The organism is Metabacillus rhizolycopersici (assembly GCF_020075705.1).
Window position 1 is genome coordinate 1 of sequence record NZ_JAIQUM010000032.1, and the last position, 57,305, is coordinate 57,305.

The window sequence follows — 57,305 nt, forward strand, 5'->3', positions numbered from 1 at the left end:
GGTTCTTTACTTGGTTCTTCACTTGGACCCTTACTTGGTTCTTTACTTGGTTCTTCACTTGGACCCTTACTTGGTTCTTTACTTGGTTCTTCACTTGGACCCTTACTTGGTTCTTTACTTGGTTCTTTACTTGGTTCTTCATTTGGACCCTTACTTGGTTCTTCAGTTTTTCCCGGACCTTGCTCAGATTCCTTTTCTTCACCCTCTTCTGCTCCTGGACCTTCGCCTGCTCCTGGACCTTCACCCGCTCCCGGACCTTCACCTGCTCCTCGACCTTCACCCGCTCCCGGACCTTCACCTGCTCCTCGGCCTTCACCTGCTCCTGGACCTTCACCTGCTCCTCGACCTTCACCTGCTCCTCGACCTTCACCTGCTCCTGGACCTTCACCTGCTCCTCGACCTTCACCTGCTCCTCGACCTTCACCTGCTCCTGGACCTTCGCCTGCTCCTGGACCTTCACCTGCTCCTGGACCTTCACCTGCTCCTGGACCTTCACCCGCTCCTGGACCTTCACCTGCTCCTGGACCTTCACCTGGGCCTTTACCTTCACCTGGGCCTTTACCTCCACCTGGGCCTTTACCTCCACCTTTTCCACCAGATGGTGAAGGGGCTTTCAAAGATGAATAAGAATACATAATTGATTGAAACGTGCGACTATCTACTGAACCTGTAACTGGTAGTCCATGTTGTTTCTGAAAATACTTCACACCTCGAACAGTCTTCTTATCGTAATCACCATTAATTTCTCCTTCGTAACTACCGAGGGATTTTAACATTCCTTGAATGACGAATACATCTGGTCCATGGGCTCCTTTGCCGACAGCAAAACTTACAGATGACATCGATAGTAACAGCATGAGGGACAGCACCAAAATGCTAATCCCCTTTCCTAAAACTCTTCCTTTACGAGATTGAATGATTGAATCCCATTTCTTCATTCAACACACCATCCTTTAAGCAGAAATTTTTTGCGACAAATTTACTATTCCCAAATTTCTATTTATATTGTTAAAAGTCTTCAATGTATTTTCCAAAAAAATTATTGTAAATAAAAACAGATTTCATGAAAAAAGACGGTTTTTAATTAAAACATAAGCGCAAACGCCTTAATCAGCTTCGGACAAATAAGAAGATTAGAATGGTTTTTTGTTTTTTAACTTGGTCTTTAAGAGGACATATGCACAAGAATTTTAACACTAAACGACAAAAAGACCCCCAAGCAAAAAGCTTGAGAGCCTTTGAAACGCCAAAAATTAACGTTTTGAGAACTGAGGTGCACGACGAGCGCCTTTAAGACCTGGTTTTTTACGTTCTTTCATACGAGCGTCACGAGTTAACATGCCAGCACGTTTAAGTGTAGCACGATATTCTGGATCTGCTTCTAATAAAGCACGTGAAATACCATGACGGATTGCACCAGCTTGACCTGTAGTACCGCCACCTGCAACATTTACAAGTACATCGTAGTTACCTGTTGTTTCAGTTAAGTTTAATGGTTGTTTAATATCTTCGATTAAAGCAGCTGATGGGATGTAATCTTTAATATCACGACTATTTACAACAATACGACCTTCGCCTGGAACTAGACGCACACGTGCGACTGAGCTCTTACGACGGCCAGTACCATAATATTGAACCTGTGCCAAATTAATAACCTCCTTAGTAATTATCCGCGAAGTTCGTAAACTTCAGGTTGTTGAGCTTGGTGTTGATGTTCGCTACCACTGTATACATGTAATTTTTTACCGATTTGACGACCTAAAGAACCTTTTGGAAGCATTCCTTTGATTGCTAATTCAAGCATTTTCTCAGGATAGTTCGTACGCATTTCCAAAGCAGTTCTTTGCTTTAATCCACCTGGGAAATTACTGTGACGGTAGTAAATTTTATCTGTTAATTTTTTACCTGTTAATTCAATTTTCTCAGCGTTGATGATGATCACATGATCTCCAGTGTCAACGTGTGGTGTGAAAGTTGGTTTATGCTTTCCACGTAAGATAGATGCAATTTCACTTGAAAGACGGCCAAGAGTTTGACCAGCAGCATCTACTACGTACCATTTACGTTCTATATTTCCAGCGTTTGCCATAAACGTTGTACGCATGTTATTCCCTCCTAGATAATAAATATTAAAATGGTTCTTCTTCTATTTCATAACACGATAAGTTTCCGGGGCTTATTCGTGGGGTTGAAATACATACCATTAGATATGATATAACTTAAAGCCAATATTGTCAAGAAAATGTTACACCTGGTTTAGTTGTCATAATAAACTTTCCATAAATATAATCCGTGACCTGGAACAGTTTTACCACTTAAACTTCTGTCTCGCCCATTTAGAATAGTAGGTATATCCTCAGCATCAATTAAACCTTGTCCTACATCTAATAATGTCCCAACAAGAATCCTTACCATATTATACAAGAATCCGTTACCATTAAAACAAAAGATAATTTCTGAACCATCTTCAATCAGTTCAATGGAATTGATCGTTCTAACCTTGTCTTCAACCACTGTTTTAGCCACGCAAAAACTTGTAAAATCGTGCGTACCGCATAAATGTGTACATGCCTGTTTAATCGCATCCAAATCAAGCTTATATGGATAATGGAGGCTATAATTTCTTGTAAACACATTTTCCATCTTTTGTTGGTGAATTCGATAGCGATATTCCTTAGCAGTTGCGTGATAGCGTGAATGAAAATCATGATTGACATTGCTAGCATCTAAAATGACAATATCTTCAGGAAGCAAGCTATTTAAAGCATATGGCCATTTCTCAGCAGGAATGGCTAAATGGGTATCAAAATGGAATACTTGTCCAATAGCATGAACGTAAGCATCGGTTCTTCCAGAGGCATGTATTTTAATTAACTGCCCTTTATGAATCTTGCATAAGGCTTCTTCGATCTCCCCTTGGATTGTTCTCTTGTTTGGTTGCACCTGATATCCACTAAATCTTGTGCCATCGTAAGAAACAATACATTTTACTCTCATCATCTGCTCCTAGGTCCGTAAATAAAGTAGTACTAGCCCTAATGCAACCAGTAAGGTTAAGACAGAAGTGTCAAGCGTCTTCCATTTTAGCTGCCTTAGCTTTGTCCGCCCTTCTCCACCTTGATAACCTCTTGCTTCCATCGCAGTTGCCAATTCCTCTGCACGTTTAAATGCACTAATAAATAAAGGAACTAGTAATGGAACAACTGCCTTCAAACGATCTTTAATAGGTCCGCTTGTAAAGTCAGCCCCCCTTGCCATTTGAGCTTTTGCGATTTTATCAGTTTCTTCCATTAACGTAGGTATAAATCGTAATGAAATCGACATCATTAAAGCAAGCTCATGCACAGGTAAACCTAATTTTTTAAAAGGAGACAACAAGCTTTCCATTCCATCAGTAATTTCAATTGGTGTCGTCGTAAGCGTTAAAATGGTTGTCATTAAGATTAAATATAAAAATCGTAACGAAATATAAATCCCTTGCTTTAGACCCTCTTCATATATGCGGAAAAAGCCTAAATCAAACAGGATATCCCCTTCCTTAGTTACAATCAGATGGAGAATAAATGTAAATAATATGATCCATAGAATTGGTCTAAGACCCTTCAGTAAAAAGCGCACTGGTAACTTTGTTAATAAAACAATTAGGAGTGTAAATAACCCCAATACTAAATAAGTCAGTAAATTATTCGCTAAAAACACAATAAAAACAAAAGCGAAAATCATGACTAATTTTGCACGTGAATCCATCTTATGAATAAGGGAGTGACCAGGTACATATTTCCCGATGATCATGCTGTCCATCATACAAGGTCCCTCTCTTTCATAAGAGCCTTTATCTGATTAACAGTTTCATCTATAGTAAGTGGTACCTCTTGAAAGGATAAACCCTTTTCAACTAGCTGGCGTTGAAATTTCACTGTTTCAGGTAAATCCAGCCCAAGAGTACGTAACCTTTCAGCTTCACTAAAAACTTCCCTTGGAGTGCCTTGCATTTCTATTGTTCCCTTATGCATCACGATAATTTCATCGGAATATTTAGCCGCATCCTCCATACTATGGGTAACAAGGATAATTGTAAGATTTTGTTCCTTATGCAATTGATAAAATAAGTCCATCATATCTTTCCTACCTTTAGGGTCCAAACCTGCAGTTGGCTCATCTAAGACGAGAACATCAGGACCCATTGCCAAAACACCGGCAATCGCAACCCTTCGCATTTGACCACCGCTTAAATCAAATGGCGATTTTTGTAGAATCGATTCTGGTAATCCAACAATTTCTATGGTCTTCCTTGCTTTGGCAATTGCTTCTTCTTCACTCATGCCAAAATTTATTGGTCCGAAGGCAATATCCTTCTCAACTGTTTCTTCAAAAAGCTGATGCTCAGGAAATTGAAAAACAATTCCAACTAGGCTTCTTACAACCTTCAGTTGCTTTTGTTTTTTCCCTGCCTCAATTATATGGTCTCCAATTTGGATGGATCCCTTTGTCGGCTTTAACAATCCATTCAGATGCTGAAGTATCGTTGATTTACCGGAACCGGTATGTCCAATGATCGATAAATAGGTTCCCTTTTTTACCGATAAATTAATATCATAAAGAGCAAGTCTTTCTAATGGTGTTCGAGCCTGATAACGATGTTCTAAATTTTTAATTGTAATGTCCACAGCTCATTCACCAGACCTTCCTCAGTAAGATGTTTTTTACAGATTGGAACTCCAGCTTCTCTTAACCTTTTACTCAATATAAAAGGAAATGGTAAATCCAAGCCTATTTTAACAAGCTCTTCATCAAGCATAAATATTTCTTCGGGTGTTCCTTCAGCGAACTTTTTCCCACCATTCATAACAATAATCCTATCAGCCCTTGAAGCTTCCTCTAAATCATGAGTAATTGAAATAACTGTTAACAACCCTTGACGATTGAGATCACGCACCGTTTGTATGACCTCACTTCTTCCTTGTGGATCCAACATTGATGTCGCTTCATCTAAAATAATGATGTCAGGTTGCACTGCTATTACCCCAGCTATCGCTACACGTTGTTTCTGGCCTCCTGAAAGATGATGTGGTTCATGCTCAAGAAAGGCTTCCATTTTCACCTTTTTTGTAGCCGATTCGATCCTGTTAATCATCTCATCCCTCGGTATACCATTATTCTCAAGTCCAAATGCAACATCATCTTTAACGGTTGAACCGACAAATTGATTATCCGGATTTTGGAATACCATACCAACGTGCTTCCGAACATCCCAAATTGTTTTCTCGGAAAGCTCAATCCCGCACACACGAACGACTCCACTAGTAGGAATAAATAATCCATTTAATATACGTGCTAATGTAGATTTACCAGAGCCATTATGGCCAACAATTGCAAGCCATTCACCTTGATTCACATGTAACGAAACATTTTCTAATGCAGGCGAGGCTTCTTGATGATAATGGAATGTTACGTTTTCAACATCTATGATTGATTGACCCATCACTCGTCTCTCCTAATCTCTATCTAGAAAAGTGCAAGCTCCTTAGTTAGCTCAGGGCACATAAGACACTCATGAAATGAAGGTTACTTTACCTTCATTTTATGAGGGACTTATAACCCAATAGTGGCTTGGTGCGGAGCAAGACACTGAACACAAAAGCGGAAGCGCCTTGATCAGCCTCGGGCACATAAGACGCTTTTGAATAGAAGGTGTTTTTTACCTTCAATTCAAAAGTGGCATAGACCCAAGAGGGGCTAGGCGCTGCGGCTGGATGTCGTGCGCTTATGCACAGTACAAGAATTTTATAATTTCCTCTAACTTAAAGTAAGTTAGAAAGGCTATACTTTCTAATCCCTAAGAAAGCGTAAATGGCTAAACACCTTAGGACAAATTATAAACCTCATGAATAACAGGAAGTGTAACCCTCCCCACCATTCGCGAGTCGTTAAATGCTAAAAGCTTTAGATGCTAGCACTAGACACTATACTATGTTAAAACCTAAAATAAATCGTATAAAAAAAGGGCATTGATCCAGTCTTGCAACTGTCACGCCCTTGTTGTAATAAATGTAATTAAACTAATTCAATAATAACCATTGGAGCACCGTCACCGCGACGAGGTCCAAGTTTCATGATACGAGTATAACCGCCTTGGCGATCTTCGTAACGTGGAGCGATATCACTGAAAAGCTTTTCTAAAGCATATTTCGGTTTATCTTTTTCTTGACCTTCTTCAGTTGTAATCGTTACAACCTCAGCAACTTCATTACGTACATAAGATGCAGCTTGACGGCGAGCATGAAGGTCTCCACGCTTTCCTAAAGTAATCATCTTTTCAACAGTTGAACGTAATTCTTTAGCACGAGCTTCAGTAGTTTCGATGCGCTCACTAATGATCAAATCAGTAGTTAAATCACGAAGCATCGCTTTACGTTGAGCACTAGTACGGCCTAATTTTCTGTATGACATGAGATGTCCCCTCCTTCGTTGTATAATGTATGTTTTTTAGAAAAAGTTACTTTGCTATTAAAAGAAACATATATTCAATTAAAACATACGAAAACGCTAGTTACAGTTCTAACTAGTCGTCAGTCGTCTTTTCGAAGACCTAAACCTAGTTCTTCTAATTTTGCCTTAACTTCTTCAAGAGATTTACGACCGAGATTACGAACCTTCATCATATCTTCTTCTGTTTTATGAGCAAGCTCTTGTACTGTATTAATTCCAGCACGTTTTAAACAGTTGTAAGAACGGACAGAAAGATCTAATTCTTCAATTGTCATCTCAAGAACTTTTTCTTTTTGATCCTCTTCTTTTTCAACCATAATCTCTGCATTTTGAGCCTCATCAGTAAGCCCTACAAAAATATTTAAGTGTTCTGTAAGGATCTTTGAAGCTAATGCGATTGCCTCTTTGGGACCAGTACTACCATCAGTCCAAACATCAAGCATCAGTTTATCATAGTTAGCAACTTGGCCAACGCGTGTTTTCTCTACTTGATAAGAAACACGTGATACTGGTGTAAAGATTGAATCAACTGGAATGACTCCAATTGGTTGATCTTCTCTTTTGTTTGAAACAGCTGGAGTGTAACCACGCCCACGTTTAGCTGTTAATCGCATTCTAAAGCTAGCATCTGATGCAAGAGTTGCGATATGAAGATCTGGATTCAGAATTTCAACATCACTATCATGAGTAATATCAGAAGCTTTAACACTTCCTTCACCTTGAACATCAATTTCAAGCGTCTTTTCTTCATCAGAATAGATTTTAAGAGCAAGCTTTTTGATGTTTAAGATAATCGAAGTAACATCTTCAACAACACCTTCGATCGTTGAAAACTCATGAAGTACACCATCTATTTGGATCGATGTTACAGCGGCACCAGGGAGTGAAGATAATAGGATACGACGTAAGGAGTTACCCAAAGTTGTACCATATCCACGCTCAAGTGGCTCGACAACAAATTTACCATATTTGGTATCATCGCTGATTTCAACCGTTTCGATTTTTGGTTTTTCAATTTCTATCATCTATAAACCCTCCTTCAAAACGTCGAAACCCCGGCTAGACTAAAGAGTTTTATACCGTCTAACCGAAATTCCCCATTCAAAAGTTCCCGAATGTGCACAACAACAAAGTGATTCTGCTAGAACTTATATACTGTATCATAACCCATTATAGACAGGGATACAAAATCTATACAGAAAAATTACACACGACGACGTTTTGGCGGACGGCATCCGTTATGTGGAACTGGTGTAACATCTCTAATTGCAGTTACTTCTAAACCAGCAGCTTGAAGTGAGCGGATTGCTGCTTCACGACCTGCACCTGGTCCTTTAACTGTAACTTCAAGTGTTTTTAAACCATGCTCCTGAGATGCCTTTGCTGCAGTTTCTGCAGCCATTTGTGCAGCGAAAGGAGTAGATTTACGAGAACCTCTAAAGCCTAACGCACCAGCACTTGACCATGAAATTGCATTACCATGAGTGTCTGTAATAGTAACAATCGTGTTATTGAAAGTCGAACGAATATGAGCAATTCCGCTCTCAATATTCTTTTTCACACGACGTTTACGAGTGTTCGTTTTACGTGCCATTATTGGTTAACCTCCTTTTACCTTATTTTTTCTTGTTTGCTACTGTACGACGTGGTCCTTTACGTGTACGAGCATTATTTTTCGTGTTTTGTCCACGTACTGGTAAACCACGACGATGGCGAAGACCACGGAATGAACCGATTTCGATTAGACGTTTAATATTTAAAGAGATTTCACGACGAAGATCTCCTTCTACTTTAAGCTTATCGATAGCTTCACGAATTTTACCTAACTCATCTTCAGTTAAATCACGTACACGAGTATTTTCTGATACTCCAGCTTCTGCTAATACTTGCTGAGCAGTCGTACGGCCGATACCGAAAATATATGTTAATGATATAACAACACGCTTGTCACGTGGAATATCAACTCCTGCAATACGAGCCATTAAGCTTGCACCTCCTTATAGATTAACCTTGTTTTTGCTTATGTTTAGGATTTTCACAAATAACCATGACTTTGCCTTTTCTGCGAATGACTTTACATTTTTCACAAATCGGTTTAACAGATGGTCTGACTTTCATGATTTTCATACCTCCTTAGTAGTACGGAGTGCTAGTTATTTAAAACGGTATGTTATTCTGCCACGAGTTAAATCATATGGAGATAATTCTACCGTTACTTTGTCTCCAGGTAAAATACGAATGAAATGCATGCGAATCTTTCCAGATACATGCGCCAAAACCGTATGACCGTTCTCAAGTTCTACCTTGAACATTGCATTAGGCAATGTTTCAATGACAGTTCCTTCTACTTCAATTACATCGTCTTTCGCCATCGAACTGTTCTCCCTTCTCAAAATCAGTAACTTGCTCATTGACAAACCTGACATAAAACCTTCACATTTGTCGCACGACCTGTTTCCATTATACTGTTCTGAACTTCCGGAGATACGCAACAAAGAATTCTAGATGATGAACATTCTTTTTACTTGAAGATTTAAACTTTCGCTTTTCTCCATAAGTATATAAACGAAATCAGATCCGAAACTTCCAATCAATATGGCATAATGGTGCTTCCTCATTCAAGGAAATGGAAACATATCTTGGGAATCGAATTAGGTTCGTTCAAACAATGTCATCCCAGGTTACGCTTTTGTAAGGATTTCATAGCCGGTTTCCGTAATGGCAACTGTATGTTCAAAATGAGCACACACTTTACCATCTACAGTAACAACCGTCCAATCATCAGCCAATGTCTTAACATAACGAGTACCCGCATTTACCATTGGTTCAATTGCTAATACCATTCCAGGCTTAAGTCTTGGGCCTTTATTAGGTGGACCATAATGGGGAATTTGCGGATCTTCATGTAATTCCTGCCCAACACCATGCCCGACATATTCTCTTACAACTGAAAAATTACATTCTTCAACATAAGTTTGAATTGCATGAGAGATGTTTGATAATCTATCACCAGGTTTAGCTTCTTTAAGTCCTTTATATAAAGACTCCTCAGTTACATCTAAAAGTCTCTGAGTTTCATCAGAAATTTCACCTACAGGATAAGTCCAAGCAGAATCACCATGATATCCATTATATTTAGCACCAATATCGATACTAATAATATCTCCTTCACGCAATACACGATCACCAGGTATTCCGTGAACGAGTTCTTCATTAACAGAAACACAAATGCTTCCGCGGAACCCATTATACCCTTTAAATGAAGGGATTGCATTACATGAGCGAATAAACTTTTCGGCAATTACATCCAATTCCTTAGTTGTAATGCCTGGTGTAATATATTTCTGTAGCTCTTGGTGTGTTAGAGCTACAATTCGACCAGCTTCCCTCATAATTTCAAGTTCACGCTCGGTCTTACAAATGATCATGCACTAATCCTCCAAGCAGCTGATCCACATCAACAAATACCTGATCAATGTCCTGATATCCATTAATTGTTCTTAAATAGCCTTTATCACTATAGAAGTTTAATAATGGTTCTGTCTGCTTTAGGTTAACCTCCAAACGGTTTGCAACCGTTTCTTCATTATCATCTGCACGTTGATAAAGCTCTCCATCACATTTATCGCAAACACCAGCTACAGCAGGTGGATTGAATACTAAATGATAAGTAGCTCCACAACTTTTACAAATACGGCGACCTGTCAAGCGTTCCATCAGAACATCTTTTTTCACGTCAATGTTGATGACAAAATCAATCTGTTTGTTAAGATCTGCTAAAATTCCTTCAAGCGCATTTGCTTGAGCAACAGTTCTAGGAAAGCCATCCAAAAGAAAACCCTTTTGGCAATCATCTTTACCTAAACGATCACGAACAATACCAATCGTTACTTCGTCTGGCACTAGTTCACCTTTGTCAATAAATGACTTAGCTTGTAGACCTAGTTCTGTTTCTTCCTTCATAGCAGCTCTGAACATATCTCCTGTTGAGATATGAGGGATATCATATTTCTCTACAATACGCTCGGCCTGAGTGCCTTTTCCAGCTCCCGGCAGACCCATCAATACTAGATTCATTTGTATTTCCCCCTCAGCCTCTATTTGAGGGAATGGGAAATATTTCCCGAATTCCCATTATTTGATAAAGCCTTTGTAATGGCGCTTTACTAACTGACTCTCAAGCTGCTTCATTGTTTCAAGGGCAACCCCTACAACAATAAGTAAGCTCGTTCCACCAATCTGAGCGGATTGAGGAAGGCCAGCAAAGTTAATAAAGAAAACAGGAAGGACAGCTATAGCCGCTAAGAAAATAGAACCAACAAAAGTTAGACGATATAATACCTTAGTAACGTACTCCTGCGTATTCTTACCTGGACGAATACCAGGTATATAGCCGCCTTGCTTCTTCAAGTTTTCAGCCATTTGTTCAGGGTTCACTTGAACAAATGTATAGAAATATGCAAAAGCAATAATTAAAATGATATAAAGTATCATCCCAATAGGTTGTGTATAATCGAACGTTTTCTGAATCCAATTCGTTACATCGTTAGAACCAAAGAACGCTGCAATCGTCGGTGGTGTAATAATAAAGGATATCGCAAAGATAACAGGAATTACACCTGCAGGATTAACCTTTAGAGGAAGGTGAGTCGATTGACCTCCACCCATATTGCTACTACCAGATCGTTTAGCGTACTGGATTGGTATTTTACGAAGTGCTTGTTGAATAAAGATTGTTCCAACTACAACAGCTAATATTGCTAATATAAGTATCACAACTGTTATGATCCGAATAAACAGTTGATCACCTGCATTTTCAAATTGCTGTGCATAAATTTGGTTAACAGTTGTAGGAATACCTGCAGCAATCCCAGCAAAGATGATAATGGAAATTCCATTTCCAACACCTTTAGAAGTGATTTGTTCTCCTAACCACATTAAAAATGCTGTTCCAGCAGTTAATACAATCGCAATTATTAAGTAAGTCCCAACGCCAGGATTCTTGATAAGCAATCCACCTGACTGTACATTGAACCCATAGGACATACCTAACGCCTGGATGAAACCTAATATTATAGTAAAGTATCTTGTAAATTGAGCGAGCTTACGACGCCCAACATCACCTTGTTTTGACCATTCAGTAAATTTCGGTACAACATCCATCTGCAATAGTTGAATGATGATCGAAGCAGTGATATATGGCATTATTCCCATCGCTAAGATAGAAAAATTAAATAATGCACCGCCACCGAATGTGTTCAAGATTCCGAATACATTCAATTCATCCTGTGCTTTAAGAACATCTGCATTGACATTCGGCACAGGAATGAACGTACCAATACGAAATACTACTAACATTAAAAGGGTGAATAGTATTTTATTTCTAATATCACCCACGCGCATAAAATTGGAGATTGTTTTAAACATTAGATCACCTCAACTGTACCGCCAGCAGATTCAATCGCTTCTTTAGCAGAAGCAGAGAATTTGTTAGCTTTAACAGTAAGTTTTTTCTCTAATTGACCATTACCAAGGATTTTCACTCCTGATTTAACATTGCTAACAATACCTGTTTCAAGCAATAGATCTGGAGTTACTTCAGTACCCTCTTCAAAACGATTAAGTGTCGAAAGGTTGACAATAGCAAAGTCCTTACGGTTAATGTTCGTAAATCCGCGTTTAGGTAAGCGTTGGAACAAAGGAGTTTGACCACCTTCAAATCCAGGACGAACTCCACCACCAGAACGAGCATTTTGTCCTTTGTGACCTTTACCAGCTGTTTTACCGTTACCAGAACCAGTACCACGACCTACACGATTACGTGTTTTACGTGAACCTTCTGCGGGTTTCAACTCATGAAGTTTCATCGAGACACCTCCTTAATTATTTATTATTCTTTTATTGTTCTTTAACTGTAACTAAGTGAGCAACTTTATTAATCATACCGCGAATCGCAGGATTATCATCTTGTACTACAGTTTGGTGTAACTTTTTTAGTCCAAGCGTTCTAACAGTAATACGTTGATCTTCAGGACGACCAATTACACTGCGAGTGAGGGTAATTTCTAACTTATTCGCCATCTTGTTCCCTCCTTATCCTAACAGTTCTTCTACCGTTTTGCCACGTAACTTAGCAACTTCTTCAGCACTCTTCAAATCATTTAATCCTGCAATAGTTGCACGAATCATATTAATTGGAGTGTTTGAACCTAAAGATTTAGAAAGTATATCTGAAACACCTGCTAATTCTAATACCGCACGAACAGGTCCTCCAGCGATAACTCCAGTACCTTCACCAGCTGGTATTAATAGAACATTTCCTGCTCCAAATTGACCGATAATTTGGTGAGGAATTGTTGTACCTACCATCGATACTTCAATTAGGTTTTTCTTTGCATCTTCAATAGCTTTACGGATCGCTTCTGGTACCTCTTGTGCTTTACCAGTACCGAAACCTACGTGACCGTTTTTATCTCCTACAACAACAAGTGCTGCAAAACGGAAACGGCGTCCACCTTTAACAACTTTAGCTACGCGGTTAACGGTAACTACGCGTTCTTCAAGTTCTAATTTGTTTGGATCAATACGACGCATTCTGTATGTCCCTCCTTTTCTGATTAAAATTCAAGTCCAGCTTCACGTGCAGCATCAGCTAGAGCTTTAATACGACCATGATATAAATATCCTCCACGATCAAAAACGACAGATTTAACGCCTTTTTCAACAGCACGTTTAGCTACTAATTCGCCAACTTTTTGTGCAGCTTCAAGATTACTATTTGAAGTAAGATTTAAATCTTTATCTAAAGTAGAAGCACTTACCAACGTAACTGAGTTTGAATCATCAATTACTTGTGCGTAAATATGTTGATTTGAACGAAATACGTTTAGACGAGGACGAGTAGTAGTCCCAGTTAACTTAGCACGAACACGCGCATGTCTTTTTTTACGTACAGCATTTTTATCAGCCTTAGTAATCATTTAGGTCACTCCTTTCTTATCATCTAGGCGATATTACTTCGCAGTTTTACCTTCTTTACGACGAACAAATTCGCCTTCGTAGCGAATACCTTTACCTTTATAAGGCTCTGGTGGACGAACGTCACGAATGTTAGCTGCAATAGCACCTACACGCTCTTTGTCAGTACCTTTTACAACAACCTTAGTTTGAGATGGCACATCGATTTCAATACCTGATTCAGGTGTGATCTCAACAGGATGTGAGTAACCAACGTTAAGAACTAATTTATCTCCAGATTTAGTAGCACGGTAACCGACACCGATAAGCTCTAATCCTCTTTCAAAGCCTTTAGAAACACCTTCTACCATATTTCCTAGTAGACTACGTGTTGTACCGTGAAGTGCACGGTGTTCTTTAATTTCAGAAGGACGACTAACAGTTAAGACGTTCTCTTCAACTTTAATAATCATATCAGGGCTGAATGAGCGAGTTAACTCACCTTTAGCACCCTTTACTGTTACAGTATTATCATCAGCGATCGTAACTGTAACACCTGCAGGAATTTCAATTGGTTTCTTACCAATACGAGACATTCATTACACCTCCATTCATTTTCAACTTATTACCAAACGTATGCTAATACTTCTCCACCAGTTTGTTTTGCACGAGCTTCTTTGTCAGACAAAACGCCTTGAGAAGTTGAAACGATCGCAATACCTAATCCGTTAAGTACACGAGGTACTTCATCAGCTTTTGCATATACACGTAAGCCTGGTTTGCTAATTCTTTTTAGACCAGTGATTACACGTTCATTATTTGCACCGTATTTCATGAAAATACGAATAATGCCTTGTTTGTTGTCTTCTACATATTCTACATCACGTACGAAACCTTCACGCTTAAGGATTTCTGCAACTTCTTTCTTGATTTTAGATGCAGGAAACTCAAGTTTTTCGTGACGTACCATGTTCGCATTACGAATGCGAGTAAGCATATCTGCAATAGGATCTGTCATAACCATTACTAAATAACCTCCTTCCCGTTTTACGGTTTTACCAGCTAGCTTTTTTCACGCCTGGAATTTGACCTTTGTAAGCAAGTTCACGGAAACAAATACGGCAAAGCTTAAATTTGCGTAGTACTGAATGTGGACGTCCGCAACGTTCGCAGCGAGTGTACTCTTGTACTTTAAACTTCTGCGTACGTTTTTGCTTAACAATCATTGATTTTTTAGCCACAATTTCGCCTCCCTTTACTAGCGATTATTTTTGGAACGGCATACCGAACTGTGTTAATAGTTCGCGTGCTTCTTCATCAGTATTGGCAGTCGTTACGATAACGATGTCCATACCACGAACTTTATTTACTTTATCATAATCAATCTCTGGAAAAATTAATTGTTCCTTAACACCTAAAGTGTAGTTACCGCGACCGTCAAAAGATTTCTTAGAAACTCCACGGAAGTCACGTACACGTGGTAATGAAACAGATACTAATTTGTCAAAGAATTCATACATACGCTCACCGCGTAGTGTTACTTTTGCACCGATTGGCATTCCTTCACGTAAACGGAAACCTGCGATTGATTTCTTTGCTTTTGTTACTACTGGCTTTTGACCAGAAATTTGCGCTAATTCCTCAACAGCTACATCAAGAGCTTTTGAGTTAGCAACAGCATCACCAACACCCATGTTGATAACGATTTTTTCTAATTTTGGAGCTTGCATTACAGAGCTATATGAGAACTTGCTCATTAAAGCAGGTGTAATTTCTTTTTGATACTTTTCTTTAAGGCGGTTCATGAACTTGACCTCCCTTCCTTATTTACTATTTATCTAAAGTTTCACCAGATTTTTTTGCTACACGTACCTTTTTACCGTCTACCACTTTATAACCAACGCGAGTTGGCTCACCAGATTTTGGATCAAGTGGCATAACATTTGATACATGGATAGGTGCCTCGTGGCTTAAGATTCCACCCTGTGGGTTAGCTTGAGAAGGTTTAGAGTGCTTCTTCACTACATTAACACCTTCAACAATTACACGATCTTTTTTAGGAAAAGATTCAAGAACAACGCCTTGTTTACCTTTATCCTTACCAGAGATAACCATTACTTTATCACCTTTTTTAACATGCATCCTAGTTGCACCTCCTTAGTAAGGCAATCAAAATTTATTATAGAACTTCTGGAGCTAAAGAAACAATTTTCATATAGTTGCTATCACGTAATTCACGCGCAACAGGTCCGAAAATACGTGTTCCACGCGGACTTTTGTCATCACGGATGATAACACATGCATTTTCATCAAATTTAATATATGAACCGTCAGTACGACGAGCTCCACTCTTAGTACGTACGATTACAGCTTTAACTACTTCACCTTTTTTGACAACGCCACCTGGTGTTGCTTGTTTTACCGTACAAACAATAACATCACCAATATTAGCAGTTTTACGACCAGATCCGCCTAATACTTTAATTGTAAGTACTTCACGAGCACCGGAATTGTCAGCAACTTTTAAACGAGATTCTTGTTGGATCACTTATGTTACCTCCCCTCGGAATTAACTATTTAAACTAAATTAGATAATAATTGACTCTTCTACAACCTCTAATAAACGAAAACGTTTAGTAGCAGATAATGGACGAGTTTCCATTATTTTAACGATGTCACCAATCTTCGCTTGATTGTTTTCATCATGTGATTTGAACTTCTTAGAGTATTTAACTCGTTTGCCGTATAGTGAGTGTGTTTTGTAAGTTTCAACAAGAACAGTAATCGTCTTATCCATTTTGTCAGAAACAACACGACCAGTATACACTTTACGTTGGTTACGTTCACTCATAGTGTAAACCTCCTCTCTTATTAACGATTATTAGCTGCGATCTCTCTTTCACGGATAACAGTTTTCATACGAGCGATCGATTTACGAACTTCACGAATGCGAGCAGTATTTTCTAATTGTCCCGTCGCCAGTTGAAAGCGAAGATTAAATAACTCTTCTTTTAAAGACTTTACCTTTTGTTCTATTTCAGCAGTGGTAAGGTCACGAATTTCATTAGCTTTCATTAGATTCACCACCAATTTCTTCACGTTTTACGAATTTCGTTTTAATTGGTAATTTGTGAGCAGCTAAACGTAAAGCTTCACGTGCTACCTCTTCAGATACACCAGAAATTTCGAATAATACTTTACCAGGTTTAACAACAGCTACCCAACCTTCAGGAGCACCTTTACCAGATCCCATACGTACCTCTAGAGGTTTTGCAGTATAAGGTTTTGAAGGGAAGATTTTAATCCAAACTTTACCGCCACGTTTCATATAACGTGTCATCGCAATACGAGCAGCCTCGATTTGACGGTTCGTGATCCAAGATGCTTCTTGAGCTTGAATACCAAACTCACCGAAATGTACCTCAGTACCACCTTTTGCACGACCACGCATTTTTCCACGGTGCTCTCTACGATATTTTACGCGTTTTGGCAATAACATATTATTTTCCTCCTTCCTCAGTTTTCTTCTTTGTAGGAAGAACCTCTCCACGATAGATCCAAACTTTTACTCCTAATTTACCGTAAGTTGTATCAGCTTCAGCTGTTCCGTAATCGATATCAGCACGAAGTGTGTGAAGTGGAACTGTTCCTTCGCTATAATGCTCAGCACGTGCAATATCTGCTCCACCTAGACGGCCAGATACTTGAGTTTTGATACCTTGAGCACCAGCGCGCATAGCACGTTGAATAGTTTGTTTTTGAGCACGACGGAAAGAAATACGATTCTCTAATTGACGTGCGATATTATCAGCAACTAATTTTGCGTCTAAATCAGCTCTCTTAATTTCTAAGATATTGATGTGTACGCGTTTATTAGTTAATTGGTTAAGTGCTTTACGTAATGCTTCTACTTCCGTTCCACCTTTACCGATTACCATACCAGGTTTAGCAGTGTGGATAGTAACATTTACACGATTAGCAGCACGTTCGATCTCAATCTTAGATACAGATGCATCGTTTAGGCGCTTGCTAACATATTCACGAATTTTAATATCTTCATGTAAAAGAGTTGAGTAATCTTTACCTGCGAACCATTTTGATTCCCAATCACGAATAACTCCAATACGAAGACCGACTGGATGTACCTTTTGACCCACGGATTATCCCTCCTTCTTTTCTGATAAAATAATTGTAATGTGACTCGTACGTTTGTTAATTGCACTTGCACGACCTTGTGCACGTGGACGGAAACGTTTAAGAGTTGGACCTTCGTTTGCGTAAGCTTCAGTTACAACTAAGCTATTGATGTCCATTTCATAGTTGTGCTCAGCGTTTGCTACTGCTGACTTTAATACTTTTTCTACAACTGGTGAAGCAGCCTTTGGCGTGTGATTTAGAATCGCTACAGCTTCGCCTACTTGCTTACCTCGAATAAGATCAAGAACTAAACGAACTTTACGAGGAGCAATACGAACTGTTCTTGCGACAGCTTTAGATTGTTGCATTTAAATGCCTCCTCTCATTAACGTCTTGTTTTTTTGTCATCACTTGCATGACCTTTGTACGTACGTGTAGGTGCAAACTCACCAAGTTTGTGACCTACCATGTCCTCAGTTACATATACAGGAACATGTTTACGTCCATCATAAACTGCGATAGTGTGACCAATGAATTGTGGGAAAATAGTAGAACGGCGAGACCAAGTTTTAATTACTTGTTTCTTTTCCGTTTCATTTAATTTTTCAACTTTGTTAATTAAATGTTCATCCACGAATGGTCCCTTTTTTAAGCTACGGCCCATGATAGTACCTCCCTTCGCGATCGTGCTACGGTTCGATTGAACCGTAGTTCAACCACGTTATTTTTTACGACGACGTACGATAAACTTATCTGATTTGTTTTTCTTTTTACGAGTTTTAGCACCAAGTGTCGGTTTACCCCATGGTGACATTGGTGATTTACGTCCGATTGGAGAGCGTCCTTCACCACCACCGTGTGGATGGTCATTCGGGTTCATTACAGATCCACGTACTGTTGGACGTATACCTAACCAACGAGAACGACCTGCTTTACCAATGTTGATAAGTTCATGTTGCTCATTACCAACTTGACCTACAGTAGCACGACAAGTAGCTAAAATCATACGAACCTCACCAGAGTTTAAACGTACAAGTACATATTTACCTTCTTTACCCAATACTTGAGCAGAAGTACCAGCTGAACGAACTAATTGTCCACCTTTACCAGGTTTTAATTCGATATTGTGAATAACAGTACCAACTGGAATGTTTTGTAACGGTAATGCATTACCTACTTTGATGTCTGCTTCAGGACCAGACATAACTTCTAAACCTACTTTAAGGTTTTTAGGTGCAAGAATGTATCTTTTCTCACCATCAACATAGTTGATAAGTGCGATATTTGCAGAACGATTTGGATCGTACTCGATTGTAGCAACGCGTCCTGGTATACCATCTTTGTCGCGTTTAAAATCGATCACACGATATTGGCGTTTATGTCCGCCCCCTTGGTGACGAACTGTAAGTTTACCTTGGTTATTACGTCCACCTTTTCTGTGAAGAGGCGCAAGTAATGACTTTTCTGGTTTGTCTGTAGTAATTTCAGCAAAATCAGATACTGTCATATTACGACGACCATTAGTGGTCGGTTTATATTTTTTAATCGCCATATCGATATCCCTCCTTTTCTATATGAAATTATACTTCAAATAATTCGATTTCTTTGCTGTCTGCAGCAAGCTTAATGATTGCTTTACGACGACGGTTTGTTAATCCGCTATATTTCCCAACGCGTTTGAATTTACCTTTATAGTTCATGATGTTAACTTTTTCAACTTTAACGCCAAAGATTGATTCGATAGCATCTTTAACTTCAGTTTTATTAGCTTTCACATCAACATCAAACGTATATTTTCTTTCAGCCATAAGGTCTGTTGAACGTTCAGTGATTACTGGGCGCTTTATAATATCACGAGGATCTTTCATTATGCAAGTACCTCCTCTACTTTTTGCACCGCTGCTTTCGTCATAATTAGCTTTTCATGATTAAGCACATCTAGTACGTTTACTCCACCAGCAGTAACAACTGTTACACCAGGGATATTACGTGCTGATAATGCAACATTCTCATTGTTGTCAGCTGTAACGATTAACGCTTTTTTCGCAACTGAAAGACCGTTAAGTACTGCAGTCATTTCTTTTGTTTTTGGAGCGTTGAACGCTAAGTCCTCTAATACAACGATGTTGTTGTCAATTACTTTAGATGATAAAGCTGATTTGATCGCTAAACGGCGAACTTTTTTTGGTAATTTATAAGCGTATGAACGTGGAGTTGGTCCAAATACTACACCACCACCGCGCCATTGTGGAGAACGAATAGATCCTTGACGAGCACGACCAGTACCCTTTTGACGCCAAGGTTTACGACCTCCGCCTGCTACTTCAGAACGATTTTTTACTTTGTGAGTTCCTTGACGTAAGGAAGCTCTTTGCATGATAACCGCATCAAATAATACGTGCTGATTAGGTTCGATACCAAATACTGAATCGTTAAGTTCGATTTCTCCAACATTTGATCCAGATTGGTTTAATAATGCTACTTTCGGCATTATCCAATTCCTCCTTTCCTAAAGAAATTATTTTGATTTTACTGCGCTTTTCACAGTAATAAGTGCTTTTTTAGGTCCTGGAACGTTACCTTTAATCAATAATAGATTGCGTTCAGCATCTACTTTAACGATTTCTAAGTTTTGAACTGTAATACGTTCTCCACCCATACGACCAGGTAAAAGTTTGTTTTTAAATACACGGTTAGGTGCTACAGGTCCCATTGAACCTGGGCGACGATGGTAACGAGAACCATGAGACATAGGCCCACGAGATTGTCCGTGGCGTTTGATTGAGCCTTGGAAACCTTTCCCTTTAGAAATTCCTGTTACATCTACAATTTCACCTGCAGTGAAAATATCAACCTTGACTTCTTGACCAACTTCGTACGCATCTAAGCTAGCTTCACGAAGTTCTTTAACGAAGCGCTTAGGTGCAGTATTAGCTTTTGCTACGTGGCCCTTTTCTGGTTTGTTAGATAACTTTTCACGTTTGTCTTCAAAACCTAATTGAATAGCTGAATAGCCATCAGTTTCTTCAGATTTTTTTTGAAGAACTACGTTTGGAGTAGCTTCGATAACAGTTACCGGAATTAAATCACCGTTTTCTGCAAATACTTGCGTCATACCAATTTTTCTTCCTAAGATTCCTTTGGTCATGAGTCACACCTCCTATTATTATTCATTATTTATTTTTAAAAATTAAAGTTTTATTTCGATGTCAACACCAGATGGTAAGTCTAAACGCATTAATGCATCAACAGTTTGTGGTGTTGGGTTGATGATATCAATTAAACGTTTATGCGTACGCATTTCGAATTGCTCACGAGAATCTTTATATTTATGAACCGCACGTAGGATTGTGTATACAGATCTTTCTGTTGGTAACGGAATTGGACCAGATACATTTGCACCAGAACGTTTTGCAGTTTCTACAATTTTCTCTGCAGATTGATCAAGAATTCTGTGATCATAAGCTTTTAAACGAATACGAATCTTTTGTTTTGCCATTACTTTCCCTCCTTTTCGCCTATTTTCAAAATAGACATTTTCTCCGCAAGAATTTTCCCTACACACGCCATGGCAAAGCGGCCGTGTGTATCGGCAACCTCCTGCTTCATCGCAGTCAAAGACCAACATTGTCTATTATACAAAAAAACTGTGATAGATGCAAGAGAAATTTACAATTCAATTACTTTTCCCGAGCACTTTTCATATTATACATAGATTGCATATGAATATCAAGGTAAATCCATTTGGTTTAATTTTCTATAACTTGTTTAGAATTGCGTAGGCAAATATATTTATAATGAAAAGTCACACCTTACATTCAATACTCTACTGAAAGTATTGAAATGAATATTTAATTTACAGTTTAATAACCGTCGTTTATATTGTTTCTTTTAAACCGTTCTTCATTGTTTCTCTTCAATTCTGGTATTGGGGTTTTGCGAACTTGTAAGAATGGAGATCACCACTAAGCAAGTAAAGAAAACAACAGATATTACTTTCACTGCTGGACTCCTAGATGTTAACAATGAATAGTAAAATGAATAAAACAAAAGTGAATACACCTTGATGAACCTTAGGTAAATAAGCCAACCTTAAATAGAAAGTGTTTTTTACCTTCAATTCAAGATTGGCTACAGACCCGAGAATGGCTTGACGCTGGTCATACGCTTATCCACAGTTCAAAAAATGTATCGTACGCTAAACGGCAAAAAAGGTGAGCTAATAAGCTCACCTTTTTAATCTCTATATAGAAGAGAAATTACGCTTGGATAGAAGCAACTACGCCTGCGCCTACTGTACGTCCACCTTCACGGATTGAGAATTTTGTACCTTCTTCAATCGCGATTGGAGCAATAAGTTCAACAGTCATTTCTACGTTATCCCCAGGCATAACCATTTCAACGCCTTCAGGAAGTTGACAAATACCAGTTACGTCAGTTGTACGGAAGTAGAACTGAGGACGGTAGTTAGTGAAGAATGGAGTATGACGTCCACCTTCTTCTTTTGATAACACATAAACTTCTGCTTTAAAGTTAGTGTGTGGAGTGATTGTTCCTGGCTTAGCAAGAACTTGACCACGTTGGATATCTTCACGAGAAACCCCACGAAGAAGTGCTCCAATGTTGTCACCAGCTTCAGCATAATCAAGAAGCTTACGGAACATTTCAACACCTGTTACAGTAGTTGATTTTGCTTCTTCAGTAAATCCGATGATATCAATTACGTCACCAACTTTTACTTGTCCACGCTCAACACGACCTGTTGCAACTGTTCCACGACCTGTGATTGAGAATACATCCTCAACAGGCATCATGAATGGTTTTTCAGTGTCACGTGCTGGTGTTGGGATGTACTCATCAACTGCAGCCATAAGTTCAAGGATTCTTTCTTCCCAAGCAGCTTCTCCTTCAAGAGCTTTAAGAGCAGAACCTTTAATTACTGGAACATCGTCACCAGGGAAATCGTACTCAGAAAGTAAGTCACGAACTTCCATTTCAACTAATTCTAAAAGCTCTTCGTCATCAACCATGTCACATTTGTTTAAGAATACAACAAGGTAAGGTACACCAACTTGACGAGATAATAGGATATGCTCACGAGTTTGTGGCATTGGGCCATCAGCAGCTGAAACTACTAAGATACCACCATCCATTTGTGCAGCACCAGTGATCATGTTTTTAACATAGTCAGCATGTCCTGGGCAGTCAACGTGTGCATAGTGACGAGTTGCAGTTTCATATTCAACGTGAGAAGTATTAATTGTAATACCACGTTCTCTTTCTTCAGGAGCAGCATCGATTTGATCGTAACCTTTTGCTTCTCCACCACCAGCTTTAGCAAGAACAGTAGTGATTGCAGCTGTTAAAGTTGTTTTACCATGGTCAACGTGTCCAATTGTACCAATATTTGCATGCGTTTTGGAACGGTCGAATTTTTCTTTAGCCATTCTAATAATCCTCCTTGGAGTTTAATATTTTAGGGTATATGTAACAGAAAGTGATACCATCACTTTCTGTTCTCACATAAGTAGTTATACTTCATCAAAGGGGTAAAATCAATTACTGACCTTTATTTTTTTTGATAATTTCTTCTGAAACTGATTTTGGAACTTCTTCATAGTGATCAAAGTGCATTGTGAATACGCCACGACCTTGAGTACTTGAACGTAATGCAGTAGCATAACCAAACATTTCAGAAAGTGGAATCATTGCACGTACAACTTGTGCGTTACCACGTGCTTCCATACCTTCTACACGTCCACGACGTGCTGTAACTTGCCCCATAATGTCACCCATGTATTCCTCAGGAATTACAACTTCCACCCTCATTACAGGCTCAAGGATAACTGGGTTACACTTTGAAATTGCGTTTTTAAGAGCTAATGATGCAGCTACTTTAAACGCCATTTCACTTGAGTCAACATCATGGTATGATCCATCAACTAATGCAGCTTTTACATCCACTAATGGATATCCAGCAAGTACACCGTTTTTCATTGAATCTTCAAGTCCAGCTGCTACAGCAGGTACGTATTCACGTGGTACTACACCACCGACGATTTTGTTCTCAAATTCAAAACCTTTACCTTCTTCGTTCGGTTCGAATTCGATCCATACGTGACCAAACTGTCCACGACCACCAGATTGACGAGCAAATTTACCTTCAACTTTTGCAGCCGCACGGAATGTTTCACGGTATGCAACTTGAGGAGCACCAACATTAGCTTCAACTTTGAATTCACGTCTCATACGATCCACAAGAATATCTAAGTGAAGTTCACCCATACCAGCAATAATTGTTTGACCAGTTTCTACGTCAGTATGTGCTCTGAATGTTGGATCTTCTTCTTGAAGTTTTTGTAAAGCTGTTGTCATCTTATCTTGGTCTGCTTTAGATTTCGGCTCAACAGAAAGTTGAATAACAGGTTCTGGGAAATCCATTGATTCTAAGATAACTAGGTTCTTATCATCACATAAAGTATCACCAGTCGTTGTATCTTTCAAACCTACTGCAGCAGCGATATCTCCAGCATGTACTTCACTGATTTCTTCACGACTGTTTGCGTGCATTTGTAATATACGTCCTACACGTTCACGTTTACCTTTAGTTGAGTTTTGAACGTATGATCCAGCGCTCAATGTACCAGAGTAAACACGGAAGAATGTTAATTTACCTACATACGGATCAGTCATTACTTTAAATGCTAAAGCAGCGAATGGACCTTCATCACTAGATTCACGAACTAATTCTTCGTCACTATCTGGTGCATGACCTTTAATTGCAGGTACATCTAAAGGTGATGGAAGATAAGCAATTACTGCATCTAGCATTTTTTGAACACCTTTGTTTTTGAATGCAGAACCACAGATTACAGGGTAGAATTCAACGTTTACAGTACCTTTACGAATTGCTTCTTTAAGCTCGTCGTTAGTGATTTCTTCTCCACCAAGGTATTTCTCCATTAATTCTTCATCAAGTTCTGCTACTGCTTCTACTAAACTTTCACGGTATTCATTTGCTTGATCTTGGTATTCTTCAGGTATTTCTCCTTCTTGGATATCTGTACCTAAGTCATTACCATAGAATGTTGCTGTCATCTCAACTAAGTCGATGATTCCTTCAAATTGATCCTCAGCACCAATTGGTAATTGAATTGGGTGAGCATTAGCTTGAAGACGTTCATGTATAGTTTTAACAGAATATAAGAAATCCGCGCCTGTTTTGTCCATTTTGTTAACAAATACAACACGTGGTACTCCATAAGTTGTAGCTTGACGCCAAACTGTTTCTGTTTGTGGCTCAACACCTGATTGAGCATCAAGAACTGCTACAGCACCATCAAGTACACGTAGAGAACGTTCAACTTCAACTGTGAAGTCTACGTGCCCTGGAGTGTCGATGATGTTTACACGATGACCTTTCCATTGTGCTGTTGTTGCAGCAGATGTAATTGTAATTCCACGTTCTTGCTCTTGCTCCATCCAGTCCATTTGAGATGCACCTTCATGAGTTTCACCGATCTTATGAATACGACCAGTATAATAAAGAACGCGTTCAGTTGTAGTCGTTTTACCGGCATCAATGTGAGCCATGATGCCGATATTACGAGTATTTTCTAAGGAGAACTCTCTTGCCATTGGGTAATTTCTCCTTCCTCATGGGAATTTTAGTATTAGTAAAGTGTATTGATTACCAACGATAGTGAGCAAATGCTTTATTTGCTTCAGCCATTTTGTGTGTATCTTCACGTTTCTTAACTGCTGCTCCAGTGTTGTTAGCTGCATCAAGAATTTCGTTAGCTAAACGCTCTTCCATCGTTTTCTCTCCACGAAGACGTGCGTAGTTTACTAACCAACGAAGACCTAAAGTAGTACGACGGTCTGGACGTACTTCTACAGGTACTTGATAGTTAGCACCACCAACACGGCGAGCTTTAACTTCAAGAACTGGCATGATGTTTTTAAGTGCTTGTTCGAACACTTCCATAGCATCTTTTCCAGAACGTTCTTTGATTAAATCGAAAGCATTGTAAAGTACAGATTGTGCTTTACCTCTTTTTCCGTCAATCATAATTCTGTTTACTAAACGTGTAACAAGCTTTGAATTGTAAAGTGGATCTGGTAATACGTCTCTTTTTGTTACAGGACCTTTACGTGGCATGTTATGTCCTCCCTTCATCAAATATTATTTATTTAGAAATTATTATTTTTTTGCAGCTTTTGGACGTTTTGTACCGTATTTAGAACGACCTTGCATACGTCCGTCAACTCCAGCAGTGTCAAGCGCACCACGTACGATGTGATAACGTACCCCTGGTAAATCCTTTACACGACCTCCACGGATAAGAACAACACTGTGCTCTTGTAGGTTGTGGCCGATACCTGGAATATAAGCTGTAACTTCGATTCCGTTAGTTAAACGTACACGAGCATATTTACGAAGAGCCGAGTTAGGTTTCTTAGGCGTCATCGTACCTACACGAGTACAAACACCACGTTTTTGAGGTGATGTTACATTCGTTTGCTCTTTTTTGAAGCTGTTGTAACCTTTGTTTAAAGCTGGTGATTTTGAATTCTCAACTTTACTTACGCGTCCTTTACGAACTAATTGGTTAATAGTAGGCATTATTTTTCCTCCCCTCTTTTTTTAATACCACACATCCAGGTGGTTCATATTTAGGCAAAAACAAAGTTTCTGCAAAATGGCAATTCATATCGCAAAAACAGTTTTTACTGGATTATAGCTACAGCTGCAGCTCCTACATCTATTTCACAAGCTTTTCCAAGCTCTTTCATAGAAGAAACTTTTGTTAAAGGGATTTTCAGTTCTTCTGCTGTTTGAATTACCTTTTGGGTTATTCGGTCATCAGCATCATTTGCAATAATAATCTCTTTAACCTCATTATTTATAAGGGCTTTAACTGATTGCTTAGTACCAACAATTTTTTTGTGTGCCTGTAATACTTTTTCATAAGACATAATCAAATATCCTCCAAAGCAACAGGTTAAGATCGAGCACCTAAAATATAGTATCATTGGTAGAGATGGATGTCAACAGTCCTATCAAAAAACTTTCTGCATCCATCTCTAACCAATTAAACTACCTTAATGATTAATTAGGCTGTATTTATGAATTTTATCAGTCTATAGAAGCAACTTCTTCAGTTTGCTTTACTTTTGAAATCGGTTCAGCCTGACGATATCTTGGCATACCAGTACCAGCCGGCACAAGTTTTCCAATAATAACATTTTCCTTCAGACCTAATAATTCATCACGTTTTCCTTTAATTGCTGCATCAGTCAGAACGCGTGTTGTTTCTTGGAATGACGCTGCAGATAAGAAGGAATCTGTTTCAAGTGATGCTTTTGTAATACCAAGTAAGACTGGGCGAGCTGTCGCAGGACGTTTACCATCTAACAATACTTGCTTGTTGGCATCAGTAAATTGATGGACATCAAGAAGTGTACCTGGTAATACATCTGTGTCACCAGCATCCATAACTCTTACCTTACGAAGCATCTGTCTTACCATTACCTCTACGTGTTTATCGCCAATTTCTACCCCTTGCATGCGGTATACTTTTTGAACTTCACGTAAGAGATATTGTTGTACAGCTTGAAGATCCTTAACTTTAAGTAATTCCTTCGGATCGATTGAACCTTCCGTTAATACTTCGCCACTCTCGACTTTATCACCTTGAGTAACTTTTAAGCGCGCATTATATGGAGCTGTGTAAGAACGGGATTCCACTTCACCTTGGATGACGATTTCTTGTTGTTTGTCGCGTACTTCGTTAATTTCGGCAACAACACCACTAATCTCAGTGATAAGTGCTTGCCCTTTAGGGTTTCTTGCCTCAAATAACTCTTGAATACGAGGTAAACCTTGTGTGATATCATCTCCTGCTACCCCACCTGTATGGAAAGTACGCATTGTTAACTGTGTACCAGGCTCACCGATGGATTGCGCAGCGATAATTCCAACTGCTTCTCCAACCTCAACTTCAGTACCTGTAGCTAGGTTACGTCCATAACATTTTTTACACACACCATGTCTAGTGTTACATGTAAATGCAGAACGAATCCATACTTCCTCTATACCAGCATCAATAATTTCAACAGCGATATCTTCAGTGATTAACTCATTTTCACTCACTAAAACTTCACCTGTCTCAGGATGCTTAACTACCTTACGACAATAACGACCAATTAAACGTTCATCAAGGTTTTCAATAATCTCTGTACCTTCTTTAATTGCTTTTGCAAGTATGCCTCGATCGGTTCCACAGTCATCATCACGAATAATTACATCTTGCGCAACATCAACAAGACGACGAGTTAAGTAACCAGAGTCAGCCGTTTTCAGAGCCGTATCTGCAAGTCCTTTACGTGCACCATGTGTAGAGATAAAGTACTCTAATACTGTTAACCCTTCTCGGAAACTTGATTTAATCGGTAACTCAATAATACGTCCAGCCGGGTTGGCCATAAGACCACGCATACCAGCAAGTTGTGTGAAGTTTGAAGCATTACCACGGGCACCTGAGTCACTCATCATAAAGATTGGGTTGCGTTTATCAAGGGACGCCATCAGTTTACCTTGAATCGTATCTTTTGCTGCACTCCAAATCGAAATAACACGCTCATAACGCTCTTCCTCGGTAATTAACCCTCTTCTAAATTGCTTTAAGACGTTATCAACTTTGGTTTGGCCTTCGCTAATAATTTCTTCTTTTTCTTTTAAAACGATAATGTCAGCTACACCAACAGTAATACCAGCTTTAGTTGAGTATTTAAAACCAAGGTTTTTCATACGGTCCAACATTTTTGATGTTTCAGTAATATGGAACTTTTTGAAAATCTCTGCAATAACATTACCAAGAATACCCTTTTTAAAAGGTAATATCTCTTCCTGTGCAGCTATATGTTCTTTCACATTTACGTTTGTTTCTACAAAGTACTTTTCAGGTGTCTTTTCTTCAATGTTTAATTTTGTCGGCTCATTCATGTACGGGAATGACTCTGGTAAAATTTCATTGAAAATCAACTTACCTACAGTTGTGATAAGCAACATTTTGTTTTGCTTTTCAGTAAAGGTTTGATTATTTAATGCTCCTGCGTTAACAGCAACACGAGTATGTAAATGTACATAACCGTTTTGATATGCAAGCAGCGCTTCATTTGTATCATTAAAAATCATACCTTCACCAATTGAACCCTCACGCTCTAACGTTAAGTAATAGTTACCTAACACCATATCTTGAGAAGGTGTAACAACAGGCTTACCATCCTTAGGATTTAGGATATTTTGTGCAGCTAGCATCAAAATACGCGCTTCTGCCTGCGCTTCTGCAGATAATGGTACGTGAACAGCCATCTGGTCACCATCGAAATCCGCATTGTATGCTGTACATACTAGTGGATGAAGACGAATTGCACGACCTTCTACTAAAGTAGGTTCAAATGCCTGAATTCCTAATCTATGCAGCGTCGGTGCACGGTTAAGTAGTACTGGGTGTTCCTTAATAACAGATTCTAAGACATCCCATACTTCCGGCTGAACTCGTTCAATTTTTCTCTTAGCACTCTTAATGTTATGAGCTAATCCTTTTTCAACAAGTTCTTTCATTACAAACGGTTTAAATAATTCCAATGCCATTTCCTTCGGCAAACCACATTGGTACATTTTTAGGTTTGGACCAACGACGATTACAGAACGACCAGAGTAATCAACACGTTTACCTAATAAGTTTTGACGGAAACGTCCTTGTTTCCCCTTTAACATATGTGAAAGGGATTTTAACGGACGGTTACCTGGACCTGTTACAGGGCGACCGCGACGTCCATTATCAATAAGCGCATCAACTGCTTCTTGTAGCATACGCTTTTCGTTTTGAACGATGATACTTGGTGCACCTAAATCTAATAAACGCTTTAGACGATTATTACGGTTAATAACACGTCTGTATAGATCATTTAAATCTGATGTTGCAAACCGACCACCATCAAGCTGTACCATTGGTCGTAGTTCAGGTGGAATTACAGGAAGTACATCTAGGACCATCCATGATGGTTCATTGCCTGAATTACGGAATGCTTCTAAGACTTCAAGGCGCTTAATTGCACGCGTTCTACGTTGTCCTTGAGCTGACTTTAATTCTTCCTTTAAGCCGTCCACTTCTTTATCTAAATCGATATCTGATAAAAGCTTTCTAATCGCTTCCGCACCCATTGACGCTTGAAAAGTATTACCGTATTTCTCGCGATATGCACGGTATTCTTTCTCAGATAATAGTTGTTTCTTCTCAAGAGGAGTGTCTCCTGTATCAGTTGTTACGTAAGAAGCAAAATAGATAACTTCTTCTAAAGCACGCGGAGACATATCTAGTACTAGGCCCATACGGCTAGGGATTCCTTTGAAGTACCAAATATGAGAAACTGGAGCAGCTAATTCAATATGACCCATTCTCTCACGACGTACTTTTGCACGTGTAACTTCAACGCCACAACGATCACACACTACACCTTTATAACGTACTCTTTTGTATTTTCCACAATGACATTCCCAGTCTTTAGTGGGTCCGAATATGCGTTCACAAAACAAACCATCTTTTTCTGGCTTCAACGTACGATAGTTAATTGTTTCTGGTTTCTTAACCTCACCAAAAGACCATGAACGAATCTTGTCTGGTGAAGCTAATCCGATGCTCATATATTCAAAATTATTTACATCTAACAAGGGGCCTACCTCCCTTTTCGTCTTCAGGTTCTACCCTTTTTTTAAGATCTAATCACTCATAAATAAAAGGCAAATAGACCCTTTATTTATGAGTGACTTATTGAACAAGGCTGAACGATCAGCCTCATAATGTAACTTATTCTTTTGCTACTGTGTCTTTTTCTAACTCAACAGCTTCAGAATTTGTATCCACTTGTTCATTTATTGATAAGCCTTCTGCTTGTTGGGATTCTTCATCGTCATCAAGGTCTCTCATTTCGATCTCTTGCTCGTCGCTTGACAACATCTTAACATCCATACCTAAACTTTGAAGCTCTTTAATTAATACTTTGAATGACTCTGGAACACCTGGTTCAGGTACATTCTCACCTTTAACAATCGCTTCATACGTTTTTACACGTCCTACGACATCATCTGATTTAACAGTCAGGATTTCTTGAAGAGTATAGGCAGCACCGTATGCTTCAAGCGCCCAAACCTCCATCTCTCCAAAACGCTGACCACCAAATTGCGCTTTACCACCTAGTGGCTGTTGTGTAACTAATGAGTATGGACCTGTAGAACGTGCGTGTAGCTTATCATCAACCATATGTGCAAGTTTGATCATATACATAATACCAACTGATACACGGTTATCGAACGGCTCACCTGTACGTCCATCATAAAGTACAGTCTTGGCATCACGTGCCATACCTGCTTCTGCTAACGTTTCCCATACATCCTCTTCTGTCGCACCATCAAATACAGGAGAAGCGACATGAATACCCATTCTTCTTGCAGCCATTCCTAAGTGTAACTCTAGTACCTGTCCGATATTCATACGTGAAGGTACTCCAAGTGGGTTTAACATGATATCTACTGGTGTTCCATCTGGTAAGTATGGCATATCCTCTTCTGGAAGAATTCGTGAGATTACACCCTTGTTACCGTGACGTCCAGCCATTTTATCGCCTTCATTAATTTTACGCTTTTGAACGATATAAACACGTACTAATTGGTTAACACCTGGTGGTAATTCATCCCCATCTTCACGATTAAATACTTTAACGTCAAGAATGATTCCTTCTCCACCATGTGGCACACGTAATGAAGTATCACGTACTTCACGTGCCTTTTCTCCGAAGATTGCATGTAAAAGTCGCTCTTCTGCAGTAAGTTCTGTTACGCCCTTAGGTGTAACTTTACCAACTAATAGATCTCCGTCTTTTACTTCAGCTCCAACTCGAATAATTCCACGCTCATCTAAATTCCTTAACGCATCTTCCCCAACGTTTGGAATGTCGCGTGTAATTTCTTCAGGCCCTAACTTCGTATCACGAGATTCCGACTCATATTCTTCAATGTGAATAGATGTATAAACATCGTCTTTCACAAGTCTTTCACTCATGATAATAGCATCTTCATAGTTATATCCATCCCATGTCATGAAGGCAACCATTACATTTCTTCCTAATGCAAGTTCACCTAATTCCATTGATGGGCCGTCCGCAAGAATCTCACCTTTAACTACTTCGTCGCCTTCACTCACAATCGGGCGTTGGTTGTAGCAAGTTCCTTGGTTTGAACGAATGAATTTTAATAAGTTATATTTATCTAAATTCCCTTTAACCCTTTGACCATCAACGTCTTCGTAACGACGAACCCAAACATTCTTCGCTTCCACACGTTCAACAACACCAGGGTATTTACAGATAACTGCCGCGCCTGAGTCTTTACCAGATACATATTCCATACCAGTTCCAACAATTGGAGCCTCAGGATTCAATAAAGGTACAGCTTGACGTTGCATGTTCGCACCCATTAATGCACGGTTAGAGTCATCATTTTCTAAGAATGGAATACAAGCTGTTGCAGCAGATACAACTTGCTTTGGAGATACGTCCATATAATCAATTCGATCTCGATTAACAACTACGTTCTCTTCTCTAAAACGAGCAACAACATCTTCATCTAAGAATGAACCATCTTCACCAAGTCGAGCATTTGCCTGTGCTACTACATAGTTATCTTGTTCGTCTGCAGTTAAATAATCAATTCTTGCTGTGACCTTTCCAGTCTCTGGATCAACCTTTCGATAAGGCGTTTCAATAAAGCCAAAGCGATTCACTTTTGCATAAGATGAAAGTGAGTTGATTAACCCGATATTTGGCCCCTCAGGAGTTTCAATCGGACACATACGACCATAATGTGAATAGTGTACGTCACGCACTTCAAATCCTGCACGTTCACGTGTTAATCCACCTGGTCCTAAAGCTGATAATCGACGCTTATGTGTTAATTCAGCGAGCGGATTTGTTTGATCCATGAACTGAGATAACTGAGAGCTACCAAAAAATTCCTTAATCGAAGCAATTACAGGACGGATATTAATTAACTGTTGTGGCGTAATTGTAGCTGTATCTTGAATAGACATTCTTTCACGCACAACACGTTCCATTCTCGATAATCCGATTCTAAATTGATTTTGCAATAACTCTCCTACAGAGCGAAGTCGACGATTACCTAAATGGTCGATATCATCTGTATCACCAACACCGTGTAATAAGTTAAAGAAATAACTAATAGAAGCTAGAATATCTGCAACTGTAATGTTTTTAACTTCTTCTTCTACAAATGCATTACCTAAAACATTAATGACCATTTCACCATCAGGATCGTTCGGTGCGTATATTTTAATAGACTGAAGTGTTACTTCATCAACAATAACGCCACCAGAAGGGTGTTCCTTTTTGAAACCAACACCATTTTCAAGGTTTGGCATGATACGATCTAATGTTCTTCTATCAATCATCGTTCCTTTTTCAACAATAATCTCTCCTGTTTCTGGATCAACTAATGTTTCTGCTAAACGTTGATTAAAAAGACGATTCTTAATATGGAGCTTTTTATTAATCTTGTAACGTCCAACATTTGCTAAATCATAACGCTTTGGATCGAAAAATCTTGTATCTAATAAACCCTTCGCATTTTCAACTGTCGGCGGTTCGCCCGGGCGAAGACGTTCATAGATTTCAAGCAATGCTTTCTCTGTGCTTTCCGTATTATCTTTATCAAGAGTATTACGGAGGTACTCATTTTCACCCAATAGGTCGATGATTTCTTGATCAGAGCCAAACCCAAGAGCACGCAAAAGAACAGTCACAGGCAATTTACGTGTGCGGTCAATTCGCACATAAACCACATCTTTTGCATCTGTTTCGTATTCTAACCAAGCTCCACGGTTTGGTATTACAGTCGCTGTAAAGCCTCTTCTACCATTTTTATCAATTTTACCACTGTAATATACACTTGGTGAACGGACCAGCTGAGACACGATAACCCGCTCTGCTCCATTAATTACAAATGTACCTGTTTCTGTCATGAGAGGAAAATCTCCCATAAAGACATCTTGATCTTTTACTTCACCAGTTTCCTTGTTAATTAAACGCACCTTCACACGTAATGGCGCAGAATAGGTAACATCGCGCTCCTTTGATTCCTCAACGGAGTACTTAGGATCTCCTAAGCTATAATCAATAAAATCTAGCGAGAGGTTACCAGTGAAATCCTCAATAGGAGAAATATCTCGAAACATTTCTCTCAAGCCCTCATCAAGAAACCATTGATAAGAAGAGGTTTGAATTTCAATAAGATTTGGTAATTCTAACACTTCACTAATGCGTGCATAACTTCTACGTTGGCGGTGTCGTCCATACTGAACTAGTTGACCTGTCAACTCATTCACCCCTCAAATCAAGCGTAATAGATCTTGCGTTGCACTTTTATGTAAAACCTAAATTTTTTAGACAGACGAATAAGAGAACTCACATAAGATCATTCTCTTAAAATCAATATCTTAAAATACACCTATGGAATCTGAAAAAAATAAAGGGAACGAAGTACAAGCGCAAGGAAAAAACAAAAAAATAAAAAGGGTTCCATACTAGAAAACCACAATTTGAATCGTACTATTGATTTTATAATTATTTCCATAAATCTAACATTCATACCTTTTATTTCCTAAAAATTAGACAGTTATGGAAATTATATATTGGCATTTTATAATAATAGCATAGCAAAAAAATCGAGTCAATACTTTTTAGCTTTAATTATATAATATCCCTTTTGTTTCTTGACAACCTCTACTTCCGCAAATAGTTCATTTAGTTTATCTATTGCAGAAGGTGCACCTTGTTTCTTCTGAATAACAATCCACAGCTCTCCGCCCATCACTAAACAACTATAGCTTTCTTCAAAGATTGAATGAACGACCTTTTTACCAGCACGTATCGGTGGATTAGATAAGATCGCTACATATTCACGACCTGCTTCGATTTTATGAAATAGATCACTTTGAAAAATCGTTACATTTTTGACCGAATTAAGATTAGCATTATCCTTCGCTAATTCAACTGCACGTTCATTTATGTCAATCATATCAACATGTCGATCATAGTGCTTCGCGATAGAAAGACCCATCGGTCCATATCCACAGCCTACATCTAGAACATCGCCTTCAATATCAGGCATGATAAATGTTTCTACTAAAAGACGCGAACCAAAGTCTACTTCATTTTTCGAAAACACCCCCCGATCACTCTGAAACGTAAAGAGGTGCCCTTTTAAGGTAAACGACCATTTTTTTCGATCACTTGGCACAGTCGGTTTTTGAGAATAATAATGATTACTCATACAAGTTCCTCCTCTTTCAGGAGATTATGTTCTGCAATTTCCTTCACTTTTATACTTCTTATTTTCATTAAAAATTGATATACATAAAAAGCCCGCCATTAATAGCGAGCTTTTCGGATAAGTCTTGTTATTATTACTTAACTTCTACAGAAGCGCCTACTTCTTCAAGTTTAGCTTTTAATTCTTCAGCATCTTCTTTAGAAACGCCTTCTTTAACAGCTTTAGGAGCATTGTCAACTACTTCTTTAGCTTCTTTTAAGCCAAGACCAGTAGCTTCACGTACTACTTTGATAACTTTGATTTTTTGTGCACCAGCACTTGCAAGTACTACATCAAATTCAGTTTGCTCAGCAGCAGCTTCTCCACCAGCAGCAGCTACAGCTACAGGAGCCGCAGCAGTTACACCAAACTCTTCTTCGATTGCTTTAACTAAGTCGTTTAATTCTAAAACAGTCATATTCTTAACCGCTTCAATGATTTGTTCTTGAGTCATTATAATTTCCTCCTTGTTTTTCCTTTTAATTTGTATTAATAGTTTATTACTAGGCTAATTGAATTACGCGCCTTGTTCTTCCTTTTGATCTGCAACAGCTTTTGTAGCAAGTGCAAGATTACGGATTGGAGCTTGAAGAACGCTAAGCAACATAGAAAGTAAACCTTCGCGTGATGGAAGTTCAGCAAGAGCCTTAACTTCTTCAACTGTCGCTACAGTACCTTCGATTACACCAGCTTTAATTTCAAGAGCTTCGTGTTTCTTAGCAAATTCGTTCAAGATTTTCGCCGGAGCAATAACATCATCTTTACTGAATGCAACTGCATTTGGGCCAGTTAATGCATCATCAAGACCAGTTAGCTCAGCTAATTCTACCGCACGACGAGTCATCGTGTTTTTAAAGACTTTGAATTCAACTCCAGCCTCACGTAATTGTTTACGTAATTCAGTAACTTCACCCACGCTTAATCCACGATAGTCAACGATGATAGTAGATTTACTTTCACGGAACTTAGTAGAGATTTCTTCTACGATCTGTTTCTTTTGTTCGATAATTGCGCTCATTGTTACACCTCCTGTAGTTTCATTTATTGCACTAGTACCGTTCGGTGATGGTTGTAAAAAACCTCCACGATAGACATGGAGGTTCGTATATACAACAACAAGCAATCAAATGCTTTATTCGTAAATACACCTCGGTAGGGAATTAAGCTTTTAAAAGCTCCTACTGTCTTCGGTATAGCGATATTCATTTAAAACAACATTGATAATTATATATAATCTTCTTTACGAAGTCAATAGTTATTATTTTACAGCGAAGCTTGATGAATCAACTTTCACGCCAGGTCCCATTGTAGATGTTGCATTAACACTCTTCATGTAAGTACCTTTCGCTGCAGCTGGTTTAGCTTTCATCAATGTTTCGTAAACTGTTGTAAAGTTTTCAACTAATTTGTTATCATCAAATGATACTTTTCCGATAGGAACGTGAATGATACCAGCTTTATCAAGGCGGTATTCAACTTTACCAGCTTTAATTTCATTTACAGCCTTTGTAACATCAAATGATACAGTTCCAGTTTTAGGGTTTGGCATTAAACCTTTTGGTCCTAATACACGACCTAATTTACCAACTTCACCCATCATGTCTGGTGTAGCAACGATTACATCAAAATCAAACCAACCTTGTTGGATTTTAGTAATATAATCTGTATCACCAACATAGTCTGCTCCTGCTGCTTCAGCTTCTTTCGCTTTTTCACCTTTAGCAAACACTAATACACGTTGAGTTTTACCAGTTCCATTAGGAAGTACAACTGCACCACGAATTTGTTGGTCTGCTTTCTTAGGGTCAACTCCTAAACGGAAAGCAACTTCAACAGTTGCATCAAACTTAACAACGCTAGTTTTTTTAACTAGATCCACAGCTTCTTGTACTGCATAAAATTTAGCACGATCTACAAGCTTAGCAGCTTCTACTAATTTTTTACCTCTTTTAGCCATTTTAATTTCCTCCTTAGTGGTTTTAGCGGAATAACCTCCCACGAATAAAGGTTGCGAACTTGTTTGTAAGCAAACTCGCAACCCCAAAAAACATTCTTAACTAATTGAAAATTAGTCTTCGATAACAATACCCATACTACGTGCAGTACCTTCAACCATACGCATTGCTGATTCAACGCTTGCTGCGTTTAAATCAGGCATTTTTGTTTCAGCGATTTCACGTACTTTGTCACGTTTAACTGTTGCTACTTTATTACGATTTGGTTCACCAGAACCAGACTCAATACCAGCTGCTTTTTTAAGAAGTACAGCAGCAGGAGGAGTTTTAGTAATAAATGTAAATGAACGGTCTTCGAATACCGTGATTTCAACAGGAATGATTAAGCCAGCTTGATCAGCTGTACGTGCGTTAAACTCTTTACAGAATCCCATGATATTAACACCAGCTTGACCTAATGCAGGACCAACCGGTGGAGCTGGATTAGCTTTAGCTGCAGGAATTTGCAATTTTACAATTTTAATTACTTTTTTAGCCACGAGACACACCTCCTTAAGTCCGTGATGTGGTAATTGGGTTAAAAACCCTCCCACTCATCTAAACTATCCGCAATACGAATAGTTAAAATTCAGGCATTCGCCAACTCAAACTATTATTAGAGTCGACATCCCTGATCCATTCAGAAATGATTGAATTTCTGATCAGTTTAAACATACATTTTGCCCCAAATCATTGAGACATACTGACCTATGAAATATTACCACTTTTTGAAATTGATTTCAAGTTTTTTTAGATTATAATTTACTTACTTGTGAAAAATCTAATTCTACTGGTGTTTCTCGGCCAAACATATTTACAAGAACCTTTAGCTTACTTTTATCTTTATCAATCTCTTCAATTGATCCCGTAAAATTAGCAAATGGGCCTTCATTAACCGTAACCGTTTCTTTCAATTCGAAGTCAAATTCAACTCGATTTTCGTCCATTCCCATTCGTTTTAAAATGAACTCAACTTCATCTGGCAATAATGGTGTTGGTTTTGAACCATGTCCAGATGAGCCAACAAACCCTGTTACCCCTGGAGTGTTACGAACAACATACCAGGAGTCGTCAGTCATAACAATCTCAACTAGAACATATCCAGGAAAGACCTTTTTCTTCACAACTTTCTTTTTGCCGTCCTTATAATCTGTTTCTTCCTCTTCAGGTACTACGACACGGAAAATCTTATCTTCCATACCCATAGATTCGACACGCTTCTCAAGATTCGCCTTGACCTTATTCTCATAACCTGAATAGGTGTGTACAACATACCAATTCTTTTCCATAGTTTCAGGACAACTTGTCCTTCCCTCCCCACAATAGGTTTTATACAAAACTGTTACAGCGTTCTAATGCCGCTTTTTCATACGAAGGTAATACTTTGTATAAGTAGAAGCTCCACTCCAATACGGGTGGAACAAGCTAGCTTTAGATGTTGATCTAGTCGTTAAACTAATTTCTTCATCAACTCTTGGACTTTTTTAAAAATAAATAAGCAGGTTCCATCCTCTTACCTTCATACGAATATCTATATCATTCTGCTTATGTTTTTCTTTTTTAAACAATGAAAAAACCCGTTTAACGGGTTTTGCAGACAGAGATTAATATTTTCTATTATAGCACGATTTTTTAACTGTTATTCAATAAACATGCGAATTAACGAAGAAATACCTAGGTCAACCGCCGCAAAGAATAACGAAGCAAACACCACAGTCGTTAAAACCGTAATTGTATACTTTCTAAGTTCTGTACCTTTTGGCCAGCTAACCTTCTTCATTTCACGGGATACATCTCGGAAAAAGTTAATTAAACGTTGCATAAATGCTACCTCCAGGAATAATAAGGAATTCCGTTCAAAATAATTAAAAAGTATAAAGACTATTTTGTTTCACGGTGGTTTGTATGCGAATTACAAACTTTACAAAATTTATTAATTTCTAATCGATCATTCGTAGTTGTATCACTTTTCATCGTAGTATAGTTTCTACTTCCGCATGATGTACAGGCTAACGTTACCTTTTTTCGCATTTGCTCACCAACCGTTTCCACTTTTATCCCTTAAAACTGTATCATAGTGAAGTTTCTTCGTCAATAAATGATAAAAATCTACATTATCCCCCACTATTACAGGCTTATTTCTCTTAACTCAAGGTAGCGTTCAAGTTTTCTTTTTACACGTTGTAATGCATTATCAATCGACTTAACGTGCCTATTTAATTCCTCTGAGATTTCAAGATAGGATTTGCCATCTAAGTATAATACTAAAACCTTCCGTTCTAAATCACTTAATATTTCTCCCATCTTCACTTCAATATCATCAAATTCTTCTTGATTAATAAAAAGCTCCTCAGGATCCATTACTTTAGCACCTGAAATAACATCCATCAGCGTCCGGTCCGATTCTTCGTCAAATATTGGCTTGTCCAATGATACGTAAGAATTTAAAGGAATATGTTTTTGGCGAGTTGCCGTTTTAATGGCGGTAATAATTTGTCTTGTAATACATAACTCGGCAAATGCCTTAAATGAAGTGAGCTTGTCCTCTTTAAAATCACGAATGGCTTTATATAAACCGATCATTCCTTCTTGGATTATATCCTCTCGATCGGCCCCAATTAAAAAATATGACCTCGCCTTAGCACGAACAAAATTGCGATATTTAGTAATTAAGTAGTCCAGCGCTTCACTATTTCCATTATGCACGAGTTCAACTACTTGTTCATCTTCAAATAATACAAACTCTTCCTTGCTGACCTTGCCCTTGTTGAATGGTGAATTCAAGCCGATCCCCCCGACCGCACACAAGATAACAATATTATACAGTATCCATTTTGTAAGCGTCAACCAACTAGAGATTCCCTCTTCTCCATTTTTCTAACTTTTCCATTACATCCTTGGAAATTGGGATCTTTGAAATTGGTCGCTTCTCCTCAATATTTTTTACCTTTTTTTGTATACTTCCCTCGATTGATTCCATCTCAATCAACAATTCCCGTGCAGATTTACGAAGTGAACCTTGACCAAAGATTGCCCACTGTTCAGTAAAATCAGATGTAGCAACATGTACTTGAGTTTTAATATTATTTAATGATATTGCTAGCTTTTCAATCCGCTCATCTGCTGTTTCATTCTCTCTCGTATAAATGACTTCAACGCGATAGTTCTTTTGTTTATTTTCAATTCCCTTTACAAGATGTGCATCAAAAACGACAATCACACGGTAACCTGTATATGCCTGATATTCGGCCATTTTTTCAATTAATTGATCTCTTGCTTCAGAAAGATTGTCCATCTTTAACTTTTGTAAATCAGGCCATGCGCCGATAATGTTATATCCATCAACTAATAGGATATCCATTTTCCCTTACTCACCTAAAGGATTTCGTTTTCGGTATACCTCATACATTAGAAGGCTTCCTGCAACTGATGCATTTAGAGATGTAACATGTCCAACCATTGGCATTTTGATTAAGAAGTCACATTTCTCTTTTACAAGTCGGCCGATACCTTTGCCCTCACTACCTATTATTAAAGCTAAAGGCATATTACCATCTAAATTTCGGTAATCATCCGCCCCTTTTGCATCTGTTCCTACAATCCAAACGCCTCGTTCTTTTAGTTCTTCAATCGTTCTTGCCATATTTGTCACACGAGCAACCGGGATATATTCAATTGCCCCAGTTGAAGCTTTTGCAACTGTTGCAGTTAATCCTACCGCCCTTCTTTTCGGAATCACAATTCCATGTGCACCAACAGCATCTGCGGTCCTCATGATTGATCCGAGATTATGTGGATCTTCAATCTCATCTAGCAATAGTAGAAAAGGTAATTCTCCTCTTTTTTCAGCAATCGTTAAGATGTCATCTACATGGACATATTCATATGCCGCTACTTGTGCCACCACACCTTGGTGATTACCCTCCACCATTTGGTCAATCTTCTTCTTTGGTACAAAATTAATTGTTACACCTTTTTCTTTTGCAAGGGTTGTAATTTGTTGCGCCTGTCCTTTTAAGGAATTTTCGGCAACCCATATTTTATTGATATCTCTAGATGACTTTAATACTTCGATAACAGGATTGCGTCCGATAATATAATCTTGATCCATAATCCTTCCTCCTCCCCACATTTAATTAATAAATCGAAACGCTGCTTGTACTAGTTCTTCCAAACGTTCATGCTTTTTCTCTAAATACAAGTGTCCAATCAATGCCTCAAATGCTGTACTATACTTGTATGTTTGTACATCTGTATTTTTAGGAATTGTTCCTGACTTTGCATTTCTTCCCCGCCTTATGACGGCTTCTTCCTCTTCAGAAAAAACCTCTAGAGAGAAGAGGTGATGCAATATACTAGCTTGTGCTTTAGCTGACACAAATCTCTTTGCCTGATTATGAAGCTGATTTGGTCGAATATTCCCTTTCGCTAAGAGGTGATGCCTGACATAGATTTCATATACAGCATCACCAATATACGCTAATGCTAAGCTATTCAAATGCTTCGAATCTTTAATTGTTTCAAAATCTAAAAACATGATGTTCCTCTTTTCTTTCCAAAGCCATATGGCGTTAATCACTACTATTCAAAATGAAAGATAGGCAAAGTGTTACTACATGCTCCACTCCAATTAGGGAATAGGACAAGCAAGCTCTACAAAAGTTTATGAAGCCAAAACTTGCCTATGCATAAGGTCATTTGAATTCATAAGTTTGAGCTGTTCCGCTCCCGCTACCATTATTTTCGTTAATTCTTACTATCTTTATTCCCTCATCACTCTATCAGTTTTAGGCGAGAGTATCCTTTCCTCAAGGAATGTAGAGGGCGATAGTCCAATGAGTAGGGAGGGGGTGAATCGCCTTTCTGTGTACACAAACACGTGTTCGTGCGATGAAATAATCTTGTAAGTTGTTCTTTGATAACTGAACATATGAGGTTGTGGCAAGAATCGTTGCTTTGCCACGTAAAATGTTCAAGCCTTTCCAAACAGCCAAGCCACGTTTTAACGTGAAGCACAGGCTTTCACGCAACTTTACAAGTAGTCCCAAAGGCAAGACCGATGGGATAGAGGGGTTGGGTATTTTTAGCATACCATTGTGTCAACTCCACTAATGTTAAGCTTTCAGACATGTTCGATACATTAGAAACCCCCACTTCAAGGCGTTAACCTAAGTGGTGGGAGTATTATAATCACTCAACTACGCTTCCATCTTGTTCCTTGAGGAGTATCTTCTAAAATAATATTTAAATCTTTTAGATTATCCCGAATTTCATCGGCTAATGCGAAGTTACGATCCTTTCTTGCTTGGATACGCTGCTGGATCATTTCATCAATTTCCTCATCCAAAAGCTCCACCTGCGCAAATTTCACACCTAATACTTCTCCTAATTGATCGAACTCATCTAGGAAGGCCTGAATCACTTTCTCAGAAGTATTTTGCTCTTCTAAGTAATAATTTGCTTGCTTTGCCAGGTCAAAAAGGACAGAAACCGCATTGGCAGTATTAAAATCATCGTTCATTTCCTTTTTAAACTGCTCGCGGTATTCACTTATTTTAGTAAGCCACTCTTCATTGTTATCAGTCAAATTTGTACTGCTATTCTTGCGGTGCTGTAAATTGGCATAAGATGTCTTTAAGCGGTCAAACGCATTTTGAGTACTTTCTAATAACTCCTGGGAGAAATTAATTGGATGTCGATAATGAACCGATAGCATAAAGAAACGGACAACCTGCGGATCAATTTTTTTTATAATATCGTGTACTAGTACGAAGTTCCCTAATGATTTCGACATCTTTTCGTTATTAATATTAATATAGCCGTTATGCATCCAATACTTCGCAAATGGCTTGTCATTTAATGCCTCTGATTGGGCAATCTCATTTTCATGATGAGGGAAGGTTAAGTCCTGGCCACCAGCATGAATATCAATTGTATCGCCTAGATACTTCTTTGCCATCGCAGAACATTCAATATGCCAGCCAGGTCGACCGTGTCCCCACGGACTTTCCCAAGAAATTTCTCCTTCTTTTGCCGTTTTCCAAAGGACGAAATCAAGTGCGTCGAGTTTTTTCTCTCCTACATCAATTCTGTTACCTAAACGCAGCTCATCAATTGACTGATGCGAGAGCTTTCCGTATCCTTTAAACTCTCTTGTTTTGTAATAAACATCGCCACCCGCTTCATAGGCATATCCTTTATCAATTAACGCTTGAATAAAATCAATGATAATGTCGATACTCTCTGTGACACGTGGGTGAACTGTTGCACGTTTGCATCCAAGTGAAGAAACATCTTCAAAATAAGCATCGATAAAACGTTCTGCAATCGTTGGTACGTCTTCACCTAGTTCATTTGCAGCTTTAATTAATTTATCATCAACATCTGTAAAGTTTGATACAAAGTTTACTTCATATCCCGTATATTCTAAATACCTACGTACAGTATCGTAAACGATTGCTGGTCTAGCATTACCTATATGAATATAGTTATAAACAGTTGGACCGCACACATACATTTTCACTTTACCTGCTTCAAGAGGCTCAAACGTTTCTTTTTGCCTCGTTAGCGTATTGTACAACTTTATCGCCATGTTCACTCGTTCCTTTCCGTAACTGCTGTACTTCATTTCTTAAATTTTTAAGCTCTTCTTCGAGTTCTTTAAAACGATCTGCAACTGGATCTGGCAAATCACTATGGTTTAAATCTTTATCTATTTTGCTACCGTTTTTTATGACAACTTTACCTGGAATCCCTACAACAGTTGAATGATCTGGAACATCTTTCAGTACGACAGATCCTGCCCCTACTTTAGAGTATGCACCAACAGTAATAGATCCTAACACTTTTGCTCCTGTTGCAATTAAAGCGTGGTCCTTAATCGTAGGGTGACGCTTTCCCTTTTCCTTACCAGTTCCACCTAAAGTTACTCCTTGAAATACCGTAACATTATCTCCAATTTCACAGGTTTCTCCAATAACAACTCCCATGCCATGATCAATAAAAAAACGATGTCCAATTTTAGCACCAGGATGGATTTCTACCCCTGTAAAAAAACGACTTATCTGAGAAATTGCTCTTGCTAAGAAAAATAGCCTGCGTTTGTATAGACCGTGAGCTATTCGATGTGCCCAAATAGCATGTAAACCAGAGTAAGTTAAGATAACCTCAAAATAGTTCCTTGCTGCTGGATCTTGTTCAAAGATAGTATCTATATCTTCTTTCAGAACTTTTAACATCGCTATCCCTCCCATCATTTCCTTTATCAAATTTCACTAACATTTGCATAGAGGATAAACATACTTATTACGATACAATGTAGCGTATATTTCCTCCCACTTCCCCAATCCTAGCTAAAACTTTTTTATATACAAAAAAGCGTCTCTGTAAAAATACAGAGACGCTTTAAGGCGCGGTTCCACTCTGTTTAGGTATGATGTGTATCGTTCAAAATGAACGGTAACGTATCACAACCTCAACTTTAGCTCTGTAACGTAGAGCTACACGCTTTTACTTACTAATCTCATTACGGACGTTTAGCAAAAGACTCTAAGGTGCATTTCAAAAATTACTTCTCTTAAACCTCTTCCAGCCAATGGAGGTTCTCTCTAAAAAGGAAGTAAAGCTTTACTCTCCTTATCAACGATTTAACTATAGGTTTACACCTACTATATTACATTTTTTAAAAAAAGTTAACTAATTATGCTGTTTAATCTTGAAATAACCGTATTTTTACCTAGCACTGAAATCGATTTCGGTAAATCTGGGCCATGTGTTTGACCTGTGATAGCAACACGGATTGGCATAAATAAATTTTTACCTTTTTGACCTGTTGCCTTTTGAACGGCTTTAATTGATGCTTTCACATGATCACTTGAAAAGTCTTCAGCATGTTCTAATTCATTGACAAAGGCAGCTAACACTTCTGGTACTTGCTCACCTTCTAGAACAGCTTTTGCTTCCTCGCTATATGTGATTTCCTCTTTAAAGAATAATTCTGTTAGGCTCACGATTTCAGCACCAAAGCTTATTTGTTCCTGATACAGCTCAATTAATTTGCGTGTTCGTTCGTTTTCTTCCTCATTCATTGCTTCTGACACTTTTCCTGCCTTTATTAAATGTGGCAACGTAAGTGGTACAAGGACATCCAGATCGATTTGCTTAATATACTGATTATTCATCCATGCAAGTTTTTGTGTATCAAACACGGCAGGTGATTTTGAAAGACGGGCAGCATCAAAAATTTCGATTAACTGTTCTTTACTATATACTTCTTCTTCTCCACCCGGAGACCACCCAAGCAAAGCGATAAAGTTAAATAACGCTTCTGGTAAATATCCTAGCTCCTCGTATTGCTCGATAAATTGAATGATTGATTCGTCACGTTTACTTAATTTTTTACGGCTCTCATTAACAATTAACGTCATATGGCCAAATACAGGAATATCCCAACCGAATGCTTCATAAATCATGATTTGTTTAGGTGTATTGGAAATATGGTCTTCCCCACGTAATACATGTGAGATTTTCATTAAATGATCATCGACCGCTACTGCAAAATTGTAGGTTGGCGTACCATCTTTTTTGATAATGACGAAATCGCCCATGCCTTCTGATTCAAAGGATATATTTCCTTTCACCATGTCATTAAAGCTGAATACTTTATTTGCTGGTACTCTAAAGCGAATACTATATTTTAATCCTTGTTCTTCTAAGCTCTTTTCCTCTTCAGCCGTTAGATTTGCATGCTTACCTGAATATTGAGGTGTCTCTCCACGAGCCATTTGTTCCTCACGTTCTTTTTCTAACTCTTCTTCTGTACAATAGCATTTATATGCTAGCCCTTTCGCTACTAGTTCCTCATAATACTCTTTATAAATTTCATTTCTTTCTGATTGACGATAAGGGCCATATTCGCCACCAACATCAATGCTTTCATCCCAGTCAATCCCCAGCCACTTTAAATACTTTAACTGGCTTTCTTCTCCACCTTCAATGTTACGCTTTTTATCTGTATCTTCTATACGGACAATAAACTTCCCACCTTGATTTTTAGCAAATAAATAATTAAATAATGCCGTTCTTGCATTTCCAATATGTAAATGACCTGTTGGACTTGGCGCATAACGAACCCTTACTTCATTTGTCATACAGTAAACCTCCACTACATTCTTTTAATTTATCCTTTTTATTCCATTTTACTCATTTAAGATTTATTCGTATAAGTCAGACCTAATTTTATCACCAATAATATCAAGATACAAAACTTGAAAAGCTTACTGACGTTTTTGAATTAAAACCGTTACTTGTGAAGCAATTCCCTCTTGTCTCCCTGTAAACCCTAACTTTTCAGTAGTTGTCGCTTTCACATTAACTTGAGAAAGATCTGCTTCAAGCAATTCTGCGATACGCCCTCTCATTTTATCAATATGTGGAGCCATTTTAGGTTTCTGTGCAATAATTGTACAGTCTATGTTTCCTAACTCATACCCTTTTGCTTTTACAAGCTCCCATACATGTGTCAGCAACTTAGCTGAATCTGCATCCTTAAAGGCAGGGTCTGTATCAGGGAAATGTTTTCCGATATCTCCCTCTGCAATCGCTCCTAAGCAAGCGTCAGCAACGGTATGTAGTAACACATCAGCATCTGAGTGTCCTAACAACCCTTTTTCATACGGTATTTCAATTCCACCAATTATTAACGGACGATCCTCAACTAATTGATGAACATCAAATCCTTGTCCAATTCTAATCATCATTTTCCCTCTTTTCATTTCTCACAATCCATTATTCCCAGCGAAACTTTTAGCCATGGAGACTTTACTACTCGTTAATGTTTTCCTTCAAGTATCGCTTTTGCAATAACCAAATCCTCTGGTGTTGTTAATTTTATATTCGTATAATCCCCTAGGACAACTGAGACCGGCTTTCCTATTCGTTCTACAAGGCTAGCATCATCTGTTCCAAGATAGTTCTCATTTTTAGCTTGTCGATGAGCATCAAGGACGAGGGGCAGAAAGAAGGCCTGTGGGGTCTGTACTGACCACAAGGTTGACCGCTCTACAGTTTCAACAACTTTTCCATCAACAACCCGCTTTATCGTATCCTTTACTGGTACAGCTAAAGTTGCAGCTCCTGTTTTTTGTGTCTCATATAAAAGGTTTTCGATTTTTTTATGAGACAGGAACGGGCGGGCTCCATCATGCACAAGAACAAGCATCCCTTTTTCCACAGCTTGTAAACCATTATATACACTAAACTGTCTTTCACTGCCACCTGATACGATATATTTTACTTTCGTTATTTGATAATCATCAAGTAATTTCAGAAAATCCTCTTTTTCCTGGTCATTAATTACGAGAATAATACCCTCGCACATTGAATGTTCTTCAAATACTTTTAATGTATGTATGATGATAGGAGCTTGTTCTAGCTCAATAAACTGCTTATTTTTTCCAGCATTCATCCGTTTGCCTTGACCGGCAGCTGGAATAACGACTTGATAGTTCATGATATTTGCTCCTTAAAAATTTCAGTATACTATCATCATAAAATATTCATTCAAATATGTAAAATAGCCCGTGAGACACTAGTCACCTAATGTTCAACGGGCCCTTATTTATCATTATATCATTTCGCTTTTTCTAATGCATTTGCTAACAGTTTAGGTTTTGCAAAAATCATTCTACCCGCAGATGTTTGAAGAACACTTGTTACAAGCACATCGATATGTTTTCCGATATAGTTTCGACCATCTTCAACAACGATCATTGTACCGTCATCTAAGTATGCTATACCTTGATTGTGTTCTTTACCATCCTTAATTACTTGAACATTCATTTCCTCACCTGGTAAAACCACAGGCTTAACGGCATTTGCCAAATCATTAATATTGAGAACATGAACCTTTTGCAATTCGCATACTTTATTCAGGTTAAAATCATTGGTCACAACAACGCCGGAAGTTATTTTCGCTAATTTTACGAGCTTGCTATCTACTTCTTGAATTTCCTCAAAGTCGCCTTCGTAAATTTCAACCTTAATCGCAAGCTCCTTTTGAATTTTATTCAAAATGTCTAGCCCTCTACGTCCCCTGTTCCGCTTTAAAACATCAGACGAATCTGCAATATGCTGAAGCTCTTCTAAAACAAATTGAGGAATCACAATCGTTCCCTCTAAAAAGCCAGTTTGACAAATATCTGCAATTCTTCCATCAATAATAACACTCGTATCTAAAATCTTTAACTTTTTATCTTCTGGTTCATTTTCCTCATCTGCTGCTCCCTTTTTCTTGCCGATTCGATTTGAAGCTGTGAAGAGATTAATTAATTCATCCCTTTTCTTAAAACCAATTTGGAAGCCTAGATAACCAAGGAGTACTGTTAAAAAAATCGGGATAATTGTATTAAACACCGCGTAATGAATTTCATTTAAGGGAATACCGATAAGAAAAGCAATTATAAGACCAAAAATTAATCCAAGACTACCAAATAACACATCCGTAACAGGAGCTTTTACAACAGCCTCTTCTAAAACTTTAATCCAATTCACTATATAATCCACAATCCAAAATGTTGCAACAAAAAAGACAATTGCACCTAACACAGCTAGTGTATAGGGCGTGTTAATAAAAGGTATGTCTTGCATATTTAATAACTGAAGTAGTTCTGGCATGAGAAAAATCCCTAACATTCCACCTACAATTAAAAATAAGAGTTGGATTATGCGTTTAATTAACATACCTTCACCTCCTTTTTACGATATAACTACTTTATCCTACTTCCCGCACATGTGAAATAGAAATTTAAAAATGTAAATAGATTGTAATCTTTTGAAGCAACTTAAATGTGTTTCACATTAGATCATCCTAATTAAGAAAATCCATCATTTCGATATCCAATATCGATAACACAAGTAAACTGCTTAATACTAGTTTAATCATCCCAATAAATAAAGTAGTTTCACCCTCATTTCTCCAAGTAATAAACTTTATAAAACAATCTTAATATATCCAAATTTAGCGAAATTAAAACCAATAAGTTGAATTTTCTTATATGCGACGGTCAATTAGAAGTTGATCCCGTAACCTATTCAATCCTTCAATAATCTTCTTTGCCCTCACCTCACCTATACCATCTACTTCATCCAACTGTTCTACGGATGCGCTCAAAATAAGTTTCAGCTTTTTATAAGTTTTCACTAAATTTTCAATAACAATCGTTGGTAGTCTAGGAATTTTATTTAACATACGGTAACCTCTTGACATAACAGGACTATCAATATTAGAAAATGAAGAGTAACCTAGTAATTTAAAGAGAACTGCATCATCTAGAAGTTCAAAGCTTGAGAGGTCTTGAAGTTGCTTGAGTATTGGATAAGGATCAACAACTTTGTCGTGGGCATAATCCTTTACTAGTAAGGCTGCTTCCTCATCTAATCCAGTTAGAAGCTCAGCAAGTTGCAACCTAATAAGGTGTCCTTCTGCTCCAAGCTCATTTACATAGTCATTTATTTCATCCTTTATACGGAAAACCATTTCAAATCGGTGCAAAACTAGCAATACCTCTTTAAAGGTTACTAATTCCTCTAATTCCAAAGCCCCTAATGTCGCGATAGACTGGTCAAGAACTAGTTTATACTTCTCTAATGTTTGAATTGCCTGATTTGCCTTCGTTAAAATGACCCCAATATCTCTAAGAGCATACCGTAAATTACCATGATAGAGCGTAATAATATTTCTCCTTTGGGATATGGCTATCACCAAATTGCCAGTTTGCTTCGCCACTCGTTCTGCCGTTCGATGCCTCATTCCAGTTTCAGAGGAGTAAATTGAGGAGTCAGGAACTAACTGAGCATTTGCATACAAGATTTTATTTCCTGAATCACTTAAAATAATTGCACCATCCATTTTAGCTAACTCATACAAGTGTGCAGATGAAAATGAACAATTGATGAAAAAGCCACCGTCTAGAACCGCCTTCACTTGGTCGTTGTGACCAACAACGATTAGTCCACCTGTTTTAGCACGAAGGACATTTTCAATCCCTTCCCTTATTGGTGTACCCGGTGCGACAAATTGTAAAATCTCATTTAAGGTTTTTTCACCTGATTTATTCTCTTTTTCTGACATCCACTATCCCCCTAACGTTTTATGGAGAGCCTCAGCTACATTTTTCACTCCAATAATTTCGATATCATCTGGAGGATTCCAACCACCGATATTTGCTTCAGGAATAATCGCCCTCTTAAAGCCAAGCTTAGCTGCTTCCGTTACCCTTTGTTCAATCCTTGAGACCCTACGTACCTCGCCTGTTAAACCAACTTCACCAATTATGACATCCGTTGGCTTTGGTGGGGCATCCTTAAAGCTTGAAGCAATACTTACAGCAATCGCTAAGTCAATTGCCGGTTCATCAAGTTTTACTCCACCCGCAACCTTTAAATAGGCATCTTGATTTTGTAGTAGTAAACCTACACGTTTCTCTAAAACAGCCATTAATAATGGTACACGGTTATGATCAATGCCAGTTGCCATTCGTCTTGGATTACCAAAACTAGTTGGAGAAATTAGAGCTTGAATCTCAACTAATACCGGTCTTGTTCCCTCCATTGAAGCTACAACAGTAGAGCCAGCCGCTCCTTTAGACCTTTCCTCTAAAAATATTTCTGAAGGGTTTAGAACCTCCTCCAACCCTTCCTCCTTCATCTCAAATATACCCATTTCATTTGTTGATCCAAATCGATTTTTCACAGCGCGCAAAATACGGTATGTATGATGCCTTTCTCCCTCAAAATAAAGAACAGTATCAACCATATGTTCTAATATTCTCGGTCCTGCAATTGAACCTTCCTTCGTCACATGACCGACAATGAATATCGCAATTCCTTTTGTTTTGGCAATTCTCATAAGTTCAGCCGTGGATTCTCTTACTTGTGACACACTTCCAGGTGCTGAGCTTAATTCACTATGAAAGACAGTTTGAATGGAATCGACCACAACAAATGCAGGGTTTGTTTCTTCAATCGCCCTTGAGATAAAACTTAAATCAGTTTCTGATAAAACAAAAAGCTTCGCCGCCTTTACGCCTAACCGGTCTGCTCTAAGTTTTGTCTGCTTAACAGATTCTTCCCCTGAAATGTACAAAACATCATTTCCGTTTTCAGCTAATTGTGAGGAAATCTGTAGTAAAAGTGTCGACTTTCCAATCCCTGGGTCACCACCAATTAATACTAGGGACCCCTTAACAATTCCACTTCCTAATACTCGATTAAATTCTTTTGAATTTGTAAAAATTCTAGGTTCTTGGGTTGTTTCAATAGTTGTAATTGGGGAAGGTTTTTGTAAAGTTTGGCTAGAATGAGCAAAAACAGCCTTATGGGGTGATGCAGGTTTTAGAATTTCTTCCGTCATTTTATTCCATTCACCACAGCCAGGGCATTTCCCCATCCATTTTGGTGATTCATATCCACATGATTGACAAATAAATTTTATCTTTGTTTTGGCCATTAAAATATTCCTCTCTTATTAGATTACCAAGTAGTCGAGCTAATTATGAATATTTATCTCATAATTATTCATAATGTTCGGGGGATATCGAGGAGCACCTTTTAATCTAAAAATACAAGCGCCTCGGTCAGTCTTAAGATGTTATGACCCTATCAATAAAAGAGGAGGTGTTCTAGCTATTCAATTCATGAGTTGTTATCATCCGAGGTGATATACCGCTTTCACTGAACACAGAAGCTATATATAATTCAAGGCTTACATTAGGCAGGTATTTCCCACCTATCATCTTTGCTTCTCTTGAATCTTGGGGTAAGGGTTTTCAAGTCGTTAAAAATTCTACCGTATAAAGAAAGTGAGGCATACGTTTCTCAGCATGCCTCAACTAAAACTACCTACTTTCAATACATGATACAGGGTTATACGTATTACTGCCCTTTATTCTACATGAAAGTAGATATGATAGAAATTACTTTACTACTTCTTTTTCAGCGGTTTTAACGACAAATTCGCCCTTTTCAACATCTAAAATGATCTTTTGCCCTTTATCAATTGTACCCTTTAATAATTCTTCAGAAAGTCGATCTTCGACATTCTTTTGAATAGAACGACGTAATGGTCTTGCACCATATTCAAGGTCCATTCCCTCATCTGCAATTTTTTCCAGTGCAGACTCAGTTAATTCCAATGATAAATCCTGTTCTTTTAAACGTTTTGTTAGTTGATTAGACATTAATGAAACAATTTCTTTTAAATGTTTCTTTTCTAATGAGTGGAAAACAATGATTTCATCAATACGATTAATGAATTCTGGTCGGAACGCGCGCTTTAACTCATTCATTACTTTGCCTTTCATATCTTTGTAATTTTGAGTTTCATCTTGAACGTTAAACCCTACAAATTTGTTTCGCTTTAGTTCACTTGCACCAACATTTGATGTCATAATTAAAATTGTATTTCTAAAGTCTACAGTACGCCCTTTAGAGTCTGTTAATCTTCCATCCTCTAATACCTGTAATAGGATATTAAATACATCAGGGTGAGCCTTTTCAATTTCGTCTAGAAGAATAACAGAATACGGTTTTCTTCTAACCTTTTCAGTTAATTGACCACCTTCATCATACCCGACATAGCCCGGAGGTGAACCAACTAAACGAGAAGTAGAATGCTTCTCCATGTATTCTGACATGTCGATACGGATCATCGAATCTTCGTCACCGAAAATAGACTCTGCCAAAGCTCTAGCAAGTTCAGTTTTCCCTACACCTGTTGGTCCTAAGAAAATAAATGATCCAATCGGACGTTTAGGGTCCTTTAATCCTGCACGTGCACGACGAACTGCCTTCGCTACCGCAACTACAGCTTCTTCTTGACCAATGACTCTTGAGTGTAAAAGACTTTCCATATTTAACAATTTATCTGTTTCCGTTTGTGCCAATCTTGAAACAGGGACTCCAGTCCAACTAGAAACAACCATTGCGATATCTTCAACTGTTACTTCTGTATTCTCCTGTCCTTGCTTTTCTTTCCATGTTTTCTTCGTTTCTTCAAGCTGTTCACGTAAACGTTGTTCTGTATCACGCAAGGAAGCTGCCTTTTCAAACTCTTGGCTCTGTACAGAAGCATCCTTCTCTTTGCGAATTTCATCAAGTTTTACTTCAAGTTCTTTTAAGTTAGGTGGTGTTGTGAAAGAGCGTAATCGAACTTTAGAGCCTGCTTCATCGATTAAATCAATCGCTTTATCTGGTAAGAATCGGTCAGATATATAGCGATCAGATAATTTCACCGCGGCATCAATTGCTTCATCTGTAATAGACACTCTGTGATGTGCTTCATAACGATCACGTAACCCTTTTAAGATTTGTATGCTCTCATCAGGTGTTGGCTCATCTACTTGAATTGGCTGGAATCTACGTTCCAAGGCAGCATCTTTCTCGATGTATTTTCTATATTCATCAATTGTTGTTGCACCAATACACTGTAATTCACCTCTAGCTAATGAAGGTTTCAAAATGTTAGAAGCATCAATTGCACCTTCCGCTCCACCAGCACCAATTAATGTGTGTAGTTCATCGATGAATAGAATGATATTGCCCGCCTGGCGAATTTCGTCCATTACCTTTTTAAGTCGATCTTCAAATTCACCACGATATTTAGTACCAGCTACTACCGTACCCATATCCAGTGTCATAACACGTTTGTCACGTAAAATCTCAGGAACTTCATTCTGGATGATTTGTTGGGCTAATCCTTCCGCAATTGCTGTTTTACCAACACCAGGTTCACCTATCAACACCGGGTTATTTTTTGTTCGGCGACTTAAGACCTCAATTACCCGTTGGATTTCCTTGCCTCTACCAATTACTGGATCCAAACTACCTTCCCGTGCAATAACTGTTAGGTCACGTGCAAGACTATCAAGAGTTGGTGTATTGGCATTTGTCATGCTACCACTTTGATGGTTTGAAGATGTTTCATTGCTACCAAGTAATTGCAAAACCTGCTGTCTTGCCTTATTTAAGCTTACACCTAAATTATTAAGTACTCGTGCCGCAACCCCTTCACCTTCACGGATCAATCCGAGTAAGATATGTTCCGTCCCAACGTATGAATGACCTAACTTTCTCGCTTCATCCATAGATAATTCGATTACCTTTTTTGCTCGAGGAGTATAATGGATTGTTTGAGAACTATCTTGGCCTCTTCCAATTAAGCCCTCGACTTCCTTTTGGATCTTTTCAGGCCCTAGTCCTAAAGCTACTAAAGCTTTTGCAGCTATTCCCTCTCCTTCACTTACGAGACCAAGAAGAATGTGTTCAGTACCTATATTGTTATGACCTAAGCGAACTGCTTCCTCCTGTGCTAATGCAAGTACCTTCTGAGCGCGTTCTGTAAATCTTCCAAACATCATGATTCATCATCCTCCATCCGTTTTTTACGTTCCATTTCTAAGCTTAGCCGTTCCCTAATTAATGCTGCACGGCGAATATCTCTTTCATCTGGGCGTAATGGTCCACCATAATATTGTTGTAAAAATCCAGGTTGAGTTAAAATCATAAGCTCATTGAGAATATTTCTTGATATGTCTTTAATAATTCCTAAATCAATTCCTAGCCTAACATCTGACAAACACTTTGCTGCCTCATCAGATTCAATAATTCGACTATAAGCCAATGTCCCAAACGACCTATACACCCTATCTTCAAGTTGATCCTTAGAGATGTTGTATAGATCCTCACGGGTAGACCTTTCTAGCGTTATTAATTGTTGAACTACACTAATGAGATCTTCAACGATGTCATTTTCAGATTTCCCTAATGTGATTTGATTGGATATCTGAAAGAGATTGCCAATCGCCTGGCTACCCTCACCATAAATACCTCTTACTACAAGTCCTAACTGATTAATAGCCGGTATTATTCGATTAATTTTCTGAGTAAGGACCAAGGTTGGAAGATGCATCATGACAGATGCCCTTAAACCAGTTCCAACATTTGTAGGACAACTAGTTAAGTATCCCCTTTGTTCGTCAAAGGCATAATCAACCTCTTCTTCAATCCAATCATCTAACTTGCTGGTCATATTCAGGGCCTCCTCAAGTTGGAAACCAGGGAATAAACATTGAATGCGAATATGATCCTCTTCATTTAACATAATGCTAATTTCTTCATTTTCAGAAAGTAGACATCCCCCAAAAGCTGCATTATCTGCTAGGGTAGGACTAATTAAATGTTTTTCGACTAAAACCCTCTTTTGAATTTGTTGCAAATTATTCATCTTTAATAACTCAAGCTGACCTATATTATTAAATGTTTTATTTGCAAACGTTTCTTCAAAGAATGCTAGAATCTCTTGTGTTTCCTCATTCGTAGCAAGAGTTGGAAATTTATATTGTTCAATGTTACGTGCTAATCGAATTCTACTGCTTAAGACAATGTCTGAATCTGGGCCTTCACTACTCATCCAAACACTCATTGCCTTATTCATAAAGTTTTGGAGTGACACCCTTATGATCCCTCCTCATGAAAACTGCTTAATTTCTTTTCAAGAGACCTTATCTCATCCCTAACCTCTGCTGCTTGCTCAAACTCTTCCTGTACGATAAAATCCCGAATTTTATTTTTTAACACATCGATTTGCTTGCGGATATGGATATCTCCCCCAGTGCGATCCGGGACCTTACCAGCATGTACTGTATTACCACCATGTACACGTTTAACTATTGGAGTAATATAGCTACTAAATGTATTGTAACAATCTGAACATCCAAATCTTCCTACCTTTTTAAACTGTTGAAACGTCATCTTGCATCGATCACACTGCAAAATACCATTAGATTTAAAGACATTCTGTTCCTCTGTTTTAGCCATATTAGAGTCCATATTAAGCAGCCCAGTTAGTAAATGATTTAAAGAAAAACCTGAGTTGGCATTAAACATAAGGATCTGACTATTTTCTTGTGCACAATGCTCACAAATATGGACCTCTGTTTTTTCACCATTAATCACTTTTGTAAAGTGAAACGTTGCCGGTCTTTCCTTACACTCTTGGCAAATCATCCGTCTCCCCTACCTTCACTTATATTTCAAAGAAGTTAACATGGCCTTAACCATTCTTGCCCTTAACTCATCCCGATGAGGGAGTTCTAAGTAAAGGACTGAGCGGTCAATTACACTTAACATTAATTTAGCTTCTCGAGCAGAAATGACTTCTTCACTAACGAGCCGACCTATAATATTCTCAGCGGAAGCCTGAGATAGGTGGTGTTGAATCAAGTGTAAGATTTGGTCGAGTAAGTGTGCATGATTGTTTGCATGAACTTTAATAATTCGAATATACCCGCCTCCACCACGTTTACTTTCTACTACATAGCCTCTTTCAATCGTAAATCTTGTATTAATAACATAATTAATCTGTGAAGGTACACACTGAAATTTATCGGCAATTTCACTCCGTTTAATCTCAACAATTTCCTTGCCACTACTATCCAGCACTCTTTTCAGATACTGTTCAATAATGTCTGAAATATTCCTCACTCAACCACCCCCTCACTGACTTTGACTATATTTGACTTTAATCTTACTATAAAGCGAACGGGAAAATTTTTCAACTTTAATGTTTCATTTTAAATATTGCCAAATTGTAAAGAAAGTAAAACGTGTTTATCGTAATTTTCCCTTACGAGCAAACATTGTATATGTAACTTGAACTAAGAAATATACTATATTCATTCTTATCTCCTCTATGGGTTCAAATATGTAATGTAATCTAATATATATATACTCAAAGATTTGTCTACGAACACAAATTTCAATAACTTTCCTCTGGTTATTTTTTAAAAAGCTTTCAGAATTTTGAGGTCTATCTGCTAATTCATTAATAATCAAAAGGGGAGTAGAAAAAGGAAGACCCATATGAAATATGTAAAGGAAAATCGAGAAGGTGAATGATGATTTCCTGATACTGTCCTGCACCTTATACACTTGAGTTAAGCACCAAAATTAAGGATTAAACACTTTGGAAGAACAAAAGCGCAAGCGCCTTGATTGGCCTAGACCCAGGAGGAGCTAGGAGCTGGATGTCGTGTGCTTATCCACAGTACAAGAATTTTATAGTTTTTCTATAACATAACAAAAAAAGATCAGTATCTCTACTGATCTTTTTACTCTTTACCTGGCAACGTCCTACTCTCACAGGGGGAAACCCCCAACTACCATCGGCGCTGAAGAGCTTAACTTCCGTGTTCGGCATGGGAACGGGTGTGGCCTCTTCGCCA

Annotated in this window: 68 protein-coding genes, 1 rRNA gene and 2 other annotated features; all 69 genes read right to left on the minus strand. The window is 38.3% G+C overall.

What is annotated here, in order from left to right; translation table 11 throughout:
- Positions 1–938: peptidoglycan-binding domain-containing protein (locus K9V48_RS14375; RefSeq protein WP_224139663.1), on the minus strand; the 938-nt coding region annotated here is incomplete at its 3' end.
- A 315-nt stretch (positions 939–1,253) separates the two neighbouring features.
- A complete protein-coding gene (rpsI, locus tag K9V48_RS14380; RefSeq protein WP_224139664.1) occupies positions 1,254–1,646 on the minus strand; it encodes a 30S ribosomal protein S9 in 393 nt (130 codons plus the stop codon).
- A 20-nt stretch (positions 1,647–1,666) separates the two neighbouring features.
- Entirely contained in the window at positions 1,667–2,104 is a 438-nt protein-coding gene (rplM, locus tag K9V48_RS14385; RefSeq protein WP_111618078.1) for a 50S ribosomal protein L13, read from the minus strand.
- A gap of 152 nt (positions 2,105–2,256) precedes the next feature.
- Positions 2,257–3,000 (minus strand): tRNA pseudouridine(38-40) synthase TruA, encoded by a 744-nt coding sequence (gene truA / locus K9V48_RS14390; protein ID WP_224139665.1) that lies wholly within the window; start codon positions 2,998–3,000, stop codon positions 2,257–2,259.
- 6 nt (positions 3,001–3,006) lie between these two features.
- On the minus strand, positions 3,007–3,804 hold the full coding sequence (locus K9V48_RS14395) for an energy-coupling factor transporter transmembrane component T family protein (RefSeq protein ID WP_224139666.1): 798 nt from the start codon (positions 3,802–3,804) through the stop codon (positions 3,007–3,009).
- Complete coding sequence (locus K9V48_RS14400) at positions 3,801–4,667, minus strand: energy-coupling factor ABC transporter ATP-binding protein (protein WP_224139667.1); 867 nt, start codon at positions 4,665–4,667, stop codon at positions 3,801–3,803. The genes K9V48_RS14395 and K9V48_RS14400 overlap by 4 nt, the downstream gene beginning before the upstream one ends.
- Positions 4,643–5,482, minus strand: coding sequence for an energy-coupling factor ABC transporter ATP-binding protein (locus K9V48_RS14405; RefSeq protein WP_224139668.1), 840 nt, complete (start codon positions 5,480–5,482; stop codon positions 4,643–4,645). Before K9V48_RS14405 ends, K9V48_RS14400 begins: the two co-directional genes overlap by 25 nt.
- Positions 5,483–6,054: 572 nt before the next feature.
- The gene (gene rplQ / locus K9V48_RS14410; RefSeq protein WP_224139669.1) at positions 6,055–6,450 is read right to left on the minus strand and encodes a 50S ribosomal protein L17; all 396 of its coding nucleotides are present in this window, start codon (positions 6,448–6,450) and stop codon (positions 6,055–6,057) included.
- Positions 6,451–6,569: 119 nt separating this feature from the next.
- Positions 6,570–7,514 carry a DNA-directed RNA polymerase subunit alpha gene (locus K9V48_RS14415; RefSeq protein WP_111618084.1) on the minus strand — a complete coding sequence of 315 codons (945 nt, stop codon included), beginning with the start codon at positions 7,512–7,514 and terminating at the stop codon, positions 6,570–6,572.
- Positions 7,515–7,693: 179 nt separating this feature from the next.
- Positions 7,694–8,083, minus strand: a complete 390-nt coding sequence (gene rpsK / locus K9V48_RS14420) for a 30S ribosomal protein S11 (RefSeq protein WP_066330403.1) — start codon at positions 8,081–8,083, stop codon at positions 7,694–7,696.
- A gap of 22 nt (positions 8,084–8,105) precedes the next feature.
- Positions 8,106–8,471, minus strand: coding sequence for a 30S ribosomal protein S13 (gene rpsM / locus K9V48_RS14425; protein ID WP_111618085.1), 366 nt, complete (start codon positions 8,469–8,471; stop codon positions 8,106–8,108).
- 22 nt (positions 8,472–8,493) lie between these two features.
- Positions 8,494–8,607 carry a 50S ribosomal protein L36 gene (rpmJ, locus tag K9V48_RS14430; protein ID WP_003156543.1) on the minus strand — a complete coding sequence of 38 codons (114 nt, stop codon included), beginning with the start codon at positions 8,605–8,607 and terminating at the stop codon, positions 8,494–8,496.
- Between the two features lie 35 nt (positions 8,608–8,642).
- Positions 8,643–8,861, minus strand: a complete 219-nt coding sequence (gene infA, locus K9V48_RS14435; RefSeq protein WP_010191517.1) for a translation initiation factor IF-1 — start codon at positions 8,859–8,861, stop codon at positions 8,643–8,645.
- 309 nt (positions 8,862–9,170) lie between these two features.
- Positions 9,171–9,917 (minus strand): type I methionyl aminopeptidase, encoded by a 747-nt coding sequence (gene map / locus K9V48_RS14445; RefSeq protein ID WP_224139670.1) that lies wholly within the window; start codon positions 9,915–9,917, stop codon positions 9,171–9,173.
- Complete coding sequence (locus tag K9V48_RS14450) at positions 9,904–10,566, minus strand: adenylate kinase (RefSeq protein ID WP_224139671.1); 663 nt, start codon at positions 10,564–10,566, stop codon at positions 9,904–9,906. Before K9V48_RS14450 ends, map begins: the two co-directional genes overlap by 14 nt.
- Before the next feature lie 57 nt (positions 10,567–10,623).
- The gene (secY, locus tag K9V48_RS14455) at positions 10,624–11,916 is read right to left on the minus strand and encodes a preprotein translocase subunit SecY (protein WP_224139672.1); all 1,293 of its coding nucleotides are present in this window, start codon (positions 11,914–11,916) and stop codon (positions 10,624–10,626) included.
- Positions 11,916–12,356 (minus strand): 50S ribosomal protein L15, encoded by a 441-nt coding sequence (gene rplO, locus K9V48_RS14460; protein WP_111618089.1) that lies wholly within the window; start codon positions 12,354–12,356, stop codon positions 11,916–11,918. Before rplO ends, secY begins: the two co-directional genes overlap by 1 nt.
- A 31-nt stretch (positions 12,357–12,387) precedes the next feature.
- Positions 12,388–12,570, minus strand: a complete 183-nt coding sequence (rpmD, locus tag K9V48_RS14465) for a 50S ribosomal protein L30 (RefSeq protein ID WP_066330409.1) — start codon at positions 12,568–12,570, stop codon at positions 12,388–12,390.
- Positions 12,571–12,582: 12 nt separating this feature from the next.
- Positions 12,583–13,083 (minus strand): 30S ribosomal protein S5, encoded by a 501-nt coding sequence (rpsE, locus tag K9V48_RS14470; RefSeq protein ID WP_224139674.1) that lies wholly within the window; start codon positions 13,081–13,083, stop codon positions 12,583–12,585.
- Between the two features lie 23 nt (positions 13,084–13,106).
- Complete coding sequence (gene rplR, locus K9V48_RS14475) at positions 13,107–13,469, minus strand: 50S ribosomal protein L18 (protein ID WP_224139676.1); 363 nt, start codon at positions 13,467–13,469, stop codon at positions 13,107–13,109.
- A 33-nt stretch (positions 13,470–13,502) separates the two neighbouring features.
- Complete coding sequence (rplF, locus tag K9V48_RS14480; protein WP_111618092.1) at positions 13,503–14,042, minus strand: 50S ribosomal protein L6; 540 nt, start codon at positions 14,040–14,042, stop codon at positions 13,503–13,505.
- A gap of 29 nt (positions 14,043–14,071) precedes the next feature.
- Positions 14,072–14,470, minus strand: coding sequence for a 30S ribosomal protein S8 (gene rpsH / locus K9V48_RS14485; RefSeq protein ID WP_111618093.1), 399 nt, complete (start codon positions 14,468–14,470; stop codon positions 14,072–14,074).
- 31 nt (positions 14,471–14,501) lie between these two features.
- On the minus strand, positions 14,502–14,687 hold the full coding sequence (locus tag K9V48_RS14490) for a type Z 30S ribosomal protein S14 (protein WP_111618094.1): 186 nt from the start codon (positions 14,685–14,687) through the stop codon (positions 14,502–14,504).
- A gap of 24 nt (positions 14,688–14,711) precedes the next feature.
- The gene (rplE, locus tag K9V48_RS14495; protein WP_224139678.1) at positions 14,712–15,251 is read right to left on the minus strand and encodes a 50S ribosomal protein L5; all 540 of its coding nucleotides are present in this window, start codon (positions 15,249–15,251) and stop codon (positions 14,712–14,714) included.
- A 25-nt stretch (positions 15,252–15,276) separates the two neighbouring features.
- Entirely contained in the window at positions 15,277–15,588 is a 312-nt protein-coding gene (rplX, locus tag K9V48_RS14500; RefSeq protein ID WP_111618096.1) for a 50S ribosomal protein L24, read from the minus strand.
- Between the two features lie 37 nt (positions 15,589–15,625).
- Positions 15,626–15,994 carry a 50S ribosomal protein L14 gene (rplN, locus tag K9V48_RS14505; protein WP_111618097.1) on the minus strand — a complete coding sequence of 123 codons (369 nt, stop codon included), beginning with the start codon at positions 15,992–15,994 and terminating at the stop codon, positions 15,626–15,628.
- A 39-nt stretch (positions 15,995–16,033) separates the two neighbouring features.
- Positions 16,034–16,297, minus strand: coding sequence for a 30S ribosomal protein S17 (gene rpsQ, locus K9V48_RS14510; protein WP_224139681.1), 264 nt, complete (start codon positions 16,295–16,297; stop codon positions 16,034–16,036).
- Positions 16,298–16,317: 20 nt separating this feature from the next.
- The gene (gene rpmC / locus K9V48_RS14515) at positions 16,318–16,521 is read right to left on the minus strand and encodes a 50S ribosomal protein L29 (protein ID WP_095301363.1); all 204 of its coding nucleotides are present in this window, start codon (positions 16,519–16,521) and stop codon (positions 16,318–16,320) included.
- A complete protein-coding gene (rplP, locus tag K9V48_RS14520) occupies positions 16,511–16,945 on the minus strand; it encodes a 50S ribosomal protein L16 (protein WP_224139682.1) in 435 nt (144 codons plus the stop codon). The genes rpmC and rplP overlap by 11 nt, the downstream gene beginning before the upstream one ends.
- 1 nt (position 16,946) lies before the next feature.
- Complete coding sequence (gene rpsC, locus K9V48_RS14525; RefSeq protein ID WP_111618101.1) at positions 16,947–17,603, minus strand: 30S ribosomal protein S3; 657 nt, start codon at positions 17,601–17,603, stop codon at positions 16,947–16,949.
- A gap of 3 nt (positions 17,604–17,606) precedes the next feature.
- Entirely contained in the window at positions 17,607–17,951 is a 345-nt protein-coding gene (gene rplV, locus K9V48_RS14530) for a 50S ribosomal protein L22 (protein ID WP_224139684.1), read from the minus strand.
- A 17-nt stretch (positions 17,952–17,968) separates the two neighbouring features.
- Entirely contained in the window at positions 17,969–18,247 is a 279-nt protein-coding gene (rpsS, locus tag K9V48_RS14535; protein WP_111618103.1) for a 30S ribosomal protein S19, read from the minus strand.
- 57 nt (positions 18,248–18,304) lie between these two features.
- On the minus strand, positions 18,305–19,135 hold the full coding sequence (rplB, locus tag K9V48_RS14540; protein ID WP_224139686.1) for a 50S ribosomal protein L2: 831 nt from the start codon (positions 19,133–19,135) through the stop codon (positions 18,305–18,307).
- A 28-nt stretch (positions 19,136–19,163) separates the two neighbouring features.
- Positions 19,164–19,451: a 50S ribosomal protein L23 gene (gene rplW, locus K9V48_RS14545; RefSeq protein WP_224139688.1), complete on the minus strand. Its 288-nt coding sequence runs from the start codon at positions 19,449–19,451 to the stop codon at positions 19,164–19,166.
- On the minus strand, positions 19,451–20,074 hold the full coding sequence (gene rplD, locus K9V48_RS14550) for a 50S ribosomal protein L4 (RefSeq protein WP_224139690.1): 624 nt from the start codon (positions 20,072–20,074) through the stop codon (positions 19,451–19,453). Before rplD ends, rplW begins: the two co-directional genes overlap by 1 nt.
- Before the next feature lie 27 nt (positions 20,075–20,101).
- Positions 20,102–20,731, minus strand: coding sequence for a 50S ribosomal protein L3 (gene rplC / locus K9V48_RS14555; RefSeq protein WP_224139692.1), 630 nt, complete (start codon positions 20,729–20,731; stop codon positions 20,102–20,104).
- Positions 20,732–20,773: 42 nt separating this feature from the next.
- Positions 20,774–21,082, minus strand: coding sequence for a 30S ribosomal protein S10 (gene rpsJ, locus K9V48_RS14560; RefSeq protein ID WP_066330427.1), 309 nt, complete (start codon positions 21,080–21,082; stop codon positions 20,774–20,776).
- 760 nt (positions 21,083–21,842) lie between these two features.
- Entirely contained in the window at positions 21,843–23,030 is a 1,188-nt protein-coding gene (gene tuf / locus K9V48_RS14565) for an elongation factor Tu (RefSeq protein ID WP_224139694.1), read from the minus strand.
- 112 nt (positions 23,031–23,142) lie between these two features.
- Positions 23,143–25,221, minus strand: coding sequence for an elongation factor G (gene fusA, locus K9V48_RS14570; protein ID WP_224139695.1), 2,079 nt, complete (start codon positions 25,219–25,221; stop codon positions 23,143–23,145).
- A gap of 52 nt (positions 25,222–25,273) precedes the next feature.
- The gene (gene rpsG, locus K9V48_RS14575) at positions 25,274–25,744 is read right to left on the minus strand and encodes a 30S ribosomal protein S7 (RefSeq protein WP_111618110.1); all 471 of its coding nucleotides are present in this window, start codon (positions 25,742–25,744) and stop codon (positions 25,274–25,276) included.
- 42 nt (positions 25,745–25,786) lie between these two features.
- On the minus strand, positions 25,787–26,209 hold the full coding sequence (gene rpsL, locus K9V48_RS14580) for a 30S ribosomal protein S12 (RefSeq protein WP_111618111.1): 423 nt from the start codon (positions 26,207–26,209) through the stop codon (positions 25,787–25,789).
- A gap of 104 nt (positions 26,210–26,313) precedes the next feature.
- Complete coding sequence (locus K9V48_RS14585; RefSeq protein ID WP_224139706.1) at positions 26,314–26,562, minus strand: 50S ribosomal protein L7ae-like protein; 249 nt, start codon at positions 26,560–26,562, stop codon at positions 26,314–26,316.
- A gap of 160 nt (positions 26,563–26,722) precedes the next feature.
- Complete coding sequence (rpoC, locus tag K9V48_RS14590) at positions 26,723–30,322, minus strand: DNA-directed RNA polymerase subunit beta' (RefSeq protein WP_224139709.1); 3,600 nt, start codon at positions 30,320–30,322, stop codon at positions 26,723–26,725.
- A gap of 136 nt (positions 30,323–30,458) precedes the next feature.
- Positions 30,459–34,037, minus strand: a complete 3,579-nt coding sequence (gene rpoB / locus K9V48_RS14595; protein WP_224139711.1) for a DNA-directed RNA polymerase subunit beta — start codon at positions 34,035–34,037, stop codon at positions 30,459–30,461.
- A 353-nt stretch (positions 34,038–34,390) separates the two neighbouring features.
- On the minus strand, positions 34,391–34,993 hold the full coding sequence (locus tag K9V48_RS14600; protein ID WP_224139713.1) for a class I SAM-dependent methyltransferase: 603 nt from the start codon (positions 34,991–34,993) through the stop codon (positions 34,391–34,393).
- 133 nt (positions 34,994–35,126) lie between these two features.
- Positions 35,127–35,486, minus strand: coding sequence for a 50S ribosomal protein L7/L12 (gene rplL / locus K9V48_RS14605; RefSeq protein WP_224139715.1), 360 nt, complete (start codon positions 35,484–35,486; stop codon positions 35,127–35,129).
- A 63-nt stretch (positions 35,487–35,549) separates the two neighbouring features.
- Positions 35,550–36,050: a 50S ribosomal protein L10 gene (rplJ, locus tag K9V48_RS14610; RefSeq protein WP_224139716.1), complete on the minus strand. Its 501-nt coding sequence runs from the start codon at positions 36,048–36,050 to the stop codon at positions 35,550–35,552.
- Positions 36,051–36,095: 45 nt separating this feature from the next.
- Positions 36,096–36,241: a sequence feature (ribosomal protein L10 leader region), on the minus strand.
- 49 nt (positions 36,242–36,290) lie between these two features.
- The gene (gene rplA, locus K9V48_RS14615; RefSeq protein ID WP_224139718.1) at positions 36,291–36,989 is read right to left on the minus strand and encodes a 50S ribosomal protein L1; all 699 of its coding nucleotides are present in this window, start codon (positions 36,987–36,989) and stop codon (positions 36,291–36,293) included.
- A 111-nt stretch (positions 36,990–37,100) separates the two neighbouring features.
- Positions 37,101–37,526: a 50S ribosomal protein L11 gene (gene rplK / locus K9V48_RS14620; RefSeq protein WP_026561207.1), complete on the minus strand. Its 426-nt coding sequence runs from the start codon at positions 37,524–37,526 to the stop codon at positions 37,101–37,103.
- A gap of 255 nt (positions 37,527–37,781) precedes the next feature.
- On the minus strand, positions 37,782–38,315 hold the full coding sequence (gene nusG, locus K9V48_RS14625) for a transcription termination/antitermination protein NusG (protein WP_111618120.1): 534 nt from the start codon (positions 38,313–38,315) through the stop codon (positions 37,782–37,784).
- A gap of 350 nt (positions 38,316–38,665) precedes the next feature.
- Positions 38,666–38,848, minus strand: a complete 183-nt coding sequence (gene secE / locus K9V48_RS14630) for a preprotein translocase subunit SecE (RefSeq protein WP_111618121.1) — start codon at positions 38,846–38,848, stop codon at positions 38,666–38,668.
- Positions 38,849–38,907: 59 nt separating this feature from the next.
- On the minus strand, positions 38,908–39,057 hold the full coding sequence (gene rpmG / locus K9V48_RS14635; protein ID WP_224139720.1) for a 50S ribosomal protein L33: 150 nt from the start codon (positions 39,055–39,057) through the stop codon (positions 38,908–38,910).
- Between the two features lie 96 nt (positions 39,058–39,153).
- Complete coding sequence (gene sigH, locus K9V48_RS14640) at positions 39,154–39,810, minus strand: RNA polymerase sporulation sigma factor SigH (RefSeq protein ID WP_224139722.1); 657 nt, start codon at positions 39,808–39,810, stop codon at positions 39,154–39,156.
- Positions 39,811–39,877: 67 nt separating this feature from the next.
- Complete coding sequence (locus tag K9V48_RS14645; protein WP_224139723.1) at positions 39,878–40,387, minus strand: NYN domain-containing protein; 510 nt, start codon at positions 40,385–40,387, stop codon at positions 39,878–39,880.
- 6 nt (positions 40,388–40,393) lie between these two features.
- Entirely contained in the window at positions 40,394–41,137 is a 744-nt protein-coding gene (rlmB, locus tag K9V48_RS14650; protein ID WP_224139725.1) for a 23S rRNA (guanosine(2251)-2'-O)-methyltransferase RlmB, read from the minus strand.
- Between the two features lie 21 nt (positions 41,138–41,158).
- The gene (locus K9V48_RS14655; RefSeq protein ID WP_224139726.1) at positions 41,159–41,563 is read right to left on the minus strand and encodes a Mini-ribonuclease 3; all 405 of its coding nucleotides are present in this window, start codon (positions 41,561–41,563) and stop codon (positions 41,159–41,161) included.
- Positions 41,564–42,220: 657 nt separating this feature from the next.
- The gene (gene cysS, locus K9V48_RS14660; protein ID WP_224139727.1) at positions 42,221–43,618 is read right to left on the minus strand and encodes a cysteine--tRNA ligase; all 1,398 of its coding nucleotides are present in this window, start codon (positions 43,616–43,618) and stop codon (positions 42,221–42,223) included.
- Complete coding sequence (gene cysE, locus K9V48_RS14665; RefSeq protein ID WP_224139728.1) at positions 43,569–44,264, minus strand: serine O-acetyltransferase; 696 nt, start codon at positions 44,262–44,264, stop codon at positions 43,569–43,571. Before cysE ends, cysS begins: the two co-directional genes overlap by 50 nt.
- Positions 44,265–44,418: 154 nt before the next feature.
- Positions 44,419–44,677, minus strand: a binding site (T-box leader).
- Between the two features lie 40 nt (positions 44,678–44,717).
- Entirely contained in the window at positions 44,718–46,175 is a 1,458-nt protein-coding gene (gltX, locus tag K9V48_RS14670; RefSeq protein ID WP_224139729.1) for a glutamate--tRNA ligase, read from the minus strand.
- Between the two features lie 126 nt (positions 46,176–46,301).
- Positions 46,302–46,781: a 2-C-methyl-D-erythritol 2,4-cyclodiphosphate synthase gene (gene ispF, locus K9V48_RS14675; RefSeq protein ID WP_224139744.1), complete on the minus strand. Its 480-nt coding sequence runs from the start codon at positions 46,779–46,781 to the stop codon at positions 46,302–46,304.
- Positions 46,782–46,855: 74 nt separating this feature from the next.
- Positions 46,856–47,536 carry a 2-C-methyl-D-erythritol 4-phosphate cytidylyltransferase gene (gene ispD, locus K9V48_RS14680; RefSeq protein WP_224139730.1) on the minus strand — a complete coding sequence of 227 codons (681 nt, stop codon included), beginning with the start codon at positions 47,534–47,536 and terminating at the stop codon, positions 46,856–46,858.
- Between the two features lie 119 nt (positions 47,537–47,655).
- Positions 47,656–48,765: a PIN/TRAM domain-containing protein gene (locus tag K9V48_RS14685; RefSeq protein ID WP_224139732.1), complete on the minus strand. Its 1,110-nt coding sequence runs from the start codon at positions 48,763–48,765 to the stop codon at positions 47,656–47,658.
- A 310-nt stretch (positions 48,766–49,075) separates the two neighbouring features.
- Positions 49,076–50,155, minus strand: coding sequence for a DNA integrity scanning diadenylate cyclase DisA (gene disA, locus K9V48_RS14690; RefSeq protein WP_224139733.1), 1,080 nt, complete (start codon positions 50,153–50,155; stop codon positions 49,076–49,078).
- Positions 50,156–50,158: 3 nt separating this feature from the next.
- A complete protein-coding gene (radA, locus tag K9V48_RS14695; protein WP_224139735.1) occupies positions 50,159–51,532 on the minus strand; it encodes a DNA repair protein RadA in 1,374 nt (457 codons plus the stop codon).
- A 466-nt stretch (positions 51,533–51,998) separates the two neighbouring features.
- Entirely contained in the window at positions 51,999–54,440 is a 2,442-nt protein-coding gene (gene clpC, locus K9V48_RS14700; RefSeq protein WP_224139737.1) for an ATP-dependent protease ATP-binding subunit ClpC, read from the minus strand.
- The gene (gene mcsB, locus K9V48_RS14705) at positions 54,437–55,534 is read right to left on the minus strand and encodes a protein-arginine kinase McsB (protein WP_224139739.1); all 1,098 of its coding nucleotides are present in this window, start codon (positions 55,532–55,534) and stop codon (positions 54,437–54,439) included. Before mcsB ends, clpC begins: the two co-directional genes overlap by 4 nt.
- 2 nt (positions 55,535–55,536) lie before the next feature.
- A complete protein-coding gene (gene mcsA, locus K9V48_RS14710; protein ID WP_224139741.1) occupies positions 55,537–56,088 on the minus strand; it encodes a protein-arginine kinase activator protein McsA in 552 nt (183 codons plus the stop codon).
- A gap of 15 nt (positions 56,089–56,103) precedes the next feature.
- Positions 56,104–56,565, minus strand: a complete 462-nt coding sequence (locus tag K9V48_RS14715; RefSeq protein ID WP_224139743.1) for a CtsR family transcriptional regulator — start codon at positions 56,563–56,565, stop codon at positions 56,104–56,106.
- Positions 56,566–57,200: 635 nt separating this feature from the next.
- Positions 57,201–57,305: ribosomal RNA gene (rrf, locus tag K9V48_RS14720) — 5S ribosomal RNA — on the minus strand; the annotation flags it as partial.

Excerpts from the sequence above, each read along its gene's own strand:
- rplM (WP_111618078.1), bottom strand. The coding sequence starts at position 2,104 with ATGCGTACAACGTTTATGGCAAACGCTGGAAATATAGAACGTAAATGG.
- truA (WP_224139665.1), bottom strand. The coding sequence starts at position 3,000 with ATGATGAGAGTAAAATGTATTGTTTCTTACGATGGCACAAGATTTAGT.
- K9V48_RS14395 (WP_224139666.1), bottom strand. The coding sequence starts at position 3,804 with ATGATGGACAGCATGATCATCGGGAAATATGTACCTGGTCACTCCCTT.
- K9V48_RS14405 (WP_224139668.1), bottom strand. The coding sequence starts at position 5,482 with ATGGGTCAATCAATCATAGATGTTGAAAACGTAACATTCCATTATCAT.
- rplQ (WP_224139669.1), bottom strand. The coding sequence starts at position 6,450 with ATGTCATACAGAAAATTAGGCCGTACTAGTGCTCAACGTAAAGCGATG.
- K9V48_RS14415 (WP_111618084.1), bottom strand. The coding sequence starts at position 7,514 with ATGATAGAAATTGAAAAACCAAAAATCGAAACGGTTGAAATCAGCGAT.
- rpsK (WP_066330403.1), bottom strand. The coding sequence starts at position 8,083 with ATGGCACGTAAAACGAACACTCGTAAACGTCGTGTGAAAAAGAATATT.
- rpsM (WP_111618085.1), bottom strand. The coding sequence starts at position 8,471 with ATGGCTCGTATTGCAGGAGTTGATATTCCACGTGACAAGCGTGTTGTT.
- rpmJ (WP_003156543.1), bottom strand. The coding sequence starts at position 8,607 with ATGAAAGTCAGACCATCTGTTAAACCGATTTGTGAAAAATGTAAAGTC.
- infA (WP_010191517.1), bottom strand. The coding sequence starts at position 8,861 with ATGGCGAAAGACGATGTAATTGAAGTAGAAGGAACTGTCATTGAAACA.
- map (WP_224139670.1), bottom strand. The coding sequence starts at position 9,917 with ATGATCATTTGTAAGACCGAGCGTGAACTTGAAATTATGAGGGAAGCT.
- K9V48_RS14450 (WP_224139671.1), bottom strand. The coding sequence starts at position 10,566 with ATGAATCTAGTATTGATGGGTCTGCCGGGAGCTGGAAAAGGCACTCAG.
- secY (WP_224139672.1), bottom strand. The coding sequence starts at position 11,916 with ATGTTTAAAACAATCTCCAATTTTATGCGCGTGGGTGATATTAGAAAT.
- rplO (WP_111618089.1), bottom strand. The coding sequence starts at position 12,356 with ATGAAACTTCATGAGTTGAAACCCGCAGAAGGTTCACGTAAAACACGT.
- rpmD (WP_066330409.1), bottom strand. The coding sequence starts at position 12,570 with ATGGCGAATAAGTTAGAAATTACCCTCACTCGCAGTGTAATTGGTCGT.
- rpsE (WP_224139674.1), bottom strand. The coding sequence starts at position 13,083 with ATGCGTCGTATTGATCCAAACAAATTAGAACTTGAAGAACGCGTAGTT.
- rplR (WP_224139676.1), bottom strand. The coding sequence starts at position 13,469 with ATGATTACTAAGGCTGATAAAAATGCTGTACGTAAAAAAAGACATGCG.
- rplF (WP_111618092.1), bottom strand. The coding sequence starts at position 14,042 with ATGTCTCGTATTGGTAAGAAACCAATTGAAATTCCTGCAGGTGTTACA.
- rpsH (WP_111618093.1), bottom strand. The coding sequence starts at position 14,470 with ATGGTTATGACAGATCCTATTGCAGATATGCTTACTCGCATTCGTAAT.
- rplE (WP_224139678.1), bottom strand. The coding sequence starts at position 15,251 with ATGAACCGCCTTAAAGAAAAGTATCAAAAAGAAATTACACCTGCTTTA.
- rplX (WP_111618096.1), bottom strand. The coding sequence starts at position 15,588 with ATGCATGTTAAAAAAGGTGATAAAGTAATGGTTATCTCTGGTAAGGAT.
- rpsQ (WP_224139681.1), bottom strand. The coding sequence starts at position 16,297 with ATGAGTGAACGTAACCAACGTAAAGTGTATACTGGTCGTGTTGTTTCT.
- rpmC (WP_095301363.1), bottom strand. The coding sequence starts at position 16,521 with ATGAAAGCTAATGAAATTCGTGACCTTACCACTGCTGAAATAGAACAA.
- rplP (WP_224139682.1), bottom strand. The coding sequence starts at position 16,945 with ATGTTATTGCCAAAACGCGTAAAATATCGTAGAGAGCACCGTGGAAAA.
- rplV (WP_224139684.1), bottom strand. The coding sequence starts at position 17,951 with ATGCAACAATCTAAAGCTGTCGCAAGAACAGTTCGTATTGCTCCTCGT.
- rpsS (WP_111618103.1), bottom strand. The coding sequence starts at position 18,247 with ATGGGCCGTAGCTTAAAAAAGGGACCATTCGTGGATGAACATTTAATT.
- rplB (WP_224139686.1), bottom strand. The coding sequence starts at position 19,135 with ATGGCGATTAAAAAATATAAACCGACCACTAATGGTCGTCGTAATATG.
- rplW (WP_224139688.1), bottom strand. The coding sequence starts at position 19,451 with ATGAAAGATCCTCGTGATATTATAAAGCGCCCAGTAATCACTGAACGT.
- rplD (WP_224139690.1), bottom strand. The coding sequence starts at position 20,074 with ATGCCGAAAGTAGCATTATTAAACCAATCTGGATCAAATGTTGGAGAA.
- rplC (WP_224139692.1), bottom strand. The coding sequence starts at position 20,731 with ATGACCAAAGGAATCTTAGGAAGAAAAATTGGTATGACGCAAGTATTT.
- rpsJ (WP_066330427.1), bottom strand. The coding sequence starts at position 21,082 with ATGGCAAAACAAAAGATTCGTATTCGTTTAAAAGCTTATGATCACAGA.
- tuf (WP_224139694.1), bottom strand. The coding sequence starts at position 23,030 with ATGGCTAAAGAAAAATTCGACCGTTCCAAAACGCATGCAAATATTGGT.
- fusA (WP_224139695.1), bottom strand. The coding sequence starts at position 25,221 with ATGGCAAGAGAGTTCTCCTTAGAAAATACTCGTAATATCGGCATCATG.
- rpsG (WP_111618110.1), bottom strand. The coding sequence starts at position 25,744 with ATGCCACGTAAAGGTCCTGTAACAAAAAGAGACGTATTACCAGATCCA.
- rpsL (WP_111618111.1), bottom strand. The coding sequence starts at position 26,209 with ATGCCTACTATTAACCAATTAGTTCGTAAAGGACGCGTAAGTAAAGTT.
- K9V48_RS14585 (WP_224139706.1), bottom strand. The coding sequence starts at position 26,562 with ATGTCTTATGAAAAAGTATTACAGGCACACAAAAAAATTGTTGGTACT.
- K9V48_RS14600 (WP_224139713.1), bottom strand. The coding sequence starts at position 34,993 with ATGAGTAATCATTATTATTCTCAAAAACCGACTGTGCCAAGTGATCGA.
- rplL (WP_224139715.1), bottom strand. The coding sequence starts at position 35,486 with ATGACTCAAGAACAAATCATTGAAGCGGTTAAGAATATGACTGTTTTA.
- rplJ (WP_224139716.1), bottom strand. The coding sequence starts at position 36,050 with ATGAGCGCAATTATCGAACAAAAGAAACAGATCGTAGAAGAAATCTCT.
- rplA (WP_224139718.1), bottom strand. The coding sequence starts at position 36,989 with ATGGCTAAAAGAGGTAAAAAATTAGTAGAAGCTGCTAAGCTTGTAGAT.
- nusG (WP_111618120.1), bottom strand. The coding sequence starts at position 38,315 with ATGGAAAAGAATTGGTATGTTGTACACACCTATTCAGGTTATGAGAAT.
- secE (WP_111618121.1), bottom strand. The coding sequence starts at position 38,848 with ATGCAACGTTTAATTAACTTTTTCCGAGATGTATCCCGTGAAATGAAG.
- rpmG (WP_224139720.1), bottom strand. The coding sequence starts at position 39,057 with ATGCGAAAAAAGGTAACGTTAGCCTGTACATCATGCGGAAGTAGAAAC.
- K9V48_RS14645 (WP_224139723.1), bottom strand. The coding sequence starts at position 40,387 with ATGGATATCCTATTAGTTGATGGATATAACATTATCGGCGCATGGCCT.
- rlmB (WP_224139725.1), bottom strand. The coding sequence starts at position 41,137 with ATGGATCAAGATTATATTATCGGACGCAATCCTGTTATCGAAGTATTA.
- K9V48_RS14655 (WP_224139726.1), bottom strand. The coding sequence starts at position 41,563 with ATGTTTTTAGATTTTGAAACAATTAAAGATTCGAAGCATTTGAATAGC.
- cysS (WP_224139727.1), bottom strand. The coding sequence starts at position 43,618 with ATGGCGATAAAGTTGTACAATACGCTAACGAGGCAAAAAGAAACGTTT.
- cysE (WP_224139728.1), bottom strand. The coding sequence starts at position 44,264 with ATGTTAAAAGTTCTGAAAGAAGATATAGATACTATCTTTGAACAAGAT.
- gltX (WP_224139729.1), bottom strand. The coding sequence starts at position 46,175 with ATGACAAATGAAGTAAGGGTTCGTTATGCGCCAAGTCCAACAGGTCAT.
- ispF (WP_224139744.1), bottom strand. The coding sequence starts at position 46,781 with ATGATTAGAATTGGACAAGGATTTGATGTTCATCAATTAGTTGAGGAT.
- ispD (WP_224139730.1), bottom strand. The coding sequence starts at position 47,536 with ATGAACTATCAAGTCGTTATTCCAGCTGCCGGTCAAGGCAAACGGATG.
- K9V48_RS14685 (WP_224139732.1), bottom strand. The coding sequence starts at position 48,765 with ATGTTAATTAAACGCATAATCCAACTCTTATTTTTAATTGTAGGTGGA.
- disA (WP_224139733.1), bottom strand. The coding sequence starts at position 50,155 with ATGTCAGAAAAAGAGAATAAATCAGGTGAAAAAACCTTAAATGAGATT.
- radA (WP_224139735.1), bottom strand. The coding sequence starts at position 51,532 with ATGGCCAAAACAAAGATAAAATTTATTTGTCAATCATGTGGATATGAA.
- clpC (WP_224139737.1), bottom strand. The coding sequence starts at position 54,440 with ATGATGTTTGGAAGATTTACAGAACGCGCTCAGAAGGTACTTGCATTA.
- mcsA (WP_224139741.1), bottom strand. The coding sequence starts at position 56,088 with ATGATTTGCCAAGAGTGTAAGGAAAGACCGGCAACGTTTCACTTTACA.